Raw genomic sequence first — 55,247 nt, forward strand, 5'->3', positions numbered from 1 at the left:
AAAGCGCTTATCCACAGAACATGCCGATCCTAATAAGAGATCATAATAAAGAGATCTTTAAATAAAAAAGATCTTCTTTTAATTACCGGGGATCCCAAGGCTTTCTCGAAAGGCTAAAGTTAAGTAGAATCGCCAACCCCGGGAATCAGTCATCCCCCATTTGCAAAACCGTGAGGCAGTACCATGTTTTATCCAGATCCTTTTGACGTCATCATCATTGGCGGGGGTCATGCAGGCACCGAGGCTGCAATGGCCGCTGCACGGATGGGCCAACAAACCCTTCTTTTGACTCACAATATCGACACGTTAGGGCAAATGTCTTGCAACCCAGCGATCGGTGGTATTGGCAAGGGACATCTGGTTAAAGAAGTGGACGCTTTAGGCGGTTTGATGGCAAAAGCTATCGACCATGCAGGCATCCAGTTTAGGATACTAAACGCGAGCAAAGGCCCCGCAGTTCGGGCTACTCGTGCTCAGGCTGACCGTGTGCTGTACCGTCAGGCGGTACGCACTGCGCTGGAAAACCAGCCCAATCTGATGATCTTCCAGCAAGCTGTTGAGGATCTGATTGTCGAGAACGATCGTGTCGTTGGTGCTGTGACGCAAATGGGCCTGAAGTTCCGCGCTAAATCCGTGGTACTGACCGTAGGTACTTTCCTGGATGGCAAAATTCATATCGGACTGGATAACTACAGCGGTGGCCGTGCTGGTGATCCACCGTCCATTTCGCTTTCACGCCGTCTGCGTGAATTACCACTGCGTGTCAGCCGCCTGAAAACAGGCACTCCTCCACGCATCGATGCACGCACCATAGATTTCAGCGTACTTGCGAAACAGCATGGCGATAACCCGATGCCGGTGTTCTCGTTCATGGGGAATGTGAACCAGCATCCTGCGCAAGTACCGTGTTACATCACGCATACCAACGAAAAAACACACGATGTTATTCGTAATAACCTCGATCGCAGCCCGATGTACGCAGGCGTTATCGAAGGGATCGGGCCACGTTACTGCCCATCAATCGAAGACAAAGTGATGCGTTTTGCTGACCGTAACCAGCATCAAATCTTCCTTGAGCCTGAAGGGCTAACCAGCAACGAAATTTACCCGAACGGTATCTCCACCAGCCTGCCGTTTGATGTCCAGATGCAGATCGTCCGTTCGATGGAAGGTATGGAAAACGCGAAGATCGTGCGTCCTGGCTATGCTATCGAATATGACTTCTTCGATCCTCGCGATCTGAAACCGACACTGGAAAGCAAATATATTCAGGGTCTGTTCTTTGCTGGCCAAATCAACGGTACTACCGGCTACGAAGAAGCCGCAGCACAAGGTTTGCTGGCGGGTCTTAACGCCGCACGCTTCTCGGCTGAGAAAGAGGGTTGGGCACCTGCACGCTCCCAAGCTTACCTTGGCGTACTGGTTGACGATCTTTGCACCCTCGGAACCAAAGAACCGTACCGCATGTTTACCTCACGTGCCGAATATCGTTTGATGCTGCGTGAAGACAACGCCGATCTGCGTTTAACCGCTGTTGGCCGTGAAATGGGCCTGGTGGACGATGCTCGTTGGGCACGCTTCAACGAAAAGCTGGAGAGCATCGAGCTTGAACGCCAACGTCTGAAAGACATCTGGCTGCACCCGCATTCTGAAAGTGTCGAAGAAGTGAACGCCAAACTGAGCGCACCATTGTCGCGTGAAGCAAATGGCGAAGATCTGCTGCGTCGCCCAGAAATGACCTATGCTGAGATGATGCAATTGTCCGTCTTTGCACCGGGCCTTGAAGATCCACAATCCGCAGAGCAGGTAGAAATTCAGGTCAAATACGAAGGCTACATCGCTCGTCAGCAAGAAGAGATTGAAAAACAACAACGTAACGAAAACACGTTGTTGCCTGCAACGCTTGATTATCGGCAGGTAAGTGGTCTTTCTAACGAAGTGATCGCCAAGCTTAATGATCATAAGCCCGTATCAATTGGACAGGCATCGCGTATTTCAGGGGTCACCCCGGCTGCGATTTCGATCTTGCTTGTCTGGCTAAAGAAACAAGGCTTGCTACGCCGTAGCGCCTGAGAACATATTTCAGGGCCGGGATATCCTGGCCTTTTTTTTGACAGATTTTGATGGATACAGACTGCCGTGCTTAACAAACTGAATCGCCTGCTGAAAAGCGCGGGTATCACGTTACCAGAAAACCAGAAAGTACAGCTGGTAGGGTATGTTGAATTGCTCCACAAGTGGAACAAAGCATATAACCTGACTTCAGTACGTAACCCAGATGACATGTTGGTGCGCCATATTCTCGACAGCATTGTTGTCGAACCGTATTTGCAGGGATCGCGTTTTATCGACGTCGGTACTGGGCCGGGTTTACCGGGTATTCCACTGGCGATTGTACGTCCTGATGCGCATTTTACGCTGCTTGATAGCCTGGGTAAGCGTGTACGCTTCTTACGCCAGGTTCAGCATGAGCTGCATCTTGAAAACATCACGCCGGTGCAAAGTCGTGTGGAAGAGTTCCCTGCACAACCGCCATTTGATGGCGTCATCAGCCGTGCTTTTGCTTCTATGACGGACATGGTGACCTGGTGTAAGCATCTGCCAGCGGAGAATGGTTGCTTCTACGCTCTAAAGGGTTTACGCCCTGATGATGAGATTGCAACCTTGCCTGAGAACTTTAGCGTTGAAGAAGTTATTCGTTTGCAGGTTCCGGAGCTTGATGGTGAACGACATTTGGTGATGATTAAGGCAAACAAAACTTAATATTTATCAAAAAAAGGTGAGAAAGGATTGTTTCGTGAACGTTAAAAATACAAGGGAAAATGGCTGACACCCCTGGTTACATTTAACGATATTTTAACTTTATCGCCCCTATTTTTTAACTAGCTATCTATTATCGAACTTAAAAATAGTTAACATTGAAAATATAACCGTGCTAATTGTTTTGTGAATTTTTTACTTAGCCTAATGTTAAAAGCTTAATAAAAATGTCAATGAAATGTTTTTGCAGTGTTTCAGGTTGTTTTAAATAGACTAGACTGTAATCAGCTTATTTATCAGACATCTGTGTTTCGCACTTTAAGAGACAGACAAATGTCCAGAGCATATGACATGTTCGATTTGTGATCTGGTGCACGCTTTATTCTATGGGTATTTCGGTTATTTGCAGTTTTCAGGAAAATAACCGCTATTCAGCAAAAGTTGAAAAATAACGGTACAGGAAAATATTTAAACATTTGTTCACCTTTTTGCTACTTATTGTTTGAAATCACGGGGCCGCACCGTATAATTTGCTCGCTTTTTGAGGCTTGACTCGGAGTCGTAAAGGAAGTTTTATACGACACGCGACATACCCCGAAGGGAGCAGGAGTTAGGATACGCCATGTCTGTGTCGCTATTGAGTAGAAACGTTGCTCGTAAGCTTCTGTTCCTTCAGCTACTAGCAGTGATAGCAATTGGATTGCTGTTTTGCCTCAAAGACCCCGCGTGGGGTGCTTCTGCTTTCGGCGGAGGCCTGGCAGCCTGGTTGCCAAATGCAGTGTTTATGAATTTCGCCTGGCGTCACCAGGTGCATACACCGTCTAAAGGCCGTTTGGCCTGGACCTTCGCTATCGGCGAAGTGTTAAAGGTGATTGCGAGCTTTACCATACTGGTGGTGGCGTTAGCTGGTTTTAAGGCGGTATTGTTGCCGCTTATTGTGACGTGGGTTTCGGTGCTGGTTGTGCAGATACTCGCACCAGCTGTAATTAACAACAAAGGGTAAGAGGCATCATGTCTGCAGGAGAAATCTCTACACCGCAGGAGTATATAGGCCACCATCTGAATAACCTTCAGTTGGACCTGCGTACTTTCTCGCTGGTGGATCCGCATAACCCCCCGGCCACCTTCTGGACGCTCAATATTGACTCCATGTTCTTCTCCGTGGTTCTGGGTTTCTTGTTCCTGGTGTTATTCCGCAAAGTAGCTAAAAATGCTACCAGTGGTGTCCCAGGGAAATTCCAGACAGCAGTTGAGTTGATCATCGGTTTTGTTAATAGCAGTGTCAAAGACATGTACCATGGCAAAAGCAAGGTCATCGCACCGCTAGCCTTGACTGTCTTTGTCTGGGTATTCCTGATGAACTTGATGGACCTGCTGCCAATCGATTTCTTGCCATATATCGGCGAGCACATCTTTGGCCTGCCAGCCCTGCGTGTGGTGCCGTCTGCGGACGTGAATATCACCCTGTCTATGGCGCTGGGCGTGTTTATCTTGATTCTTTTCTACAGCATCAAAATGAAAGGCATTGGCGGCTTCACGAAAGAGCTGACGCTGCAGCCGTTCAATCACTGGGCATTTATTCCTTTCAACTTAATCCTTGAAGGTGTAAGCCTGCTGTCCAAGCCTATCTCACTTGGTCTGCGACTGTTCGGCAACATGTATGCCGGTGAATTGATTTTCATTCTGATTGCTGGTCTGTTGCCGTGGTGGTCACAGTGGATTCTGAGTGTGCCTTGGGCCATTTTCCACATCCTGATCATTACGCTGCAAGCCTTCATTTTCATGGTTCTGACGATTGTCTATCTGTCGATGGCATCTGAAGAGCATTGATTTTACTTACCACTACTGCGTTTTAACTGAAACAAACTGGAGACTGTCATGGAAAACCTGAATATGGATCTGCTGTACATGGCTGCCGCTGTGATGATGGGTCTGGCGGCAATCGGTGCTGCGATCGGTATCGGCATCCTCGGGGGAAAATTCCTGGAAGGCGCAGCGCGTCAACCTGATCTGATTCCTTTGCTGCGTACTCAGTTCTTTATCGTTATGGGTCTGGTGGATGCTATCCCGATGATCGCTGTTGGTCTGGGTCTGTACGTGATGTTCGCCGTCGCGTAGTAAGCATTGCTTAACATATCAAGCAATATCAGAACGTTAACTAACAAAGAGGCATTGTGCTGTGAATCTTAACGCAACAATCCTCGGCCAGGCCATCGCGTTTGTCCTGTTTGTTCTGTTCTGCATGAAGTACGTATGGCCGCCAATCATGGCTGCCATCGAGAAGCGTCAACAAGAAATTGCTGACGGTCTCTCTTCTGCAGAACGTGCCAAAAAGGACCTTGACCTTGCACAGGCCAACGCGACCGACCAGCTGAAAAAAGCCAAAGCGGAAGCTCAGGTGATTATTGAGCAAGCGAACAAACGCCGCTCACAGATCCTTGAAGAAGCTAAAACCGAGGCAGAGCAGGAACGTGACAAAATCGTTGCACAGGCTCAGGCAGAAATCGACGCTGAGCGTAAACGCGCTCGTGAAGAACTGCGTAAGCAAGTGGCTCTGCTGGCAATTGCCGGTGCCGAGAAGATCATTGAACGTTCCGTGGATGAAGCTGCTAACAGCGACATCGTTGATAAACTGGTCGCTGAACTGTAAGGAGGGAGGGGCTGATGTCTGAATTTGTAACTGTAGCTCGCCCCTACGCCAAAGCAGCTTTTGACTTTGCCGTCGAACACCAAGGCATTGATAACTGGCAGTCTATGCTAGCTTTCGCTGCTGAGGTGTCTAAAAACGAACAAATGACAGAGCTACTCTCCGGCGCTTTAGCCCCGGAAACGCTCTCTCAGTCGTTTATCTCTATTTGTGGTGACCAGTTAGACGCCAACGGCCAGAACCTGATTAAGGTGATGGCTGAAAACGGTCGTTTGAAGGTTCTTCCTGATGTTCTAGAGCAATTCGTTCAACTGCGTGCAGCCCGCGAGGCTACGGTTGAAGTCGAAGTGACTTCTGCCAGCGCGTTAAACGAAGCCCAGCTTTCGAAAATCAGCGCCGCGATGGAAAAACGTCTGTCACGCAAAGTTAAGCTGAATTGCAAAATTGATAAGTCTGTAATGGCAGGTGTCATCATCCGTGCGGGTGATATGGTCATTGATGGTAGCGTACGCGGCCGTCTTGATCGCCTGACAGACGTCTTGCAGTCTTAAGGGGACTGGAGCATGCAACTGAATTCCACCGAAATCAGCGAACTGATCAAGCAGCGCATTGCTCAGTTCAGTGTTGTGAGCGAGGCTCACAACGAAGGTACAATCGTTTCTGTAAGTGACGGTATCATCCGCGTACACGGCCTGGCCGATGTAATGCAGGGTGAGATGATTTCCCTTCCGGGAAACCGTTACGCCATTGCACTGAACCTTGAGCGCGACTCTGTAGGTGCGGTAGTAATGGGTCCGTACGCTGACCTTGCCGAAGGCATGAAAGTTAAGTGTACTGGCCGTATTCTTGAAGTACCAGTTGGCCGTGGCCTGCTGGGCCGCGTGGTGAACACCCTGGGTGCGCCAATCGACGGTAAAGGTCCTCTGGACCACGACGGCTTTGCTGCTGTTGAAGCGATTGCTCCGGGCGTAATCGAGCGTCAATCGGTAGACCAACCAGTTCAGACTGGTTATAAGTCTGTTGATGCCATGATTCCAATCGGCCGTGGTCAGCGTGAGCTGGTCATCGGTGACCGTCAGACTGGTAAAACAGCGCTGGCGATCGATGCCATCATCAACCAACGTGATTCCGGCATCAAATGTATCTACGTTGCTATCGGCCAGAAAGCATCCACTATTTCTAACGTGGTTCGCAAACTGGAAGAACACGGCGCACTGGCTAACACCATCGTGGTGGTTGCTACTGCTTCTGAATCCGCTGCACTGCAATACCTGGCTCCGTATGCTGGTTGCGCAATGGGCGAATACTTCCGTGACCGCGGTGAAGATGCACTGATCGTATACGATGACCTGTCTAAACAGGCTGTTGCGTACCGCCAGATCTCCCTGCTGCTTCGTCGTCCACCAGGTCGTGAAGCATTCCCAGGCGACGTGTTCTACCTCCACTCCCGTCTGCTGGAACGTGCTGCGCGTGTTAACGCCGAGTACGTTGAAGCATTCACCAAAGGTGAAGTGAAAGGTAAAACCGGTTCCCTGACTGCTCTGCCGATTATCGAAACTCAAGCTGGCGACGTTTCCGCGTTCGTTCCGACCAACGTAATTTCTATTACCGATGGTCAGATCTTCCTGGAATCCAACCTGTTTAACGCCGGTATTCGTCCTGCGGTTAACCCGGGTATCTCCGTATCGCGTGTTGGTGGTGCTGCTCAGACCAAGATCATGAAAAAACTGTCCGGTGGTATCCGTACCGCTCTGGCACAGTATCGTGAACTGGCTGCGTTCTCTCAGTTTGCATCTGACCTTGACGACGCGACCCGTAAGCAGCTGAATCACGGTCAAAAAGTGACCGAGCTTCTGAAGCAGAAACAATATGCGCCGATGTCTGTTGCGCAGCAGTCTCTGGTTCTGTTCGCTGCTGAACGTGGTTACCTCGAAGATGTGGAACTGGCTAAAATCGGTAGCTTCGAAGCCGCTCTGATGGCTTACGTTGACCGTGACCATGCTCCACTGATGCAAGAAATCAACCAATCTGGTGGCTATAACGACGAAATCGAAGGCAAGCTGAAAGGCATCCTCGATTCCTTCAAAGCAACTCAGTCCTGGTAAAGTCTGGCGGCTTGTCTTAGGGCAAGCCGCAAGGCATTGAGGAGAAGCTCATGGCCGGCGCAAAAGAGATACGTAGTAAGATCGCAAGCGTCCAGAACACGCAGAAGATCACCAAAGCAATGGAAATGGTCGCCGCGTCCAAAATGCGTAAATCGCAGGAACGCATGGCTGCCAGCCGTCCTTACGCAACAACAATGCGTAAAGTGATTGGCCACCTTGCTCTGGGTAATCTTGAATACAAACACCCTTACCTGGATGAACGCGAAATCAAACGCGTGGGCTACCTGGTGGTGTCCACTGACCGTGGTCTGTGTGGTGGCTTGAACACTAACCTGTTCAAAAAGCTGCTGGCTGACATGAAAGAGTGGTCCGATAAAGGCGTTCAAAGCGAAATCGCAATGATCGGCTCCAAAGGCGTCTCTTTCTTCAACTCTGTAGGCGGCAATATTGTTGCCCAAGTGACAGGTATGGGTGATTTCCCTTCCGTGTCCGAGTTGATTGGCCCGGTGAAAGTGATGTTGCAGGCCTACGATGAAGGCCGTCTGGACAAGCTGTATGTTGTCAGCAACAAATTTATTAACACAATGTCTCAGGTTCCTACCCTCACCCAACTGCTGCCGTTACCGCCAGCAGAAGACGGTGAGTTGAAGAAGAAATCCTGGGATTATCTGTATGAACCTGATCCTAAAGCGCTGCTGGACACCTTGCTGCGCCGTTATGTGGAATCTCAGGTTTATCAGGGCGTCGTAGAAAACCTGGCCAGCGAGCAGGCCGCACGAATGGTGGCGATGAAAGCCGCTACCGACAATGGCGGCAGCCTGATTAAAGAGCTGCAGTTGGTTTACAACAAAGCTCGTCAGGCCAGCATTACTCAGGAACTCACCGAAATCGTCGGTGGCGCTTCCGCGGTATAACCAGGTTTACGTATTTAGAGGATTCGAGATGGCTACTGGAAAGATTATCCAGGTAATCGGCGCCGTGGTGGACGTCGAGTTCCCTCAGGATGCCGTACCAAAAGTGTACGACGCCCTTGAGGTTACAAATGGTAAAGAACGTCTGGTGCTGGAAGTTCAGCAACAGCTGGGTGGTGGCGTAGTTCGTACTATCGCCATGGGTACTTCTGACGGCCTGCGTCGCGGTCTGGAAGTTACTAACCTCGATCACCCAATTGAAGTGCCGGTAGGTAAAGCGACTCTGGGCCGTATCATGAACGTCCTGGGTGAGCCTATCGACATGAAAGGCGATATCGGCGAAGAAGAGCGTTGGGCTATTCACCGTGCTGCACCAAGCTACGAAGAACTGTCTAGCTCCCAGGATCTGCTGGAAACCGGCATCAAAGTAATGGACCTGATTTGTCCGTTCGCTAAGGGCGGTAAAGTCGGTCTGTTCGGTGGTGCGGGTGTAGGTAAAACTGTAAACATGATGGAGCTTATTCGTAACATCGCGATTGAGCACTCTGGTTACTCTGTGTTTGCAGGCGTGGGTGAGCGTACTCGTGAGGGTAACGACTTCTACCACGAAATGACCGACTCCAACGTTCTGGACAAAGTATCACTGGTTTATGGCCAGATGAACGAACCACCAGGTAACCGTCTGCGCGTAGCACTGACCGGTCTGACCATGGCTGAGAAGTTCCGTGACGAAGGTCGTGACGTTCTGCTGTTCGTTGATAACATTTACCGTTATACCCTGGCCGGTACAGAAGTATCTGCACTGCTGGGTCGTATGCCATCTGCGGTAGGTTACCAGCCAACTCTGGCAGAAGAGATGGGTGTTTTGCAGGAGCGTATTACCTCCACCAAAACTGGCTCAATCACTTCTGTTCAAGCGGTATACGTACCTGCGGATGACTTGACTGACCCATCTCCAGCCACCACTTTTGCGCACTTGGATGCAACCGTGGTACTGAGCCGTAACATCGCGTCTCTGGGTATCTACCCTGCGGTAGATCCACTGGATTCCACCAGCCGTCAGTTAGATCCACTGGTTGTTGGCCAGGAACACTACGACACCGCGCGTGGCGTGCAGTCAATCCTGCAACGTTACCAGGAACTGAAAGATATCATCGCCATTCTTGGTATGGATGAACTTTCTGAAGAAGATAAATTGGTTGTAGCACGTGCGCGTAAGATTCAGCGCTTCCTGTCTCAGCCATTCTTCGTAGCAGAAGTCTTTACCGGTTCTCCGGGCAAGTTCGTATCGCTGAAAGATACTATCCGTGGCTTTAAAGGCATCATGGACGGCGAGTACGACCATCTGCCAGAGCAGGCGTTCTACATGGTTGGTACTATCGACGAAGCTGTTGAGAAAGCCAAAAAACTTTAACGCCTTAATCGGAGGGTGATATGGCAATGACTTACCACCTGGACGTCGTCAGCGCGGAGAGCCAAATGTTCTCCGGTCTGGTTGAGAAGATCCAGGTAACGGGTTGCGAAGGCGAACTGGGTATTTACCCTGGTCACGCACCGCTGCTCACCGCCATTAAGCCTGGTATGATCCGCATCGTGAAACAGCACGGACAAGAAGAGTATATCTACCTGTCCGGTGGTGTGTTGGAAGTGCAACCTGGCACCGTTACGGTGCTGGCCGATACCGCGATTCGTGGGCAGGACCTCGACGAAGCTCGAGCCCTGGAAGCGAAGCGTAAAGCGGAAGAGCGTATGCACACTTCCCACGGAGATGTGGACTACGCTCAGGCTTCTGCTGAACTGGCTAAAGCGATCGCGAAACTTCGTGTTATCGAGTTGACCAGAAAAGCGATGTAACTACCTGCTTGAAAAGACAAATGCCAGCCAGGTTTCCCTGACTGGCATTTTTTTTACCTCTTCGACAGCCATTCTTAGCAATAAACCAGGCTTTATTTCAGGTTGAAAATAAGCTTTAAACCAATGGCATAGCTCCTTTCATACGCATCTGTAGTACTTGTTTGCAGCAAAAAAGCCTAAACTTAGCCGTCAAATCTGTCTGCATTCTGCCGCGATGTATAAATTTCCGGCTGTGCAATTTGTGTTGCAAAATATGTAGAATTTTCAACGAGAAATCGTTTTACTTCACTCTCAAATTAAAGTCAGGACGCGTATGTCAAACAATGCGATGAGCGTGGTTATCCTAGCCGCAGGCAAAGGGACCCGCATGTATTCAGACCTCCCGAAGGTATTACATACCCTTGCCGGGAAACCTATGGTTCAGCATGTTATTGATGCGGCGAATAATTTAGGCGCGCAGCGTGTGCATCTGGTTTACGGTCATGGTGGTGACTTGCTGAAAAACACGCTCGGTGATGGCGTACTGAACTGGGTTTTGCAGGCTGAGCAATTAGGCACCGGCCACGCGATGCAGCAAGCGGCACCTTTCTTTGCCGATGATGAAGATATCCTGATGCTCTACGGCGACGTGCCGCTTATTTCTGTTGAATCCTTACAACGCCTGCGTGATGCCAAACCGCAAGGTGGCATTGGTCTGCTCACGGTAAAACTGGACGATCCAACCGGTTATGGCCGCATCGCTCGTGAAAATGGCAAAGTTGTTGGCATTGTTGAACATAAAGATGCCACAGAAGAACAACGCAAAATTGACGAAATCAACACCGGTATTCTGGTGGCCAATGGTGCTGACCTGAAACGTTGGTTGGCGAAGCTCGATAACAACAATGCTCAGGGTGAATTCTATATCACCGATATTATCGCGCTGGCACACCATGAAGGACGCGAAATAACGGCAGTTCATCCCGATCGTTTAAGTGAAGTTGAAGGCGTAAACAACCGTCTGCAACTGTCCCGCCTTGAGCGCGTCTACCAAACTGAGCAGGCCGATAAACTGCTGTTAGCAGGGGTCATGTTGCGTGATCCGTCTCGTTTCGACCTACGCGGTGAACTGACACATGGGCGTGATGTTGAAATTGATACTAATGTCATTATTGAAGGAAAAGTGACGTTAGGTCATCGCGTCAAAATTGGTACCGGTTGCGTGATTAAAAACAGCGTGATTGGCGATGACTGTGAAATCAGCCCGTATTCCGTTGTGGAAGATGCAAATCTTGCGAGCGCGTGCACCATCGGCCCATTTGCTCGTTTGCGTCCTGGAGCCGAACTGGCAGAAGGCGCGCACGTTGGCAACTTCGTGGAAATGAAAAAAGCCCGTTTAGGTAAAGGTTCCAAAGCCGGTCATTTGAGTTATTTAGGCGATGCTGAAATTGGCGATAACGTGAATATCGGTGCCGGCACCATTACCTGTAATTACGACGGTGCGAACAAGTTTAAAACTATCATCGGCGATGACGTATTTGTCGGTTCCGACAGCCAGCTGGTGGCACCGGTGACCGTGGCTCGTGGCGCAACCATTGGCGCGGGCACGACTGTCACGCGTAACGTGGGTGAAGATGAACTGGTAGTGAGTCGCGTGAAGCAGACTCATATCCAGGGCTGGCAGCGTCCGGTGAAGAAAAAATAATTTTATCCCCTCTCCCTCAGGAGAAGGCGTTTTTTTGGTGAGGGGAAAACATATTCCCCCGCCCAATTGCAGTACCAAAACTATAACCCCACTCTCTACAAGGCTCGGGGCTCCGGAAAAAACCGGAAAATACAGGTCAGCGACAACACATGGCGTAATGCCATTATCAGGAAACTAATCTTATGTGTGGAATTGTTGGCGCGGTTGCGCAACGTGATATCGCTGAAATCCTTCTCGAAGGACTACGTCGTCTGGAATACCGTGGTTATGACTCCGCGGGTCTGGCTGTAGTTGACGAAAAAGGTCATATGACCCGTCTGCGCCGCTTGGGTAAAGTGAACAAACTGGCTGAAGCAGCAGCGGAAACTGCGCTGCATGGCGGTACCGGTATAGCTCACACTCGCTGGGCGACTCACGGCGAACCTTCCGAAGTAAACGCTCACCCGCATGTTTCCGAACATATTGTTGTGGTTCACAACGGTATTATTGAAAACTATGAACCACTGCGTGAAACACTGCAGGGTCGCGGTTACACCTTCGTTTCACAGACCGATACCGAAGTTATCGCGCATTTAGTTCACTGGGAACTGGAGCAGGGCGGTACTCTGCGTGAAGCCGTGCTGCGTACTATCCCGCAACTGCGTGGCGCTTACGGTACTGTGATCATGGATACCCGCAATCCGGACGTTCTGCTGGCAGCGCGTTCTGGTAGCCCGATGGTTATCGGCCTCGGCATGGGTGAAAACTTTATCGCATCCGACCAACTGGCTCTGTTGCCGGTCACGCGTCGCTTTATCTTCCTGGAAGAAGGCGACATCGCGGAAGTGACTCGTCGTGCTGTCACCGTGTTTGACACCAAAGGCGAGCAGGTTAAACGTCCGGACATCGAATCTAATCTGCAATATGACGCGGGCGACAAAGGTATTTATCGCCACTACATGCAGAAAGAAATCTACGAACAACCGAACGCGATTAAAAATACCCTGACCGGGCGCATTAGCCACGGTGCGGTTGATCTCTCTGAGCTTGGCCCGAAAGCTAACGAAATGCTGTCTCAGGTTGAGCACATCCAGATTGTGGCGTGCGGCACTTCTTATAACTCGGGCATGGTTTCGCGCTACTGGTTTGAATCACTGGCAGGCGTGCCGTGTGATGTCGAAATCGCTTCTGAATTCCGCTACCGTAAATCGGCGGTGCGCCGTAATAGCCTGATGATCACCCTTTCTCAGTCCGGCGAAACGGCAGATACCCTCGCGGCGCTGCGTTTGTCCAAAGAGCTGGGTTATTTGGGTTCACTGGCTATCTGTAACGTGCCGGGTTCTTCCCTGGTGCGCGAATCCGATCTGGCGCTGATGACTAATGCGGGCACTGAAATCGGTGTCGCATCCACCAAAGCATTTACCACTCAGCTTACCGTTCTGCTGATGCTGGTGGCGAAACTGAGCCGCCTGAAAGGGGCTGATGCGTCTATTGAGCAAGATATTGTTCATGGTTTGCAGGCGCTGCCGAGCCGCATTGAGCAAATGTTGTCTCAGGACAAACGCATTGAAGCGCTGGCTGAAGATTTCTCTGACAAACATCATGCGCTGTTCTTAGGCCGTGGCGACCAGTATCCAATCGCAATGGAAGGCGCGCTGAAGCTCAAAGAGATTTCTTATATCCACGCAGAAGCCTACGCGGCGGGTGAGCTGAAACACGGCCCACTGGCGCTGATTGATGCGGACATGCCGGTTATCGTTGTGGCTCCAAACAACGAACTGCTGGAAAAACTGAAATCGAACATCGAAGAAGTTCGTGCTCGTGGCGGTCATCTGTATGTCTTCGCCGATCAGGATGCAGGATTTACCAGTAGCGACAACATGCACATCATCGAGATGCCACATGTGGAAGAAGTCATCGCACCTATCTTCTACACTGTACCGTTGCAGTTGCTGTCTTATCACGTCGCACTGATTAAAGGCACCGACGTTGACCAGCCACGTAACCTGGCGAAATCGGTCACCGTAGAATAAAGCGCGTTCGCTAAGGCGATTCTGCTTACAGAATCGTCACTAATAAAAAATCCGGTGGTGCTGATAGAAAAGCACACCGGATTTTTTTATGCCCGGCTCACACGTTGCTGATTAATGCGTACCCTAACAGGCTTTCTGTCCGTAAATTACCGGAATGAACTCGCGCCATTCAGAAGATAGTTAACGCTATGCCTCAGGATTACCGAATGCAGGTATTTAAGGCGATGGATTACATTAGCCAGAATCTCTGCTTTAACCCGACACTGGAAGATATCGCCAGTGCTGTCGCCGTCTCCAGTTTTCACTTCCATCGTATTTTCAAGGCTCAGGTAGGGGAAACCATTGCTGGTTTTACCCGTCGTTTGCGTATGGAAAGGGCGGCGATGTGGCTTATCGAGTCTCCTCGAAAAGATATTACCGACCTTGCACTACGGGTCGGGTTCTCAAGCTCGCAGAACTTTGCCAAAGCATTCCGCCAGCATTTTTCTGTCTCGCCGGGGGAGTTTTACCGTCAGTATTCCGCGGAGACGAAAAGCAAGACAGGAAACGTCGGAGCCGAAAAAAGCACCTATTCTCTGAGGGATGAGGACATGCAGAGCGGCTGGCAGGAGGCCAACTTCGTCTCTGCCAGCATTGTTTCGCAGCCTGCTCGACGGGTGGCATATATGCGCAGATTTGGAGCTTATGGGAAAGAGACTTGCTGGCTAACGCACCAGGATCTGTTTAACTCATTCCCTGTCAGGACACCTCTGCAACCAGCTGGGATGATATGTATTTACTGGGATGCGCCAGAGGTAACCCTGGAATCGCGATGCCGCACCGATGTCTGTATTGAACTGCACGATGGGGAAAAGCCTGGCCGAGGTGTTGCCGTTCAGACGATAGCCGGTGGGACTTACGCCGTGTGTAAATTCGCTGTCTATGGCGAGCATCTGGATACCGCATGGGATATTGCTTTTGCCTGGATAAAGAACCGGGGATTAACCAGAAGCGATATTCCGTGTTATGAGAAATATTATAACGAAACAGATGTTGCCCTGGATTATTATGTTTTTGATATTTTTATTCCGTTAAAAAGCACACCAGCAGTATAAATATTTACAACAATAACTGTCGTATTTATTTGCAAATGTAATACAACACAATGGAGTTAATAATGAAACGCTCGATGCTTTATCTGGTGTGTGCCCTCGCTATTTCTTCTTATTCTGTCGCTGCCCAGCAGAGTGATAATAAAACGATTATCTATGGCGGGGAAATATATAGTTCTGATCCGAATGTTCTCCATCCTGAAGCCATAGGTATAGAAGGCAAAAATATTATTGCTGTGGGTAAATATCAGGATGTTCTCCAACAGCTAGGGGAAAACGCTCAGCGTGTTGATTTAAAAGGCAAGTACCTCATGCCTGGACTCATCGACAGCCATGCGCATGTGGCTTATGCCGGGTTCCAGACACTCACCCTGGAGTTTCCAGATGGCATGAATGATGCCGCTGCTATTCGTGCATTTGTCGAGAAAAATAACAATAACCCGCAACGCGATATTCGCGGTATACAATTTTACAGTAATGTACCGCTAAGTTATTGGGATAATATACCACTGCTGGATAGCGTGTTTAATTCGCCAGAATATAAAAACATCCCTGTGGTATTAGCGGGAGCAGATGCTCATACCGGTTGGGCTAACCAGGCGATGCTAATTAAATCGGGTATTACCGCCGAAACGCTTGAGAAGGCAGATGCCAATATAAAATCTGGAACGATATTAACGCCAGACGGTAAAATAACCGGCTTCATGACGGAAGGCGCATGGGACCATGTAATGGGTTCTATTCCACCTATGGATGACGCCAAACTTTCCCGCGCTGTTATAGCGGGAGCGGATGTAATGAACAGTTTTGGGTTAACGGCCTGGATGGAGCCACTGAGCAATACTCGCCCGCTGTCACCGATGTTTAATGCAAGCCCTGGGCGCAATGATTTAGGCGTGCTTCCGGCTTATACCGCTCTGGCAAAAGCCGGTAAATTAACCGGCCATATGACCGGACTGGCATTGGTCAATATCAACGCCTCTCCTGCCACCATTGATGATATTGCCGCGATCAGAGAACAATTCTCGCAGACGCCTGATGTCAAACTGATGGGCATTAAAATCTTCCAGGATGGCGTAATCGAATACCCTTCTCAAACGGCGAAACTGAGCCAGCCTTATCTTAATCGACCAGGGTACAGCGGTAACGATACGCTCGACAAGGCGAAGTATTGCCAGCTGATTGCTAAGGCTGATGCCGAAAACATGATTGTGCATTTCCATGCCATCGGTGACCGTGCGGTTCAGGAATCACTGGATGCCGTTGCCTGTACCCGCAAAGCGAACGGTAACAGCAATATTTTGCACAGCATTACCCACCTTGAAGTGGTCAGCCCGGAAAGTCTTCCACGCTTCCAGCAACTTAACGTGGCGGCATCAATGCAACTGTTGTGGGCTGGTATAGATAGTGATGGTGCGACAACTACCATGCTGGAAGGAAAAGTTCCGGCACCGTTATTAACACACCTCTATCCGGCTGGGGACTTATACCGCCATCACGCCTTAATTGCGGGAGCCAGCGACTGGCCGGTCTCCAGCCCTAATCCGTTACTGGCAATTTACACTGCAGTGACGCGTAAAGGGGAACTGGGCGAGCTTCCTCCAGATAGTGAAAAGATCGACCGGGCAGCGATGTTGCAGGCCTATACCATCAATGCGGCGAAAGTGATTGGTCGTGATAAAGAGATTGGCTCCATTGCTGTAGGCAAGAGTGCGGACTTCGTGCTGTTTGATCGCAATCTCGAGAAAGTCAGCATTGAAAGCCTCAGGGATGCAAAAGTTCTGTGGACGATGTTCGAAGGCCAACAGGTGTATCGCGGCAACTAGGTTGGGTTGATTGTCACCGTCGTTACAAGAGCTGCCATTTGGCGGCTCTTTTTTCGCTGTCATGGCAGAAGCTCTGTTCACGGCTTTTATGACAAACTGTCATCTTCAACTACAATTCTATCTGTCACACAAAAATAATCTTCGACAAAGTGATTGTTGTTATTGATATCAATTGATTGATTTTAAATGGTTTTATTTGTTGGTGTTCTGGGTGCAGGATGCCGTCATAAAACTGTCATATTTCGTACATTTAACTGTCACTAAACTGTCCTATTTTCTATCCTGCATTCACTAAACAACGATTTACGTTCACCTCTGCAGGAGACATTATGAAAGTTATGCGTACCACTGTCGCAACTGTTGTCGCCGCGACCTTATCCCTGACTGCTTTTGGCGCAAACGCCGCTGCAAGCCTGACTGGTGCCGGTGCAACCTTCCCTGCGCCGGTGTATGCCAAATGGGCAGATACCTACAATAAATCAACTGGTAACAAAGTAAATTACCAGGGTATCGGCTCCTCCGGTGGCGTTAAACAAATCATTGCTAACACTGTTGATTTCGGTGCGTCTGATGCCCCACTGGCTGACGACAAACTGCAACAAGAAGGGCTGTTCCAGTTCCCGACTGTTATCGGCGGTGTTGTTCTGGCAGTAAACCTGCCGGGCGTGAAATCCGGTGAGCTGGTGCTCGACGGTGCAACACTGGGTGACATCTACCTGGGCAAAATCAAAAAATGGGATGATGCAGCTATCGCTAAACTCAACCCAGGCATGAAACTGCCATCACAAAACATCGCTGTTGTGCGTCGCGCTGACGGTTCCGGTACTTCTTTCGTCTTCACCAGCTACCTGGCGAAAGTGAACGAAGAGTGGAAAACTAAAGTGGGTGCAGGCTCAACGGTAAACTGGCCGACAGGTTTGGGCGGCAAAGGTAATGACGGCATCGCAGCCTTCGTACAGCGTCTGCCTGGTTCAATCGGTTATGTTGAATATGCTTACGCTAAGCAGAACAACCTGGCTTATACCAAACTGGTTTCCGCAGATGGCAAGCCGGTAGTCCCTTCTGAAGAAAACTTTGCTAACGCGGCTAAAGGCGCGGACTGGAGCAAAACCTTCGCTCAGGATCTGACTAACCAGAAAGGTGAGGCTGCGTGGCCAATCACGTCCACGACCTTCATCCTGGTTCACAAAGAGCAGAAGAACCCAGAGCAAGGTGCTGAAGTGCTGAAGTTCTTCGACTGGGCTTATAAAGAGGGTGCAAAACAGGCTAACGAGCTGGATTATGCTTCCCTGCCAGATTCCGTGGTTGAGCAGGTTCGTGCTGCATGGAAGACCAACGTAAAAGACAGCTCCGGTAAAGCGCTGTACTAATTTTTTAAAGCTCGGGTGATAAAACCCGGTGTATAGAGTAACTTACGCCGGGTCAACCCAACACTACAAAGAGTAAGCTATGGCGGTAAGTAAGCCGACGTTCAAGTCCCCTGGCAAACAAGGTGATGTCATTTTCAGCGCGCTGGTAAAACTGGCTGCGCTGATTGTGCTATTTCTTCTTGGCGGCATCATCATCTCCCTAATTATCTCCTCCTGGCCGAGCATTCAGAAGTTTGGTTTCTCGTTCCTGTGGACGAAAGAGTGGGATGCTCCTAACGATATTTACGGTGCACTGGTGCCGATTTACGGCACGCTGGTAACCTCGTTTATCGCGCTGTTAATTGCTGTGCCAGTCAGTTTTGGTATCGCATTGTTCCTGACAGAACTGGCACCGAACTGGTTGCGTCGCCCGTTGGGTATCGCCATCGAACTGCTGGCGGCAATTCCAAGTATTGTGTACGGCATGTGGGGCTTGTTCATCTTTGCTCCGCTGTTTGCGAAGTACTTCCAGGAACCTGTTGGCAACGTGCTTTCTTCTGTGCCGATTGTTGGCGAGCTGTTCTCCGGCCCGGCGTTCGGTATTGGTATTCTTGCCGCAGGCGTCATTCTGGCAATCATGATCATTCCGTACATTGCGGCGGTTATGCGTGATGTATTCGAACAAACTCCTGTGATGATGAAAGAGTCAGCCTATGGTATTGGCTGCACCACATGGGAAGTTATCTGGCGCATCGTTTTACCGTTCACTAAAAACGGCGTGATTGGTGGTGTGATGTTGGGGCTGGGCCGTGCATTGGGTGAAACCATGGCGGTGACCTTTATCATCGGTAACACCTACCAACTCGACAGTGCCTCGCTGTATATGCCGGGCAACAGTATTACTTCTGCTCTGGCTAATGAATTTGCTGAAGCGGAATCTGGCCTTCACACCGCAGCATTAATGGAACTGGGCCTGATTCTGTTTGTGATCACCTTTATCGTACTGGCTATCTCGAAGTTCATGGTTATGCGTCTGGCGAAGAATGAAGGAGCGCGTTCATGACGACAATAGAAATGCAAAGCCGCGCGGCGTTAGCTGAATCTCGCCGCAAAATGCAGGCTCGTCGTCGGTTCAAAAACCGCGTAGCTCTGACACTTTCAATGGGAACCATGGCGTTCGGCCTGTTCTGGCTGGTATGGATTTTGTTCTCAACCGTTACGCGCGGTATCGACGGTATGTCGATTGCGCTGTTTACCGAAATGACACCACCGCCAAATACCGAAGGCGGGGGCTTAGCAAACGCCCTTGCGGGTAGCGGCTTGTTAATTCTGTGGGCGACTGTTTTCGGTACGCCGCTGGGCATCATGGCCGGGATTTATCTGGCTGAGTACGGTCGCAAATCCGCTCTGGCTGAAGTCATTCGTTTTATCAATGACATCCTGCTTTCTGCACCATCAATTGTTGTCGGCCTGTTTGTTTACACCGTTGTGGTGGCGAAGATGCAGCATTTCTCCGGTTGGGCCGGGGTGATTGCGCTGGCATTGCTGCAAATCCCAATTGTGATTCGCACCACTGAAAACATGATGAAACTGGTGCCAGACAGCCTGCGTGAAGCGGCTTACGCGCTGGGTACGCCAAAGTGGAAAATGATTTCCGCGATAACGCTGAAAGCGTCTGTTTCCGGGATTATTACCGGGGTATTGCTGGCGATTGCACGTATCGCGGGTGAAACGGCCCCTCTGCTGTTCACGTCCCTCTCCAACCAGTTCTGGAGCACGGACATGATGCAGCCGATTGCCAACCTGCCGGTGACGATATTCAAATTTGCCATGAGCCCGTTTGCCGAATGGCAACAGTTAGCCTGGGCTGGCGTTCTGATTATTACCCTTTGCGTACTGCTGCTAAATATTCTGGCGCGTGTGATTTTCGCGAAGAGTAAACACGGTTAAATTTTACGGCGCGGCAAAGGCGGCGTCGGATGGAGATTAAGAAACAGATGAGTATGGTCGATACTACCCCAGACAAAATTCAGGTTCGTGATTTGAACTTCTATTACGGTAAGTTCCATGCCCTGAAAAACATCAATCTGGATATCGCTAAGAACCAGGTTACCGCGTTCATTGGCCCGTCAGGCTGTGGCAAATCCACCCTGCTGCGTACATTTAACAAAATGTACTCGCTCTACCCAGAGCAGCGTGCCGAAGGTGAAATTCTGCTGGATGGGGAAAACATCCTCACTCAGAGCCAGGATATCGCCCTGCTGCGTGCCAAAGTGGGCATGGTGTTCCAGAAGCCGACGCCATTCCCAATGTCGATTTATGACAACATCGCCTTCGGTGTGCGTCTGTTTGAAAAGCTGTCACGCAGTGATATGGACGAACGTGTGCAGTGGGCTTTGACCAAAGCCGCATTGTGGAATGAAACCAAAGATAAATTACACCAGAGCGGATACAGTCTCTCCGGTGGTCAGCAGCAGCGTCTGTGCATCGCGCGTGGTATTGCGATTCGCCCGGAAGTGTTGCTGCTTGATGAACCGTGTTCAGCGCTTGACCCAATCTCTACCGGTCGCATTGAAGAGCTTATCACCGAGCTAAAAGAAGATTACACCGTGGTAATCGTGACCCACAACATGCAGCAGGCGGCACGTTGTTCAGACCACACCGCATTTATGTACCTGGGTGAGCTGATTGAATTTAGCGAAACCGACACGCTGTTTACCACGCCTGCCAAGAAGCAGACTGAAGACTATATTACTGGCCGCTACGGTTGATTTGGAGAACAAAATGGATAGCCTCAATCTCAACAAACACATTTCCGGCCAGTTTAACGCCGAGCTGGAATATATCCGCACTCAGGTAATGACCATGGGTGGGCTGGTGGAGCAACAGCTTTCTGATGCTATCACCGCCATGCACAATCAAGATGGCGAGCTGGCAAAGCGCGTTATCGAAGGTGATCAGAAAGTTAACATGATGGAAGTGGCGATTGATGAAGCCTGTGTGCGCATCATCGCTAAACGTCAGCCAACCGCCAGTGACTTGCGCCTGGTGATGGCCATCATCAAAACGATTTCTGAGCTGGAACGTATCGGCGACGTAGCAGATAAAATCTGCCGCACGGCGCTGGAGAAATTCTCGCAGCAACATCAGCCACTGCTGGTGAGCCTGGAATCATTAGGCCGCCACACCGTGCAAATGCTGCATGACGTGCTCGACGCGTTTGCGCGTATGGATCTCGACGAAGCGGTGCGTATCTATCGCGAAGATAAGAAAGTTGACCAGGAATATGAAGGCATCGTGCGTCAGTTGATGACTTATATGATGGAAGACTCACGCACTATTCCAAGTGTGCTGACTGCACTGTTCTGTGCGCGCTCTATCGAACGCATCGGTGACCGTTGCCAGAACATCTGTGAGTTTATTTTCTACTTCGTTAAAGGACAGGACTTCCGTCATGTCGGTGGCGATGAGCTGGATAAGCTGTTGGCTGGTAAAGACCCGAAAGAGTAATCATAAAACTCATAAAAAAACGCCAGCGAATCGCTGGCGTTTTTATTGGTGCGTCGTTCAACGATTAGCGAACGATAATGCCTAACAGAATCCCCAGGGCACCAAAGTCAGCATCACTGAACGTGGTGTTAGCAAAGCCGATATCGCCCAGTACTGGCAGCAAGAACACTGGCAGGAAGGTAATCAGCAAGCCCTGCGCAAACGCCCCCAAAATCGCCCCTCGACGCCCGCCGGTTGCATTGCCAAACACACCTGCCGCAGCACCCACGAAGAAGTGTGGCACCACACCTGGAATAATCACCGTCATGTTCAGCAGATACAAAGCGAACATACCGATTAAACCTGCGGCAAAGCTGCTCAGGAAGCCAACCAGCACCGCGTTAGGCGCATAAGGGAAGACGACCGGGCAATCAAGCGCAGGCTTCGCGTTCGGCACTAGCTTGTCGGAAATACCTTTGAACGCCGGAACGATCTCCGCAATTACCATACGCACACCTTGCAGAATGATGTATACACCAGCCGCGAAAGTGATGGATTGCATGATAGAGAACATGAACCAGTTCTTACCACCGCTTAGCTCTTTCACTACGTCTGCACCAGCAAACAGGCAGGTCACCAGGAAGATAATGCTCATGGTAAAGGAGATAGCCACTGGTGTATCACGCAAGAACAGCAGACTTTTCGGCACATTCATGTCTTCAGTCGAGTGTTCTTTATTACCAAATTTGCTGCCGATGAACCCTGCCAGCACGTAAGACAATGTTGAGAAGTGGCCGATTGCGACGTCGTCAGAACCGGTGACTTTCTTCATGTAAGGGTGCGCAATGGCTGGGAAAAAGACCATTGCCACGCCAACTACCAAAGAGCCAACAGCAATCAGCGTTACACCGCTCATGCCTGCGGTTGCCAGGATCACAGCTACCATCATCGACATAAATAATGTGTGATGACCGGTCAGGAAGATAAATTTCCATGGTGTGAAACGGGCAATCAATATATTGATAACCATCGCGAAGAACATGATCATCGCCATCTCTTTACCGAAGCTTTTCTGTGCGACGGAAACAATGGCTTCATTGTTTGGTACCACACCCTGAATACCAAAGGCGTGCTGGAAAATGTTCGCAAAATCACCCAGAGAAGAAACTACCAGTCCGGCACCTGCACCTAAAATCACAAAACCCATAATGGTTTTGACGGTGCCTTTAATGCATTCTGTGACCGGTTTTTTCTGTGCGATCAGACCAATCAAGGCGATTAGACCTACCAACACTGCTGGTTCAGAAAGCACATCGCTCATCAAAAAACGAAAGAAATCCATATCGACTCCTGCTTACAGTGCGCCTAATTCGGTTAATGCCACGGACAAACGTTCTTTCATGGCTTTCTTATCGATCATGTTGTCCAGTGCGACGATTTTTCCGCCTACAGACTGCGCGACTAACTGCTCGGCAATGTCTTTAGTGCCGACATAGATATCGCTTGGCGTGCCTTTAGCTGAACCGAGATCGACATGGTCGACGTCTGCATTAACGGAAAGATCTTTCAGAATGGTTTTAATGCTCATTTCCATCATCAGGCTAGTACCTAAGCCGTTACCGCAAACCACTGTAATTTTCATAATTGTTCCCCTGGATTAATAGCGCGCAATGACGGACAAAATGTCCTGCGTTGTTTTGGCCTTCAAAATGGCCTGAATGTCTTGTTCGTTATCGAATAACTGGGCGAGTTGGGAAATCGCTTCGATGTGGCTGGTGCTGTCAGTCGCGGCCAGCACAATCAGCAATTTCACCGGATCGTTTTCATCCGCATCAAAATTCACACCTGAAGTAATCAGCGTCAGCGCCAGTGCGAGTTTATTTGCACCTTCTTCCGGACGAGCGTGTGGCATCGCAATGCCTGGCCCTACCACGTAATACGGACCGATAGATTCATGAGTGCGATAAATAGCGTCAACATAACGTGGTTCGATCGAACCATTTTCAATCAGCGGACGACATGAAATAGCCACGGCATCGCGCCAGTCTTTAGCCTGTTCTACGACCTGAATGACCTCTGTGGTTAATAGATTCTTTAACATGCGACTGATAACTCCCGATGATAATTAACAGGAGGGTAGATTTTTTGCGCAGACATTAATGTGATGGTTGTCTCATTTGATAGCGCTACCTGATAGCGCTATCAAGGATTGTGATAGCGCTATCATTTATCCCAGGTCTGACTTTGGCTATATCCAGTTCCTGCATATACAATGCGTGAGAGTTTTTGCTAACGTGATCAATAGTCTGACGAACAGACGGTGAATTAAAAATAATGAAAACAGTTAGTTGTATTAACTCGGGGAGCCAGAATGGAAAAAACGCGTAAGCGCCGAGGTACCGGGCGGGTCACACTGCAAGAAGTTGCCAATTATGCAGGCGTTGGAACCATGACCGTTTCTCGGGCATTAAGAACGCCGGAACAGGTTTCCGATAAACTGCGCGAGAAGATAGAGCAAGCGGTGGAAGAACTGGGTTATATCCCCAATCGGGCAGCTGGTGCGCTCGCTTCTGGCCACAGCAATACCATCGCGGTGTTGATTCCTTCCTTGATCGACAAAGCCAGTTCGCGCTTTATGCAGTCGCTGCAGCAAGTGCTGAATAAAAACGAATTCCAGTTACTGCTTGGCTGTCATGAACATAATCAGCATAAAGAAGCTGAAATATTAATGACGCTGCTGCAAAGCAACCCGGCGGCACTGGTGATTTTTGGTTCGCAGCTGGCAGAGAAAACCTGGCAAATACTCGAAAAGGCTAACATTCCGACGATAAACGTTGTGGGTTCCCCATTTAGTCAGGCGAAGATTTCCCTCGAAACCGGCTTTTTTGAGGCCTCGCATAAACTGACGGAACATTTGCTGGATCAGGGTTATAAAAATATCGGCTTTATTGGTGCGCATATGGACAACCGCCTGCAACGCCAGCAGCTTAATGGCTGGCATAAAGCGATGCTCAGCCGCTATCAAAACTCTGATCAAGTGATTACCACTCCGGAAGCCGCCAGCCTGCAGTTCGGGCGTTATGCATTAACTGAAATACTGCAACGCCAGCCGGATCTGGATGCGGTTATTTGCAGCCATGAAGAAATTGCCCTGGGGATTATGTTTGAGTGCCAGCGCCGCTTGCTGAAAATTCCTGGAAACATCGCAGTCGCTTGTCTTGATGGCTCTGACAGTTGCGATCAAACCCATCCGACACTAACGTCCATACGTATAGATTATAAAAAAATGGGCAAAGAGGCGGGCAAGATGCTGATTGAGTTACTAAATAACGATGATGACGATGAGTTAGATGAATCACGTGTTGAGTTGTTCAACTACCAGGTTGAATTACGTCAAAGCACCTGAGCGCGGTCGTTGTAGGGCGGATAAGCTTGCGCCATCCGCCATCGTTCTTAAACCGTGATATTCCAACCCCGCGCACGCCACAACTCCGGCAACTGCGTTAAATCGGTAAACGTCGTTACTTTCGGGTGATCAATCGGCTGGTTGTGTGGGTCGGCGCAAAAATAGAAAACTTCCATGCCTGCGGCAATACCGGATTGCGCACCGGCCATAGAGTCATCCACCAGCACACAGTTTTTGACATCCACATTCATTGCCTCGGCGGCGTGGAACATCAGTGCCGGATCCGGTTTCCACGTCTGTATATCGTAGCCGCTAAACAGTTTGTCCGGGAAATGGTGGAGCATGCCGGTTTTGCCCAGTGAATGCTGCATTTTGCTGACCGGGCCGTTGGAAACGATACACATCGGCACGTTGATTTGCGCAATTAGTGCTGCTGCGCCGTCAATCTCTACCAGCTCGCTATCAAACAGACGCGAAACTTCGGCGCGATAAACCGGCTCCAGTTCATCTTTTGGCAAGTTCACTCCATAGCGGGTATTAATCGTGTCGATTATTTCGTAGAGCTTGATTCCCTTGAAAGTTTTGAAAACCTCCTCGAGCGCAAGTTCGATGCCGTATTGCGCAAACATATGCACGTAGGCTTTGGAGCAAATAACCTCACTATCAACCAGCGTGCCATCGCAGTCGAAGAACACCGCATCTATCCGGGACATACCGCTTCCTTATTTAAGAGTGAATACCTACTTTACCCAATTTGCAGAATTTTTGCGGCACGCAATCGTTGCCGTATAAGTAAATTCAATGAAAAAAAATTAGCGTGGGTCATTATGTTTGGGAATTTTTGGTATAGGATAACGACGGATTTTCCCTCTCAATGTTCGGAATTAACACTAATGAGCCAACCACAATCTACTCCGGCCGCAAATCCGGGGCTGCTCGAGCGCGTGTTTAAACTGCGCGAACACGGCACCACGGCACGCACTGAAGTGATCGCCGGTCTTACGACCTTCCTGACGATGGTGTATATCGTTTTCGTCAACCCGCAGATCCTTGGCGCCGCTGGTATGGATACCCAGGCCGTTTTTGTCACCACCTGTTTGATTGCCGCATTAGGTAGCATCCTGATGGGTATTTTCGCCAATCTGCCAGTCGCATTGGCTCCGGCAATGGGCCTGAACGCCTTCTTCGCCTTTGTGGTGGTAGGTGCGATGGGGATTTCCTGGCAAGTTGGGATGGGTGCCATTTTCTGGGGTGCAGTAGGCCTGCTGTTGCTGACAATCTTCCGTGTGCGTTACTGGATGATTGCGAACATTCCGGTGAGTTTGCGTGTCGGTATCACCAGCGGTATTGGTCTGTTCATCGGCATGATGGGCCTGAAAAATGCCGGCATCATCGTGGCTAATAAAGACACGCTGGTGGCCATCGGTAACCTGACTTCGCACAGCGTACTGCTTGGCGCGCTGGGCTTCTTTATCATCGCCATTCTTGCCTCGCGCAATATTCACGCTGCCGTGCTGGTTTCAATTGTAGTCACCACGCTGCTGGGCTGGATGATGGGCGACGTGCAATACCACGGTATTGTTTCCGCGCCACCAAGCGTGCTGTCTGTTGTGGGCCAGGTTGATTTAGCCGGTTCGCTGAACATTGGTCTGGCGGGTGTTATCTTCTCCTTTATGTTGGTTAACCTGTTTGACTCATCCGGCACGCTGATTGGCGTGACAGACAAAGCCGGGCTTGCCGACGAAAAAGGGAAATTCCCACGCATGAAGCAGGCGCTGTACGTTGATAGCGTGTCTTCAGTTGCGGGTGCATTTATCGGGACTTCTTCCGTTACCGCGTATATCGAAAGCTCTTCTGGCGTGTCTGTTGGCGGGCGTACTGGCCTGACGGCGGTCATCGTTGGTTTGCTGTTCTTGTTGGTTATCTTCCTTTCCCCGTTAGCAGGCATGGTTCCGGCATATGCTGCAGCTGGTGCGTTGATCTACGTGGGCGTGTTGATGACGTCGAGTTTATCGCGCGTGAAGTGGGACGACCTGACAGAAGCGGTTCCTGCGTTTATTACTGCGGTAATGATGCCTTTCAGCTTCTCCATCACCGAAGGCATCGCGCTGGGCTTCATCTCTTATTGCGTGATGAAACTCGGCACGGGCCGCTGGCGTGAAATCAGCCCATGCGTGATTGTTGTGGCGCTGCTGTTCATTCTGAAAATCGTATTTATCGACGCACATTAATCGTTTTTGCCGGATGGCGCTTGCGCTTATCCGGCCTACGAAACAGTGTACCATGGCCGGTTATTGTGGCTGGCTGTGGTTCTCTCTGCGATACCTGCCCGGTGGCTGATGAAAGGTGCGCGTAAATATCCGCGTAAACGTCTGCTGCGAATCAAAGCCATACTTCAGACTAATATCGTAAACCTTGTTATCGGTGTCGCGTAAATCACGCGCGGCCAGCAACAATTTGCGCTCACGAATGTATTTCCCCAGACTTTCACCTTTGTAGTGCATAAACAAACGCTGCAAGTGCCACTTCGAATACCCCGCGTGATCGGCAATATCATCAATGCGTAATGGTCGATGCAAATTGTCATCAATCCACTGAACAATCGTATCGATAACCTGAGCTGAAATCGTCATACATCCCCCTGCGTGGTTCGCTTACATTGCGCTGGCAGATTCCCACCAGGCGCTAAATTGTTGTGCGTTATCATTTACCCGCACAGGCTCACCCTGCTTTGGTGTTAACAGGCGATAATTTTTCCCGATACTGGCTTCAGCGAGGCTTTTGTAAGGCGCATCCCACGTATGATTTGCCAGTACAAAACGGCCTGCATGGCCCGGAAGTATGGCGCGAGCTTTGAGGTCTACTGCGGCTTGTGCAGTTTCTTGCGGCATCATATGAATATTGCTCCAGTCCTTGTCATATTGGCCGTTTTCCATAATGGCTAAATCGATCGAACCGAACTGTTCACCGATAGCTTTGAAGTGTGGCCCGTAGCCGGTATCACCGCTGTAATAGACTTTGTTGTCATTGGTCACGAACATAAAACTCGCCCATAACGTCTGGTTGCTCTTCAGACTGCGGCCAGAGAAATGCCGGGCGGGTAACACATGCACCGTCAGGTCGTTCGAGATTTTTACCGTCTGGTTCCAGTCTTTTTCATGAATGATGTCGCTATTTATGCCCCAGTAACGCAGATGCGAACCAACGCCCAATGGCGTAATCACCTGGCGGATTTTTGGCTTCAGTGCTTTGATGGTGGCGTAATCCAGATGATCGTAATGGTCGTGGGAGATAATCAGCAGATCGATTTCAGGCATCGACTCAGCCGTCCACGGGTAATCCCCAGGGAAGGCTTTATTGATAAATGAAAACGGGGCGGCGTAACTGCTGAAAACGGGATCGATAAGAATGCGTTTGCCGGCCAGCTGGATGTACCAGGAGGAGTGCCCGAGCCAGACCATCGTATCTTGTTCCAGCGGCAGATTAGCCAGTGAAGTTTTCACTAGCGGTAGAGGTTGTTGAGGGCGAGAATTTTCCCGCTTCGCGGTTAAAAATCCCCACCATGCCGCAAGCTTACTTTTCTGCCCGGTATAGCCAAGCGTTGGGATCTGGTTGCGAAATTGTCCATCAACGTAATTTGCAGAGCGTTCGACTAAACTTAGACCTTCTCCTTGCGGAGCCTGGCCAAACCCGGCATTCAGGACAAAAGGCAAACTGGCTGCTGTTGCAATCAACATAATTATTACCGCGCATATGGAGAATCGTTTCATTTCCTGGCCTGCACAAATCGTTCCATCCATTGGCACGAAGCTGTAAACTTGATAATGAGTGAGTAAGCACTCATTATAGATAAGGAGTGACGACCGTCAAGATGCTTTTCAAACGCTGACATTGAACGTTGCAGTGGCGAAGTTGGCGTGATTCAATTTGGTTTTTAAAATATGGGGTAAAACGTTGTGGCTCGTCCGAAGAGTGAAGATAAAAAATTAGCGTTACTGGATGCAGCAACCATCGCCATAGGCCAGTCGGGGATTGCGGCATCAACTGCGCAAATTGCCCGTGGCGCAGGCGTCGCGGAAGGTACTCTATTTCGTTATTTTGCCACTAAGGACGATTTGATAAACGAGCTGTACCTGTATTTGAAACAAAGCTTACTTATTTCCATGCAGGCGAATCTCGACCGCACACTGAAAGACCCGAAAGAATATACCCGCTATATCTGGAACAGCTACATCGACTGGGCGATTGGTCACCCTGAAGCGCATCGGGCGATTCGTCAGCTGTCGGTGAGCGATAAGATTGATGATGACACGAAGCAAAAAGTGGCGGAGTTATTCCCGGAATTACATGAGATCTGTTCGCAATCGATACTGAAGGCTTTTCAGTGCGGCCCGTATCGCGCGTTTAGTGATGCGATTTTTTCTTCGCTGGCAGAAACGACCATGGAATTCGCCAGCCGTGAACCGGAACGTGCTGGCGATTTTAAGGCTTTAGGCTTCGAAACGATGTGGCGCGCTTTAGCTAATTAGTTTTTAACTCGCTGAATATAATTACCAAATGCCGTCAGCTGCCCGGCCAAATGATCGAGCGTGCTTTGATCAACCACTTCGCCAGTTTGCACATCCACTTTGTTTTGAATCACGCCGCCCATAAATTCAGGTTTGTTCATCACCATCGCGTCGAGGAACACCAGAATCTGGCGCAGATGGTACTGGCAGCGTGCGCCACCAATCGCGCCCATGGAACAGGTCTGAATCAGCACTGGTTTGCCAGCCAGTGGCTGTTCCGGTAAACGTGACAGCCAGTCGATGGCGTTCTTCAGGCCACCTGGCACCGAATAGTTATATTCTGGCGTGACAATCACAACGCCATCTGCGGTGCGGATTTGCTCAGCAATCGCTTCAACCGTTGCCGGGAACCCCTCTTCTTGCTGTATATCGGCGTCATACAATGGAATGTCTTTGATCGACGGCAATGCCTCAATGCTCATCCCCGCTGGGGCGATGCCAGGCAAAGTGCGGGCGACCATCGCGTTGAATGAGCCATGGCGCAGGCTACCTAATAACGTGACTATCTTTAACGTGTCGGACATGAATACCTCTTTTTGTCAGGACGTTCAGGAAAGATCAGTTTTGATATAACGCTTTTTCTGACGACATACTGGTTAAGCGAATTATGCTGCCGTTAGGATCGCGATAACGTGATTTGACATCCCACAGACTATGCCAGCTTTGCGGGCTTTCAAACTCCCACAAACTCAATTTTTCTATGGCGGGCGACACTACGCATCCCCAGATTAACAGGCCTTCCACATCACTGATCGCTTCAATTTCTGATTGTTCATTTGTGCGAATCCGACCCGCACCAGGCAGAAGCTGCCAGCTTTCTTCACGACCGGTCAATTTAAAAGCACTTTGATGCAGTGTGCGTAACTGTGCTCTGGCCTCACCTGGGTTTTTTTGAGTGTTTATCCAGATAGACTCATTGCTGCGGAAAATGGAAGCTGAAGCAACAGAAGGAAGATTGCCGAACGACTGATTAATTTCGAAATCGAGTCCGCAACGGCCTTCGGTGGTGACCAACACACCGACTTTGTTTCCGGCATAAGCAATGCTGAAGTCCATCAACGACGAGTCAGCAAAATGCGGGCGCCCGGCGGCAGTGGTGACAATCTTGGGCAGTTGTTGAATGCCATACAGCATATGAAGGAGTTCAGCCAGCAGGCTACGTGAGGCTAAGAATCGTGAACGGCGATGTTCCGGCATTTGTTGAGCGAAGGCGAGGCATTCTTCATTCAGCCGGCTCGAAAAGGGGAATTTGGGATTGATCGTCCATCTTGCGAAATGCGTTGCCATTTTTCTCTCCTTGATAATGGGCAATCTACTTTTCATTCAATTGTAGATTTTTTAGCAACGAAACGCACGGGGATGAGCGTGTAAAAAAACATCAATTGATCAACCCTATGAATACTTAGGTTTTTAAAGTACAGACGAAACGGTAAAAAAATCCCGCAACACTTATCCTGCTAAATCAGGCGCGTTGCGGGATGAGTAAAAAGTGAGCACACGCTTACTTTTTTAGTTTATTTACCGATACAGAAGCTGGAGAAAATGCGTCCAAGCAAATCATCAGAGGTAAATTCGCCGGTGATTTCGCTCAGGCTTTGCTGAGAAAGTCGCAGTTCTTCAGCCAGTAATTCCCCGGCCCATGCGCCCAGCAACTGCGCTTTGCCTTGTTGCAGATGGGTTGCTGCCTGTTCCAGCGCTTGCAGGTGGCGACGACGCGCCAGGAAGCCGCCTTCCATATTGGTTTCAAAGCCCATGCTCTGTTTTAGATGATCGCGCAGCACATCTACACCTTCACCGGTACGCGCAGACAAGCGTACAAGTGAGTGACCATTCACATCGCTCAGACCCAGCGTTTCGCCGGTGACATCAGCTTTATTACGCACTACGGTAATCGGTAAACGTGCCGGTAAGCGCGCAATAAAGTCTGGCCAGATTTCAGCAGGGTCAGTGGCAGCGGTCGTGGTTCCGTCAACCATAAACAGCACACGGTCTGCTTGTTCAATCTCATTCCACGCACGTTCGATACCGATACGCTCAACTTCGTCGTTCGCTTCGCGCAGCCCTGCGGTATCGATAATATGCAGTGGCATGCCGTCGATATGAATATGTTCGCGTAATACGTCACGGGTGGTTCCGGCAATATCCGTCACAATCGCCGCTTCACGCCCGGCCAGAGCATTCAACAGGCTCGATTTCCCGGCGTTAGGACGCCCTGCAATCACCACTTTCATGCCTTCACGCAGCAAACTGCCCTGGCGTGCTTCGGCGCGCACCGCATCCAGATCGCCAATCACCTGGTTCAGCTGGGCTTCAATTTTGCCGTCAGACAGAAAGTCGATTTCTTCATCCGGAAAATCAATCGCTGCTTCCACGTAAATACGCAGATGTGTCAGCGCTTCAACTAAATGGTTTACGCGTGCGGAGAAAGCACCCTGCAGAGAATTTAATGCTGAACGCGCGGCTTGTTCGGAACTGGCATCAATCAGGTCAGCGATGGCTTCGGCCTGAGCCAAATCCAGCTTGTCGTTCAGAAATGCACGTTCGGAGAACTCACCAGGCCTTGCGATACGCACGCCTGGGAGCGCCAGGATGCGCTTTAACAGTAAATCCAGGATAACTGGGCCACCGTGCCCCTGAAGTTCCAGCACATCTTCACCCGTGAAGGAATTCGGGCCAGGGAACCACAACGCGATACCTTGATCGAGAACGCTGCCGTCAGCATCACGGAATGGCAGATAATCGGCGTAACGTGGTTTCGGTAATTTGCCCAGAATGGCTTGTGCTACTTCACGTGCCTGAAGGCCTGAGACGCGCAGGATACCGACCCCACCACGTCCCGGCGGTGTCGCCTGGGCAACGATTGTCTCGTTATGGCTCATTACTATCCCTTCGTGATTGATTGGTGGATGGCGCTTCGCTTATCCACCCTACAAAAGAAAAAGGCGGTCTATTGACCGCCTTTCGTAAGCTTCTCGCTAATTTTTATCAGGTCTTTTTCTTATCGCGGCTGTGTAAGCCACGTTTCTCAAGACCGCGATAAATCAGCTGCTGCTGGATGATGGTCACTGTGTTACTGACGATATAGTACAGTACCAGACCTGACGGGAACCACAGGAAGAACACCGTGAAGATGACCGGCATAAAGGTCATGATCTTCTGCTGCATCGGGTCGGTCACTGTGGTCGGCGACATCTTCTGAATGAAGAACATCGTCAAGCCCATCAGGATCGGCAGGATGTAGTACGGGTCTTGTGCAGACAAGTCATGAATCCACAGTGCGAACGGCGCATGGCGCAGTTCCACAGAACCCATCAGCATGTAGTACAACGCCAGGAAGATTGGCATCTGGATAACCAGCGGGAGACAACCACCCAGCGGGTTAACTTTCTCAGCTTTATACAGGGCCATCATTTCCTGGCTCTGGCGCTGCTTATCGTCACCAATACGTTCACGCATGGCTGCCAGTTTCGGCTGCAACATACGCATTTTCGCCATGGAGGTGTACTGCGCTTTAGTCAGCGGGTACATGATGCCACGAACGATGAAGGTGATAACGATAATGGAGAAGCCCCAGTTACCGATAAAGCCGTGCAGGAATTTCAACAGCTTGAACAGCGGCTGAGAAATAAACCACAACCAGCCATAATCCACAGTCAGGTCAAGGTGCGGCGCAACGGCTGCCATTTTGTCCTGAATTTCCGGGCCAACCCACAGGGTACTACCCAGTTGAGCGGTTTGACCAGGTTGAACCAGTTGTGGCGCGGATTTATAACCAATCGCCGCCACATCATTGCTCAGTTTGGTGGTATAGAAGTTGTTAGTACCCTGATTACGCGGAACCCACGCTGTTGCGAAATACTGCTGCAACATCGCCACCCAACCGTTGTTGGCATTAACGTTCAGGTTTTCCCCGTCAGCGATGGTGTCGAATTTATATTTTTCGTATTTCGCATCAGGAGTGGAATATGCAGCGCCACGGAAGGTGTGCAACGCAAAGTTGTTGCTTCCAGTATCGCGGTGTGACGGTAGATTGATGGACTGCTTCAACTGACCAAAAGTAGCCAGTTCCAGCGGTTTCTCACCGGCGTTCTTCACATTGTAATCCACGCTTACCGCGAACTCGCCGCGTTTCAGGGTGAAGGATTTCGTGAAGACGTTGCCCGCTGCATCAGTATAAGTCATTGGAATAACAAGTTCGTTCTGGCCTTCTGGCAGTACGAAGCTGTCGCTTTCAACGTTATACAGTGGGCGATCACCGTTAGCCGGGTTATCTGGGCCATCACGACCCGTCAGGCCACTTTGTGCCTGGTAGACAAACTCTGGCGTGGTTTCCAGTAACTGGAACGGCTCATTAGATTTGAGCTCTTTCGGGTAGGTCAGCAACAGCGCCTGCTCAACATCACCACCACGGGTGTTGATGGAAAGCTCAAGGACGTCAGTTTTAACCGTGATGATTTTTCCCTGGCCACTGGTCGGCACACCCTGGCTTGCGGCGTTACCTGCTGCGGTGGTCGTAGTCTGCGTGGTCTGCTGCACCTGTGGTTTTGGAGCGTTATCCTGCTCCCAGGCTTGCCAGATCATGAAAGACACGAACAACAAAGCGATGAGAAAGAGATTGCGTTGCGAATCCATCGTTAGTGTTCTCTGGTATCAAAAGGTCCAGGTGGGACGGGATCGTCTCCACCGGGGTTCAAAGGGTGGCATTTTAATACGCGTTTCACTGTCAACCAACTGCCTTTTAACACCCCAAACCTGCGCAATGCCTCAATTCCGTAGTGAGAACAGGTAGGAGTGAAACGGCAATGCGGCCCGAGAAGCGGACTTATCAGGCGCTGATAGACCTTAATCAGGCCTATCAGGAGCCGGGAGACAGGCGACAGTGACGGCGCCATAACTTTTCCAATGCTTCCGATAAAGCCCGGTTATCCAGGTCGGCAACCCCTTTCTTAGCCACTACCACGAAATCCATAGGAGGAAGTTCATGCTGACGCAAACGGAAACTCTCACGCGTCAGACGTTTAATCCGATTGCGTTCGTGTGCGCGTTTAACGTTTTTCTTAGCGACTGTTAGACCGATGCGGGGATGCCCCAGCGAATTTAGGCGGCCGAGGATGGTGATTTGCGGCGTGCCAGCCCGTTGAGGCTGCTGGAAGACGAAAGTGAAATGAGTGGGAGTTAACAAGCGTAACTCCCTGGGAAATGCGAGCTTAACCACTCAGGGGTTAGCTTTTATTACTTAGAAACGGTCAGACGGGAACGGCCTTTAGCACGACGACGTGCCAAAACCTGACGACCATTTTTAGTTGCCATACGAGCACGGAAACCGTGTGAACGGTTACGCTTCAGTACGGACGGTTGAAAAGTGCGTTTCATGGCGATTTCTACCTAAACTTGGATAAATTTCACTGGGTTAGCGAAGAGCCCTGCATAAACTGCAAAAGACTTACGCCTCAGTGTGGCTGATTAAAGAGGCCGGATTGTAATAATTGTACACTCCGGAGTCAATTCTCTTTCCTTAATTCCCGTGCCTTAATTCGCTTTTTGACCCTAAAAATGACCAGGATCTGTCCAAAATAAAGCCGTGGTGACACGCGACGGGTGGGGAATTATACGGCGTCCCCATTAAAGAGCAAGGATCGTTAGGGATCTTCCTTAGATCAGTTAAGACGATTTTGTGCGCTAGTCATTAAATTTTCCTATTTAGGAATGATATGCGCTGCGCGTTTGGCAGGATCGTTTACACTTAGACTCCACAAAACAGCCCTGTGGATAAATCGGGAAGAAACTGTGAGAAACAGAAGATCTCTGGCGCGCTTTAGGCTATGATCCGCGGTCCCGATCGTGATCCTTTAGCATTCACCCTGGGGTAAACCGCAGATAGCGGTTCGCACGCTTCCCGTACCGGGGTTCCGTTGAGGAAGAGTCGGCGTGTGTCAACAATCATGAATATAAACTTTCAGTCTTCGTCATTTTATCGACTTTGTTCGAGTGGAGTCCGCCGTGTCACTTTCGCTTTGGCAGCAGTGTCTTGCCCGATTGCAGGATGAGTTACCAGCCACAGAATTCAGTATGTGGATACGCCCCCTACAGGCGGAACTGAGCGATAACACGCTGGCCCTGTATGCGCCAAACCGTTTTGTTCTCGACTGGGTACGAGATAAGTACCTCAATAATATCAATGGATTACTTAACGATTTTTGCGGTACAGATGCGCCCGTATTACGTTTTGAAGTGGGCAGCAAACCGGTCAGCCAGACGTTAAATCAGCAAGCAGTAGCGACTGCTCCTGCCCATGCGCAAATGGCTCGCCCTGCGGCACCTATGCGTCCGAGTTGGGATAATCTTCCAGCCCCGGCTGAGCAACTGTACCGTTCCAACGTTAACGTAAAACATACTTTCGATAACTTCGTTGAAGGTAAATCGAACCAACTGGCTCGCGCGGCGGCACGCCAGGTGGCAGATAACCCCGGTGGCGCTTATAACCCTTTGTTCCTTTATGGCGGCACAGGCCTGGGTAAAACGCACCTTTTGCATGCTGTTGGCAACGGTATTATTGCGCGCAAACCGAATGCAAAAGTGGTGTACATGCACTCTGAACGTTTCGTTCAGGACATGGTAAAAGCACTACAAAATAACGCTATTGAAGAGTTCAAACGTTACTACCGTTCTGTTGATGCGCTGCTAATAGATGATATTCAATTCTTTGCCAATAAAGAGCGCTCACAGGAAGAATTCTTCCACACCTTTAATGCCCTGCTTGAAGGTAACCAACAGATCATTCTGACCTCGGATCGTTATCCAAAAGAGATCAACGGCGTTGAAGATCGTCTGAAATCGCGCTTCGGTTGGGGGTTAACGGTTGCCATCGAACCACCAGAGCTGGAAACGCGAGTTGCGATCCTGATGAAAAAAGCAGATGAGAATGACATTCGTCTGCCGGGTGAAGTGGCCTTCTTTATTGCCAAGCGTTTACGCTCGAATGTGCGTGAACTGGAAGGGGCATTGAACCGTGTTATCGCCAACGCTAACTTTACTGGCCGGGCGATTACCATCGACTTCGTGCGCGAAGCACTGCGTGATCTTCTTGCGCTGCAAGAGAAGCTCGTCACCATCGACAATATTCAGAAGACGGTGGCTGAGTACTATAAAATAAAGATTGCTGACCTGTTGTCCAAGCGTCGTTCCCGCTCGGTTGCCCGTCCACGTCAAATGGCGATGGCGCTGGCGAAGGAACTGACTAACCATAGCTTGCCAGAAATCGGCGATGCCTTTGGTGGCCGCGACCATACTACGGTTCTCCATGCCTGCCGTAAGATTGAGCAGTTGCGTGAAGAAAGCCACGACATCAAAGAAGATTTCTCTAACCTAATCAGAACATTATCTTCGTGACGCTATGAAATTTACCGTTGAACGTGAAACTTTATTAAAACCGCTGCAACAGGTGAGTGGCCCGTTAGGTGGCCGTCCTACGTTACCGATTCTCGGCAACCTGCTGTTGCAAGTCGCGGAAGGAACGCTCTCATTAACAGGGACTGACCTGGAAATGGAGATGGTGGCGCGTGTCGCTTTAGTTCAAGCGCATGAGCCGGGTGCCACCACAGTGCCTGCGCGTAAATTCTTCGACATCTGTCGTGGTTTGCCAGAAGGCGCGGAAATCGCTGTACAGCTTGAGGGCGACCGCATGCTAGTGCGCTCCGGGCGTAGCCGTTTCTCGCTCTCCACGCTGCCGGCGGCAGATTTCCCGAACCTCGACGACTGGCAGAGCGAAGTAGAATTCACGCTCCCACAAGCGACCATGAAACGCCTGATTGAAGCCACGCAGTTTTCTATGGCTCATCAGGACGTTCGTTATTATCTGAACGGCATGTTGTTTGAAACCGAAGGCGAAGAACTGCGCACCGTGGCGACCGATGGTCACCGCCTGGCGGTGTGTTCTATGCCGGTGGGTCAGTCTCTGCCAAACCATTCGGTGATCGTGCCGCGTAAAGGCGTGATTGAACTGATGCGTATGCTGGACGGCGGTGATTCACCACTGCGCATACAAATTGGCAGCAACAACATCCGTGCTCATGTCGGTGACTTTATCTTCACTTCTAAGCTGGTTGATGGCCGTTTCCCGGATTATCGCCGCGTATTGCCGAAGAATCCGGACAAACACCTGGATGCCAGCTGTGATTTGCTGAAACAAGCATTTTCGCGTGCGGCGATTCTCTCGAACGAGAAATTCCGTGGCGTTCGTCTGCAAGTGATTCAAAATCAATTGAAAATCACGGCTAACAACCCGGAACAGGAAGAAGCCGAAGAAATTCTCGACGTCACTTACGACGGCACAGATATGGAAATTGGTTTCAACGTCAGTTACGTGCTCGATGTTCTGAACGCTCTGAAGTGCGAGAACGTGCGCATTTTACTGACCGACTCTGTTTCTAGTGTGCAGATCGAAGATGCAGCCTCTCAAGCGGCGGCTTACGTAGTCATGCCAATGAGACTGTAGATGTCGCTGTCGCGTTTGTTGATCAAAGACTTTCGTAATATCGAAAATGCTGATTTGGCTCTGGCTCCAGGTTTTAATTTTCTGGTGGGAGCCAACGGAAGCGGCAAGACCAGCGTGTTAGAGGCGATTTATACCCTCGGTCACGGGCGCGCTTTTCGCAGTCTGAAGATTGAGCGCGTTATTCGCCATGAAACAGAATCCTTTGTACTGCATGGTCGTTTACAAAATGGCGAGCGGGAAATCTCACTTGGCCTGACCAAAGACCGTGCGGGCGACAGCAAAGTGCGTATTGACGGCAGCGACGGCCACAAAGTGGCTGAACTTGCGCTGTTGATGCCGATGCAACTCATCACCCCTGAAGGATTTACACTGCTCAACGGCGGCCCGAAATACCGTAGAGCTTTCCTCGATTGGGGATGTTTCCACAACGAACCAGGATTTTTTGTCGCCTGGAGCAATCTCAAACGCCTGCTTAAGCAACGTAACGCTGCGTTGCGACAAGTAACGCGTTATGCGCAATTGCGGCCATGGGATCAAGAGCTTATCCCACTAGCGGAGCAAATTAGCCGCTGGCGTGCCGACTACAGTGCAGCCATTGCCGATGACATGGCTGATACTTGTGCGCAATTTCTGCCGGAGTTCTCGCTTAGTTTCTCCTTCCAGCGCGGCTGGGAAAAAGAGAGTGACTACGGCGAGCTACTGGAACGCAACTTCGAACGCGATCGAATGCTGACCTACACCGCTCACGGCCCTCACAAAGCTGATTTCAGGATCCGTGCTGACGGTGCTCCGGTCGAAGATACCTTGTCGCGTGGGCAGCTTAAATTACTGATGTGCGCTTTAAGACTGGCGCAGGGTGAGTTTCTCACCCGACAGAACGGGCGGCGTTGCCTGTATCTGATAGATGATTTTGCCTCTGAACTAGATGATGCACGCCGTGGTCTATTAGCCAGCCGGCTAAAGGCGACGGAATCACAGGTTTTTGTTAGCGCAATTAGCGCAGAACATGTGATGGATATGGCGGACAAAAATTCGAAGATGTTCGTCGTGGATCAGGGTAAAATAACGGATTAACCCAAGAATAAATGAGCGAGAAACGTTGATGTCGAATTCTTATGACTCCTCCAGTATCAAAGTCCTTAAAGGGCTGGATGCGGTACGTAAGCGCCCGGGAATGTATATCGGCGATACGGACGACGGCACCGGTCTGCACCACATGGTATTTGAGGTCGTAGATAACGCTATCGACGAAGCACTTGCCGGTCACTGTAAAGACATCGTTGTCACCATTCATGCTGATAACTCTGTCTCCGTCACCGATGATGGCCGTGGTATTCCTACCGGTATTCACCCGGAAGAAGGCGTATCTGCTGCCGAAGTTATCATGACCGTGCTGCACGCTGGCGGTAAGTTCGATGACAACTCCTATAAAGTTTCTGGCGGTCTGCACGGCGTAGGTGTTTCTGTTGTTAACGCCCTGTCCCAGAAACTGGAACTGCTGATTCGCCGCGAAGGCAAAGTACACCAGCAAACTTACGTTCACGGCGTGCCACAGGCACCGCTGGCGGCGACGGGTGATACCGATGCCACCGGTACGCAAGTCCGTTTCTGGCCAAGCCATGAAACCTTCACCAACGTGATTGAGTTTGAATACGACATTCTGGCCAAACGCCTGCGTGAACTGTCATTCCTGAACTCCGGTGTTTCTATCCGCCTGATTGATAAGCGTGATGGCCGCCAGGACCACTTCCACTACGAAGGTGGTATCCGCGCATTCGTTGAGTACCTCAACAAAAACAAAACCCCAATTCACCCAACCGTGTTCTATTTCAGCACTGAAAAAGACGGTATTGGCGTAGAAGTGGCGTTGCAGTGGAACGATGGTTTCCAGGAAAACATCTACTGCTTTACCAACAACATCCCGCAGCGCGATGGTGGTACTCACCTGGCAGGTTTCCGCTCGGCGATGACACGTACGCTGAATGCGTATATGGAAAAAGAAGGCTACAGCAAAAAAGCGAAAGTGAGCGCCACCGGTGACGATGCCCGTGAAGGCCTGATTGCTGTTGTCTCCGTAAAAGTTCCGGACCCTAAATTCTCTTCTCAGACCAAAGACAAACTGGTTTCTTCGGAAGTGAAAACCGCGGTTGAGCAGCAGATGAACGAACTGCTGTCTGAATACCTGCTGGAAAACCCGTCTGACGCGAAAATCGTCGTCGGCAAAATTATTGATGCGGCTCGTGCTCGTGAAGCAGCACGTCGTGCACGTGAAATGACTCGTCGTAAAGGCGCGCTGGATTTGGCTGGTTTGCCAGGCAAACTGGCTGATTGCCAGGAACGTGACCCGGCTCACTCCGAACTGTACCTTGTGGAAGGGGACTCTGCGGGCGGCTCTGCAAAACAGGGGCGTAACCGTAAGAACCAGGCGATCCTGCCACTGAAAGGTAAAATTCTGAACGTTGAGAAAGCGCGCTTTGACAAAATGCTCGCCTCTCAAGAAGTCGCAACGCTGATTACGGCGCTGGGCTGCGGCATTGGCCGTGACGAATACAACCCGGACAAACTGCGTTATCACAGCATCATCATCATGACGGATGCGGACGTCGACGGCTCACACATTCGTACCCTGCTGTTGACCTTCTTCTACCGTCAAATGCCTGAAATCGTTGAACGCGGCCATGTGTATATCGCACAGCCACCGCTGTACAAAGTGAAGAAAGGCAAGCAAGAGCAGTACATCAAAGATGATGAAGCGATGGATCAATATCAGATCTCTATCGCACTGGATGGCGCAACACTGCACACCAATGCCAGCGCACCAGCCATCGCCGGTGAAGCACTGGAAAAACTGGTGTCCGAGTTCAATGCTTGCCAGAAAATGATTGGCCGCATGGAACGTCGTTATCCGCGCAACCTGCTGAATAACCTGGTTTATCATGCAACGCTTGCCGATGCCGACCTGACTGACGAAAGCAAAGTGAACGACTGGGTTTCTAAGCTGGTCATCGCGCTGAACGAAAACGAGCAACACGGCAGCACCTGGAATTCTATCGTGCGTCACAACCGCGAGCTGAATATCTTTGAGCCAGTGATTCGTGTGCGTACTCACGGTGTGGATACCGACTACCCGCTGGAGCAAGAATTCATAGTTGGTGGCGAGTACCGTCGTATTTGCACACTGGGCGAGAAACTGCGCGGCTTAATCGAAGAAGATGCGTTTATCGAACGTGGCGAACGCCGTCAGCCAGTTGCCAGCTTCGAGCAGGCGCTGGAATGGCTGGTGAAAGAGTCCCGTCGTGGCTTGTCTATTCAGCGCTACAAAGGTTTGGGTGAAATGAACCCGGATCAGCTGTGGGAAACCACAATGGATCCGCAAAGCCGTCGTATGCTGCGTGTCACCGTAAAAGACGCGATTGCTGCCGATCAGCTGTTCACCACCCTGATGGGTGACGCGGTTGAACCACGTCGCGCATTTATTGAAGAAAACGCCCTGAAAGCGGCGAACATCGATATCTAAGTTAGTTAATGCTGGTGGGCAACTTGCTCACCAGCATATCTACTGCCAGCCGTACTTTTAGCGGTAGATGAGATGTCTGGAGCCACACCGCATGGCTTTCATAAACGTTGTCCAGATCTTCGCGCAGTATCCTCACCAGTTTCCCATTCTGTAACTCTTCCTCAATCAGCCAACAAGGCAGCAGCGCAATACCCAATCCAGCAATCGCCGCATCCGCAATCGCTTCTAAATCATCCATCAGAACACGTGCTTTGGGGATAAACTCGCTTTTCTTGCCGCCATCGGCATTGATAACCCAGCGATGTGGCACGCCAGTGTTAATGTAATTGAACACTTCATAATGCGATAAATCGTCAATGGTTTGCGGCTCACCGTGTTGCAGCAAATAGCGAGGCGACGCGCAGATCATCATGCGATGCTCACCGATCTTCCGCGCGACCAGGCCGCTGCTATCAGGTAATTTTCCGTTGCGAATCGCCAGATCTAATCCATCTTCAACCAGGTCAGAAACCTTGTCGCTAAACAGCAAATCCATACTCAGGTTGGGATGCTGGCTGGCAAATTCTGCGAGCAGTGGCGCAATACACATACGCCCATACAGCACTGGCATTGAAACCCGTAACCGCCCGCTGACACTCTGTTTTCCATTTTCGAGTAGTGTTTCAGCGGTATTAATTTCTGCCAGCGCTCGTAAACAATGCTCATAGAAAAGTGCGCCGTCATCGGTCAGCGTTACGCTTCGCGTGGTGCGCTGAAAAAGCCGCACACCGAGTCTTTGCTCTAGTTGAGAAACTGTTTTACCGACCGCCGAACGTGAAAGATGCAGGCGCTGCGCCGCCAGTGCAAAACTCCCCGCCTCAACTGCCGTAACAAAAACAGAAATCCCCTTCAGTTGTTCACTCATCATTTGTATCCATTCAGGAACCAATACCGAGAAAATCTATCGCCACTGGTGATTGTAGGCCAACGATATACTTTGAGTGGTGATGAATGAAGCCAAATTCCTGGAGAAAATAATGAGCCAAACGATCAGCAAAACCATGCAGCGCTGGACCATGAGCGCCGTTGGGCGTGACAACCTGACACTTTCTACAGCAGCGATTCCTGAGCCTGGACCTGGCGAGGTTTTGGTTCGGGTTAACGCTATTTCGCTCAATTACCGCGACAAAATTGTCATTGATGGCACGATGCCGCTGGCGCTTCCTTTCCCATTTACCCCGGCGTCAGACATGGCGGGCGTGGTGGAAAGCCTCGGTGAAGGCGTGACTCGTTTTCAGCCTGGTGCGCGCGTTATCTCAACGTTTTCGCCCGACTGGATTGACGGAAAACCCAACGGCACCGCACGCACTCCGCCTTATCGCACGCTCGGCGGGGTTTATCAGGGCATGCTCGCGGAATATGTAGTCATCAACGAAAACTGGCTGGTGGCATCACCGACAAGTCTTGATGATATTCAGGCCAGTACGCTACCTTGCGCCGGGCTTACCGCCTGGTTTGCTCTGGTGGAGCGTGGCAGTTTGCACGCCGGGCAATCGGTGCTGGTGCAGGGAACGGGCGGCGTTTCGATGTTTGCGCTACAAATCGCCAAAACCCACGGCGCCAAAGTATTTGTTACTTCGAGTAGCGACGAAAAACTGGCTCGCGCCAAAGCGTTAGGTGCCGATTACGGCATTAACCGTTTGCAAAGTGATTGGGTCGATACCGTCTACGAACTCACTGATGAGTATGGAATCGACCATATTATTGAAACTGTTGGCGGCACGAATCTGGCTAATTCCCTGCGCGCAGTCGCGGTGCATGGGCGTATTTCAGTGATTGGCGTGCTTGATGGCTATGAGATCTCTTGCCCTGTAGGCGAACTGTTATTGAAATCTCCGACCATTCAGGGCATTGGCGTCGGGCATCGCCGTGCGCTAGAAGATTTTATTCGTGCCATTGACGCAAACCGCATCAAACCGGTCATCGAAACCTGTTATCGCTTTGAAGAATTGCCGCAAGCGCTGGCACATCTCGACCGCGGCGCATTCGGCAAAATCGTCTTAACCCCGCGTGATTGACTACACTTCTATTGCACACTTCGTGCATGCAAGAGGACAAGGTCATGGGCTTTTTCGATCAAGTTACTGGCATGATGAGGGGTGGCGATGCAGATAAATTCAAAGTCATCCTTACGTGGATTAATGAACAGGGCGGCATTCAGGCCATTCTTGAACAGTTTCGGGAAAAGGGTTTTTCTGATGTCGTCACTTCATGGTTAAGCGGCGCGCATAATCAAAGCGTTAGCCCTGAGCAAATACAAGAGGTGCTGGGTCTGCCCGCAATTAGCGGACTAGCCGAGAAACTCGGGATTGACGTGGGAAGCGCGTCACAACTGCTGGCAGAGCAGTTCCCGAAAATAGTCGATACGCTTTCACCAGCGGGTGAAGTCGCTCACGATGAAGATTTGCTCACCAAAGGCTTCCACATGTTGAAGGATAAATTCTTCAGCTAGTTGAAAAACGCCACTCACGCTTTTTATTTGCGGTTCTGGGTGGCGTTTTCTTATGTTTAAAACGGACCTTTTTCTCGCGAAACGTAGCGCTATTTTTGCGAGCTTAATCGCGTTAGCATGAGATAAACTCATTACCTCAGAAAATCCTATGCCTATAAAACTCATTGCTATTGATATGGACGGCACATTGTTGCTGCCAGACCACACCATTTCTCCAGCCGTTAAAGCCGCTATTGCCAGTGCGCGCGAGCGTGGTGTTAACGTTGTTTTGTGTACCGGACGCCCTTTTGCAGGTGTTGAGAGCTATCTCAAAGAACTGCATATGGATAAGCCGAACGATTACTGCATCACCTACAACGGCGCTCTGGTTCAGAAAGCAAGCGACGGCAGCACCGTGGCGCAAACGGCGCTGAACTACGACGATTACCGTTATTTGGAACAGCTTTCTCGTGATGTCGGTTCCCACTTCCACGCGCTGGACCGGTACACGCTGTACACCGCCAACCGCGACATCAGCTACTACACCGTTCATGAATCCTTTATCGCTAATATCCCACTGGTGTTCAGCGAGCCAGAAAATATGGATAAAAACGGCGCCTATCTGAAAGTGATGATGATCGATGAGCCAGCCATTCTCGACAAAGCGATCGCTAAAATTCCAGCCGAGGTCCACGAGCGCTATACGCTGCTGAAAAGCTCGCCATACTTCCTCGAAATCCTCGATAAGCGTGTCAACAAAGGTACTGGCGTGAAAGCGCTGGCTGAAACACTCGGTATCAAACAAGAAGAAGTGATGACGCTGGGCGACCAGGAAAATGACATTGCGATGCTGGAATATGCCGGGATGGGGGTTGCGATGGAAAATGCTATCGATAAGGTGAAAGAAGTCAGTAACTTCGTCACTAAATCTAACCTTGAAGATGGCGTTGCATACGCGATTGAGAAGTTTGTGTTGAACGTCCAGTAATCTCTTAGCCCCGGTAGCCAACTGATACTTATCATTTTTGTAGGTCGGATTAGCGCAGCGACATCCGACATTACCGGACCATTACTGCTCTGCCGGCCTGCATACCGCAGTGATGCGATTCTGCGGGATATGTGCGACATTGCTCTGCATCAGTAATTTTCTTAACCCCGGAGCCGTTAAGCATCGGCTTTTGATAATTTTGCTGTAGAGTTTAATGCGTAGTTTCCGTGTTGCGCGCCAGTACGCATCGTTGGGATTGACCGTTGTTTTCATCAGCACTGAATTAAGGATCTCGGCACTGTCCAGCGCATAGCTAATTCCTTCCAGCGAACTTGCGCTGATAAAACCTGCCGCCTCGCCAATCAAAAACGCATTTTCTTTCCCGCAAATAAAATCCGCCCATCGCGAAGGAAAGAGTACGGTGCATTTTTCACTTTTTACCTTTTCTCCGAATCGGAAATGGAATGCTGCCATCTTTTCTTTCAGTTTTTCAAAGCATTGCTGTCCATCTTTCATTGGATATGCGCCACCAAAGATAAAATAGCCGTCTTTACTGATACTCCAGGAATAACAATCCGTTACGTCATTATCAAAAATACATGAGTAAAACGGCGCGGGGTGCTGTTCTACAAACCACTGCTGAATGGCGACGTATTTGCGAATCTGATGATCAGGATACAGGTGACGACGAACCAGAGAATTAGCCCCGTCGGCACCGACCAGATAATCAGCGGTAACTTGCTGTTTTTGGCCATCGCTGTGAAAAATCACCTGCCATTTGCCTTCTTCACGCCAGATTTTCTGGCACAGACTGTCATGGTGAACCACGACGTCATCAGGAATAAGCGATTTCATCCATAAATCAAATGCGTGGCGATTGATGTTGATATAGCTACGCTGGTAGTTACGAGTGAGTGATGTCTCCACATCGACTGTCTTGACGCTAAAAATTTGCGGGTTGGCGATAACCTCGACTGGCAGGGTTATACCGTCACGAATAAACGAACGTTGGGCATCCGGAGCCAGAAGTCCACCGCAGGGTTTGGTGAATCCATCAGTGCCGTGCTGGCGTTTTTTATCCAGCGCAATCACACGCTTCGACCCGGCTAATTGCCGTGCCAGCGCCGAGCCTGCTGGCCCTAACCCGATAATTGCTACGTCGAAATGTTCCATTGTCTTTGCCTCAGGGAGAGAATAAACGGTACTGTAGAAAACGAATATGAAGTCAGCGTGAAGTTTTGCTGTACTCCTGCGTCCTCGACGTCATCGCCTGGATAACAACATGAAACAACTCACTTTTGCACCTCGTCATCACCAGCTCACCAATACCAACGTCTGGACGCCAGATAGCCAATACCTGGTGTTTGATGTGCGCCCTTCGGGAGCCTCGTTTACCAGTGAAACCATTGAGCGCGTAAATGTCCAAACGGGTGAAGTAGAGGTCGTGTATCGAGCTTCACAAGGTGCGCATGTCGGGGTGGTGACGGTGAATCCGCAACGTCCGGAACGTTATGTTTTTATTCACGGCCCGGAAAATCCGGACGCAAACTGGCAGTACGATTTTCATCACCGCCGCGGTGTGGTGGTTGATAATGGTGCTGCAAGCAATCTTGATGCGATGGATATCACTCCGCCGTTTACACCCGGTGCGCTACGGGGCGGCAGCCATGTTCACGTCTGGAGCCATGACGGTTCGCGCCTGAGTTTCACTTATAACGACCATGTCATGCATGAATATGATGCGGCGCAAGATTTGCGTAACGTCGGCATCGCACTGCCTTTCGGCCCGGTGAAACCCACGAAACAACATCCCCGTGAATATGACGGCAGCCATTATTGCGTGCTGATCAGCCGCACCACACCAACGCCACAGGCTGGCAGTGACGACATAAATCGCGCCTATGAAGAAGGCTGGGTCGGCAATAACGGTTACCGTAAAGCAGATGGAAGCCAACAGCGCTGGGCGCTGGCGTTTATCGGCGATACGCTTTCAGAAAGCGGCAACAAGGTGCCCGAACTGTTTATCGTCGATTTACCCGAGAACAAAGAGGCGTACTTCGAGGCTGGCGCTGAGCCTATCGAAGGAACGCCAACCACCTTACCCGCACCGCCTGCGCAAGTGCAGCAACGGCGGCTCACCTTTACGCAGCAGCGCCGTTATCCCGGTTTAGCTACTCAGCCCCGTCATTGGGTGCGCAGCAGCCCGGATGGCAGTTTGCTGGCGTTTTTGATGCGTGACGATTCGGGTGTGGTGCAAATGTATGTGCTCTCGCCAAATGGCGGTGAACCACGCCAGGTTACGCAGGGAAAAGACGATATTCAGTCGGCGTTTAACTGGCATCCGGCTGGGAAAATAGTGGGTTTTGTGCAGAACAATCAGATTGTTTTGTGTGATGTAAGCACTGGAGCAATCACGGCGCTGACGCAGGCAGGCTGCGATGCACCATCGGCGGATGCCGTCGTGTTTTCGCCAGAGGGAAAACACATTGCCTGGATGCAGAACGTCGCTGGATTCCGTCAGTTATTTATGACGGAAACAGGCGTGTAATTACTGAACGGGCGGGATCACCGAATTGGTGGCCAAATTCTGATCTTCGCTCTCTTCTACCTTTGATTTCAGCGATTTGTCGGTACGGTACATATCCCATGGTATCAGCACCGTATCCGCCACCGCCGTAAACGGCATATCGAGTGCGACAAAAGGTTTGTAGCCCCAACTGGTGTTGCTGTCGGTCAGCATTGCGTAACTTGCTCGTGTCCCGGAATAAGTCCCTTCTTGCCCACCGGTGTGGGTCATAACACTTGAGCATCCACTGGCGGTAAGTATCCCGCTGCCCAGAATTATTGCCTGAATATTAGTTTTCATCATCACTGTTAAATTTTCGTCTTCCAGGGGCCTGGCTGCACTGGGTTATATCATCCAGGCTGAGAATAAAAATAATGTGTTTGCCACTCTGTGGCAGCTATCGCAGATTAATCCTGTTTACTCCACACACAGTCTATGTATAGACACCGGAAGGCGCAAAAAATTTCCCAATGCACCCTTGAAAAGCGTGAAACAGGACCGATTTTATTAACGTAGCCAGTTAAGAGTACGCCGTAAGGGTACTCAGTAACCTAAGCCTGTCCATGATGGAAGGCAATATTAGAGTCTCGCTGATAATCAGGAGTGTTAATTTATGCGTAATTTCGATTTATCCCCGCTTTATCGTTCTGCTATTGGTTTTGACCGTCTGTTTAATCTGCTGGAAAACAACCAAAGCCAGAGCAACGGCGGCTATCCTCCATACAATGTTGAATTAGTTGACGAAAACAACTATCGCATTGCCATTGCTGTTGCCGGTTTTGCAGAAAGCGAACTGGATATAACTGCCCAGGATAACCTGCTCGTTGTAAAAGGCGCGCATACAGATGCACAACCAGAGCGCACTTATCTCTATCAGGGGATTGCTGAGCGCAACTTCGAACGTAAATTCCAGTTAGCTGAAAACATCCACATCCGTGGTGCTAACCTGGTAAATGGCCTGCTGTATATCGACCTGGAACGTGTGATTCCGGAAGCGATGAAACCGCGCCGTATCGAAATCAATTAATTTCGCGGGTCGCCGTATTGTGCGGCCCAACTCAAAAGTTGTACCCAAACTTAGGCTTGCCGTCAGGGAGCCGAAGATTTAACTCGCTTCAAAGAAGGAGAATACTCATGCGTAACTACGATTTATCACCTCTGCTGCGTCAATGGATCGGTTTTGACAAACTGGCTAATGCCTTACAAACCAGCAGCGAAGGGCAGACATTCCCGCCTTACAACATTGAGAAAGGCGATGATAACCACTATCGGATAACCCTGGCATTAGCCGGTTTCCGCCAGGAAGATCTTGAGATTGAACTGGAAGGCACGCGTCTGAATGTCAAAGGGACGCCAGTCAAACCAGAGAAAGAAACGACCTGGCTGCATCAAGGGTTGGTGACTCAGCCATTTAGCCTGAGCTTCACCCTTGCGGAATACATGAAAGTATCCGGTGCGACATTTACCAACGGTCTGTTGCACATCGATCTGGTACGTGAAATTCCTGAAGAGGTTGCACCGAAACGCATCGCTATCAGTGAGCGCCCGGCGTTAAATAGCTAATCGCATCAACTGCGTTCAAGGCCCCATTTTATGGGGCCTTTTTTGTGCTCTGCACCCCAGTAACGCCGCTGTCTCTCTGCCAGAATCCCTGATAACAACGATGTTATTCACAGGGAATTCTTCGATGAGTGGAATAGCGTTAACAGTCAGTATGTTGGCATTGGTCGCCGTCATCGGCTTGTGGATTGGTAACATCAAAATTCGCGGGATCGGATTTGGCATCGGCGGTGTGCTATTCGGCGGGATTATTGTCGGCCACTTTGTTAATAAGGTCGGGATAGACCTGAATAGTGACATGCTCCATATTATCCAGGAGTTTGGCCTGATCCTGTTCGTCTACACCATTGGGATACAAGTCGGGCCGGGGTTCTTCTCTTCTTTGCGCGTGTCGGGCTTGCGGCTCAATCTCTTCGCGCTGCTTATTGTGGTGATCGGCGGGCTGGTAACTGCGCTCATCTACAAAATCTTCGATGTTCCTCTGCCCGTGGTGTTAGGTATTTTCTCGGGTGCCGTGACCAATACCCCTGCACTGGGCGCGGGGCAGCAAATCCTGACCGACCTTGGTACCCCTGCGGAATTGGTTGATAAAATGGGGATGAGTTACGCGATGGCGTATCCGTTCGGCATTTGCGGCATCCTGATGACCATGTGGCTGATTCGAATGATATTTCGCGTCAATGTCGATCAAGAAGCGCAGCACTTTGAAACTAGTACCGGGCAAAGTCATGCTCAACTCCAGACCATGAATATCTGTGTCGCCAACCCCAATCTTAACGGCTTGCCTATTCAGGATGTGCCGGTCCTCAACAGTGACACCATTATTTGTTCGCGCCTGAAACGCGGTGAATTACTGATGGTGCCAGCGCCTGGTACAGTGATTCAAAGCGGAGATTTATTGCACCTGGTTGGGCAGGAAAAGGATCTGCACTCCGCACTGCTGGTTATCGGTACGCAAGTGGACACCTCGCTTTCTACGCACGGGACCGACCTGCGAGTGGAGCGCGTGGTGGTGACCAACGAGAAAGTCCTCGGCAAAAAAATCCGCGATCTGCACCTAAAGCAGAAGTACGACGTGGTGATTTCACGCCTGAATCGCGCGGGTATCGAGCTGGTTGCTGGCAGCAATGTCAGCCTGCAATTTGGCGATATCCTCAATTTGGTTGGTCGTCCTGAATCAATAGAAGCGGTGGCTGCACAAGTGGGCAACGCGCAGCAAAAACTCCAGCAAGTACAAATGCTGCCGGTGTTTATTGGCATTGGGCTTGGCGTGCTGCTGGGTTCTATCCCGCTATTCATTCCTGGCTTCCCTGTCGCACTGCGCCTGGGTCTCGCGGGCGGGCCACTCATCATGGCGATTATTCTTGGGCGTATTGGCAGTATCGGCACGTTGTATTGGTTTATGCCACCGAGTGCCAACCTCGCGCTGCGCGAGCTGGGAATTGTGTTGTTCCTTGCGGTAGTCGGCTTGAAATCAGGAGGGGATTTCGTCACGACGTTGCTGCATGGCGACGGTGTCAGCTGGATTGGCTACGGCATTCTGATTACCGGTATTCCGTTGCTGGTGACGGCGCTCATCGCCAGATTGCTCGCCAAAATGAATTATCTTACGCTGTGCGGCATGTTGGCCGGTTCGATGACCGACCCGCCTGCGCTGGCTTTCGCTAACGGTTTGCATGCCACCAGTGGCGCTGCAGCACTCTCTTACGCCACCGTTTATCCGTTGGTGATGTTCTTGCGCATTATCACACCGCAGCTTCTGGCGGTGCTGTTCTGGATGTGATGCACGATCAGGCGGGTAAATGCACCCGCCGTAAATGGTAATCCACCTGGTATTCGCTGGCGTTACGGAACATCACCGAGTAATTCACATACTCGCCGCTGTCGCTATATGACAGCGATGTGATGCGCAGAATTGGTGTTAGCTCGTCGATATTGAGCAATTTTGCCATCTTCCTGTCTGCCAGAACGGGCGTCAGGCTTTCGTAGTTACCGCATACAATGATGTGGCATTCATCCTCGATATAACTGAATTTTGAACCTTCCAGATGGGCGACGGACAAATTGCGGAACAGTTTCACCGGCATGTAGCTGTCTTCTACCATCAGCGGTTTGCCATCTACTGAGCGCACCCGGCGCGAGAAATAGATCCGTTCATCAATATTAATGCGCAACTGACTGGCGATGGCGGGTGGTGCGGGCATTATCAGAAACTCCAGCACATTGCTTATCACTTCTTTGCCCTGGTTGCGCATTACCTCGATAAAACCCGTCAGGTTGCTGGTTTCGTGGTGAACATCTTTATTCGCCACGTAGGTGCCGCTGCCGTGGCGGCGCACAACTAACCCCCAGCTCACCAGTAAATCGATAGCCTTGCGTAAAGTCATTCGTGATACGCCGAACTCGCTCGCCAGACGCTTTTCAGATGGCAATGGGCTGCCAATATTGTAATCCGCTGAATTAAGCCGGATTCGTAACCTGTCAGCGATAGATTTGTAGATCACCTGTAGACCTCTTAATGGCTTCACGCTGGGCTTAATAAACCCTCGTTCCATTAATCAATTATATGATTTAAATGATTTTAATTTCGCATTCACCTAATGAATTAGAAAGGAAAAATCACCGTGTCTAGTTATTAATCAAAAAGTAGACAACTTACACCAAATAAAAACTATGAAAGCGATCACGAATCGGTGCGACGGGCAACGATAAGTCACCTGCGTCTCCCTACTCTCAGTCTCAGGCCAGCGTTAAAACCAGCGTTAAAAAATAAGGCCATTTACCCTACAGGTTGTTACGTGAGGATTTAAAAATGCTCAGTCAAATACAACGTTTTGGTGGCGCAATGTTTACCCCGGTTTTGTTGTTTCCGTTCGCCGGGATTGTCGTAGGCATCGCCATTATGTTGCGCAATCCGATGTTCGTCGGCGAAGCGCTCACCGCACCCGATAACTTATTCGCGCAAATTGTTCACATTATTGAAGAAGGTGGCTGGACGGTATTCCGTAATATGCCGCTGATTTTTGCTGTCGGCTTACCTATTGGCCTCGCTAAGCAAGCGCAGGGCCGTGCTTGCTTAGCGGTGCTGGTGAGCTTTATGACCTGGAACTACTTCATCAACGCCATGGGGATGACCTGGGGCCATTATTTCGGTGTCGATTTCAACGCCGATCCGGTGGCGGGATCCGGACTAACTATGATTGCCGGGATCAAAACGCTTGATACCAGCATCATCGGCGCGATTGTTATCTCCGGGTTTGTCACGGCTATCCACAACCGCTATTTCGAAAAACAACTCCCTGTTTTTCTCGGCATCTTCCAGGGCAGCTCATTCGTCGTGATTGTTGCTTTCTTCGCCATGATCCCTTGCGCCTGGATTACCCTGTTTGGCTGGCCAAAAGTGCAAATGGGCATTGAATCACTTCAGGAATTTTTGCGCAGCGCCGGCTCGCTTGGCGTCTGGGTGTATACGTTCCTGGAACGCATTCTGATTCCAACCGGCCTGCATCACTTCATCTACGGTCCATTCATCTTTGGCCCGGCGGTCGTGGAAGGTGGCATCCAGGTTTACTGGGCGCAGCATTTACAGGAGTTCAGCCAGAGCACGCTGCCGCTGAAAACGCTGTTCCCGGAAGGAGGATTTGCACTGCACGGTAACTCCAAGATATTTGGTTGCCTGGGAATTGCACTCGCGCTGTACGCCACTTCTGCACCCGAAAACCGCGTGAAAGTCGCAGGCTTGCTGATACCTGCAACACTCACCGCGATGCTGGTGGGCATCACTGAACCACTTGAATTTACCTTCCTGTTTATCTCGCCGGTTTTATTTGCAGTGCATGCATTTCTCGCCGCAACGATGGCGACCGTAATGTACATGTGTGGCGTGGTGGGCAACATGGGTGGCGGGCTTCTCGACCAGTTCCTGCCGCAAAACTGGATACCGATGTTCCACAATCACGCGTCGATGATGTTTATCCAGATTGGTATCGGTCTGGCCTTCACCTGCATCTACTTTGTGGTGTTCCGCACCCTAATCTTGCGCTTCAACCTGAAAACGCCAGGCCGTGAAGAGAGTGAGATCAAGCTGTACAGCAAAGCGGATTACCAGGCATCCCGCAGTCAGACAACGGCTGCTGCCACCAAAGAAACCAAACAAGGTCAGGCTGCTGGCATCCTCGAAGCGCTGGGCGGTACTGGCAACATTCTTAGCGTCAATAACTGTGCGACTCGCTTACGCATCACCCTTGCGGATATGGCGCAGACGCAAAGCGACGACATTTTTAAAGCGCTGGGCGCCCACGGTGTGGTGCGACGCGGCAACGGTATTCAGGTGATTGTGGGCCTGCATGTCCCGCAAGTCCGAGACCAACTTGAAACCCTGATGAAAGACACTTCTTTGACCGAACTTAAATCCATGACGGAGGCAGTATCATGAAAAAATTCTCTGTAGTTGTAGCCGGTGGCGGCAGCACATTTACCCCTGGTATCGTCTTGATGCTACTGGCAAACCAGCACCGCTTCCCGCTGCGCGCCCTGAAGTTCTATGACAATGACGGCGCACGCCAGGAGACTATCGCTGAAGCCTGCAAAGTCATCCTTAAAGAGCAAGCACCAGAGATTGAGTTCAGTTACACCACTGACCCGAAAGAAGCGTTCTCCGATGTAGACTTTGTGATGGCACACATCCGCGTCGGCAAATACCCGATGCGTGAACAAGACGAGAAGATCCCACTACGTCACGGCGTTCTGGGCCAGGAAACCTGCGGCCCAGGCGGGATTGCCTACGGCATGCGCTCCATCGGTGGGGTATTAGAGCTGGTTGATTTCATGGAAAAATATTCGCCAAACGCCTGGATGCTTAACTATTCCAACCCGGCAGCGATTGTGGCTGAAGCCACGCGTAAACTGCGCCCGAACGCAAAGATTCTCAACATTTGCGATATGCCCATCGGCATTGAAAGCCGTATGGCGCAAATCGCTGGCCTGAAAGATCGTAAAGAGATGCGCGTACGCTATTACGGCCTCAACCACTTTGGCTGGTGGACATCTATCGAGGACCAGAATGGTAATGATTTAATGCCAAAGATCCGCGAACACGTCGCTAAATTTGGTTATGTTCCGCCATCAGATGAACATGGGACAGAAGCCAGCTGGAACGACACATTCTCTAAAGCAAAAGACGTATGGGCTTTGGACCCGAGCACCTTCCCGAATACTTACCTGAAATACTATCTGTTCCCGGATTACGTGGTTAAGCACTCCAATCCAGCACACACCCGCGCCAATGAAGTGATGGAACACCGTGAAAAACATGTGTTTGGTTCCTGTAATGCCATCATTCAGTCTGGGAAATCATCAGCAGGGGAACTGGAGATTGACGAACATGCCTCGTACATCGTCGATCTGGCGGCGGCCATAGCTTTTAACACCCAGGAACGCATGCTGCTGATTGTGCCAAACAATGGGGCAATCAATAACTTTGACCCGGAAGCGATGGTTGAAATCCCTTGCCTGGTCGGAAAAAGTGGGCCGGAACCGTTGGTAGTCGGCAATATTCCACAGTTCCAGAAAGGGTTGATGAGCCAGCAGGTTGCGGTTGAAAAACTGGTAGTAGAGGCCTGGGAAGAAGGCTCTTACGTGAAGTTGTGGCAGGCGATTACGCTGTCTAAAACGGTGCCAAGTGCTTCGGTGGCCAAAGCAATTTTGGATGATTTGATTGAGGCAAACAAAGAGTACTGGCCTGAGCTGAAATAGGTTTTTTCCACGGTTTGCAATATGGTAGTCGGCCTGGGTTTCAGGCCGACTGGAGACTGATGACAAGCCTCTTCGTAGCTACCGTCTTGAACGTCAAGCGGTAGCTGCATAATTTTCATCCCATGGTAATCGGGTTTTCAGTACGCCGAAGCACATATGTACCAGCTTACGCATCACTGCACCCAGGGCCGCTTTT

53 protein-coding genes and 1 pseudogene are annotated in these 55,247 nt (G+C 50.4%); 36 read left to right on the forward strand and 18 right to left on the reverse strand.

The genetic code is table 11. The features are described from left to right. Positions 1 to 183: 183 nt before the first annotated feature. From mnmG to phoU, 20 genes are all read left to right on the forward strand, one after another. Positions 184 to 2,073, forward strand: coding sequence for a tRNA uridine-5-carboxymethylaminomethyl(34) synthesis enzyme MnmG (gene mnmG, locus MES37_RS06810; RefSeq protein WP_064541964.1), 1,890 nt, complete (start codon positions 184 to 186; stop codon positions 2,071 to 2,073). Between the two features lie 66 nt (positions 2,074 to 2,139). Further along, positions 2,140 to 2,763 carry a 16S rRNA (guanine(527)-N(7))-methyltransferase RsmG gene (rsmG, locus tag MES37_RS06815; protein WP_064541966.1) on the forward strand — a complete coding sequence of 208 codons (624 nt, stop codon included), beginning with the start codon at positions 2,140 to 2,142 and terminating at the stop codon, positions 2,761 to 2,763. A 619-nt stretch (positions 2,764 to 3,382) separates the two neighbouring features. After that, positions 3,383 to 3,763, forward strand: coding sequence for a F0F1 ATP synthase subunit I (gene atpI, locus MES37_RS06820; RefSeq protein WP_064541969.1), 381 nt, complete (start codon positions 3,383 to 3,385; stop codon positions 3,761 to 3,763). 8 nt (positions 3,764 to 3,771) lie between these two features. Beyond that, on the forward strand, positions 3,772 to 4,590 hold the full coding sequence (gene atpB, locus MES37_RS06825; protein ID WP_064541971.1) for a F0F1 ATP synthase subunit A: 819 nt from the start codon (positions 3,772 to 3,774) through the stop codon (positions 4,588 to 4,590). 48 nt (positions 4,591 to 4,638) lie between these two features. Beyond that, entirely contained in the window at positions 4,639 to 4,878 is a 240-nt protein-coding gene (gene atpE, locus MES37_RS06830) for a F0F1 ATP synthase subunit C (protein WP_000429386.1), read from the forward strand. A gap of 61 nt (positions 4,879 to 4,939) precedes the next feature. Beyond that, positions 4,940 to 5,410 carry a F0F1 ATP synthase subunit B gene (gene atpF / locus MES37_RS06835; RefSeq protein WP_034499875.1) on the forward strand — a complete coding sequence of 157 codons (471 nt, stop codon included), beginning with the start codon at positions 4,940 to 4,942 and terminating at the stop codon, positions 5,408 to 5,410. A 14-nt stretch (positions 5,411 to 5,424) separates the two neighbouring features. Continuing rightward, positions 5,425 to 5,958: a F0F1 ATP synthase subunit delta gene (atpH, locus tag MES37_RS06840; protein WP_064541974.1), complete on the forward strand. Its 534-nt coding sequence runs from the start codon at positions 5,425 to 5,427 to the stop codon at positions 5,956 to 5,958. Positions 5,959 to 5,970: 12 nt separating this feature from the next. Beyond that, on the forward strand, positions 5,971 to 7,512 hold the full coding sequence (gene atpA / locus MES37_RS06845) for a F0F1 ATP synthase subunit alpha (protein ID WP_064541978.1): 1,542 nt from the start codon (positions 5,971 to 5,973) through the stop codon (positions 7,510 to 7,512). A gap of 50 nt (positions 7,513 to 7,562) precedes the next feature. After that, entirely contained in the window at positions 7,563 to 8,426 is an 864-nt protein-coding gene (atpG, locus tag MES37_RS06850) for a F0F1 ATP synthase subunit gamma (RefSeq protein WP_064541981.1), read from the forward strand. Positions 8,427 to 8,454: 28 nt separating this feature from the next. Beyond that, the gene (gene atpD, locus MES37_RS06855; RefSeq protein WP_064541984.1) at positions 8,455 to 9,837 is read left to right on the forward strand and encodes a F0F1 ATP synthase subunit beta; all 1,383 of its coding nucleotides are present in this window, start codon (positions 8,455 to 8,457) and stop codon (positions 9,835 to 9,837) included. 20 nt (positions 9,838 to 9,857) lie between these two features. Next, positions 9,858 to 10,277 carry a F0F1 ATP synthase subunit epsilon gene (locus MES37_RS06860; protein WP_064541987.1) on the forward strand — a complete coding sequence of 140 codons (420 nt, stop codon included), beginning with the start codon at positions 9,858 to 9,860 and terminating at the stop codon, positions 10,275 to 10,277. 313 nt (positions 10,278 to 10,590) lie between these two features. Beyond that, the gene (glmU, locus tag MES37_RS06865) at positions 10,591 to 11,961 is read left to right on the forward strand and encodes a bifunctional UDP-N-acetylglucosamine diphosphorylase/glucosamine-1-phosphate N-acetyltransferase GlmU (protein ID WP_121814643.1); all 1,371 of its coding nucleotides are present in this window, start codon (positions 10,591 to 10,593) and stop codon (positions 11,959 to 11,961) included. 182 nt (positions 11,962 to 12,143) lie between these two features. Further along, entirely contained in the window at positions 12,144 to 13,973 is a 1,830-nt protein-coding gene (gene glmS, locus MES37_RS06870; protein WP_064541993.1) for a glutamine--fructose-6-phosphate transaminase (isomerizing), read from the forward strand. Positions 13,974 to 14,197: 224 nt separating this feature from the next. Then, positions 14,198 to 15,067 carry an AraC family transcriptional regulator gene (locus MES37_RS06875; RefSeq protein ID WP_237930727.1) on the forward strand — a complete coding sequence of 290 codons (870 nt, stop codon included), beginning with the start codon at positions 14,198 to 14,200 and terminating at the stop codon, positions 15,065 to 15,067. A gap of 62 nt (positions 15,068 to 15,129) precedes the next feature. Beyond that, the gene (locus MES37_RS06880) at positions 15,130 to 16,890 is read left to right on the forward strand and encodes an amidohydrolase (RefSeq protein WP_121814645.1); all 1,761 of its coding nucleotides are present in this window, start codon (positions 15,130 to 15,132) and stop codon (positions 16,888 to 16,890) included. A 329-nt stretch (positions 16,891 to 17,219) separates the two neighbouring features. Further along, a complete protein-coding gene (gene pstS, locus MES37_RS06885; protein ID WP_237930728.1) occupies positions 17,220 to 18,260 on the forward strand; it encodes a phosphate ABC transporter substrate-binding protein PstS in 1,041 nt (346 codons plus the stop codon). A 79-nt stretch (positions 18,261 to 18,339) separates the two neighbouring features. After that, on the forward strand, positions 18,340 to 19,302 hold the full coding sequence (pstC, locus tag MES37_RS06890; RefSeq protein WP_064542005.1) for a phosphate ABC transporter permease PstC: 963 nt from the start codon (positions 18,340 to 18,342) through the stop codon (positions 19,300 to 19,302). Continuing rightward, a complete protein-coding gene (pstA, locus tag MES37_RS06895; RefSeq protein ID WP_237930747.1) occupies positions 19,299 to 20,189 on the forward strand; it encodes a phosphate ABC transporter permease PstA in 891 nt (296 codons plus the stop codon). The genes pstC and pstA overlap by 4 nt, the downstream gene beginning before the upstream one ends. A gap of 47 nt (positions 20,190 to 20,236) precedes the next feature. Further along, positions 20,237 to 21,010, forward strand: coding sequence for a phosphate ABC transporter ATP-binding protein PstB (gene pstB / locus MES37_RS06900; protein WP_064514930.1), 774 nt, complete (start codon positions 20,237 to 20,239; stop codon positions 21,008 to 21,010). A gap of 13 nt (positions 21,011 to 21,023) precedes the next feature. Continuing rightward, positions 21,024 to 21,749, forward strand: a complete 726-nt coding sequence (gene phoU, locus MES37_RS06905) for a phosphate signaling complex protein PhoU (protein WP_034460681.1) — start codon at positions 21,024 to 21,026, stop codon at positions 21,747 to 21,749. Positions 21,750 to 21,813: 64 nt separating this feature from the next. On the opposite strand, the gene MES37_RS06910 is transcribed toward phoU, so the two are convergent. From MES37_RS06910 to MES37_RS06920, 3 genes are read right to left on the reverse strand one after another with little or no spacing between them, the layout of a single operon-like run. Beyond that, a complete protein-coding gene (locus tag MES37_RS06910; protein ID WP_064514855.1) occupies positions 21,814 to 23,070 on the reverse strand; it encodes a PTS ascorbate transporter subunit IIC in 1,257 nt (418 codons plus the stop codon). 12 nt (positions 23,071 to 23,082) lie between these two features. Then, positions 23,083 to 23,370, reverse strand: coding sequence for a PTS sugar transporter subunit IIB (locus MES37_RS06915; RefSeq protein ID WP_064542013.1), 288 nt, complete (start codon positions 23,368 to 23,370; stop codon positions 23,083 to 23,085). 15 nt (positions 23,371 to 23,385) lie between these two features. Beyond that, positions 23,386 to 23,829 carry a PTS sugar transporter subunit IIA gene (locus MES37_RS06920; protein WP_064542016.1) on the reverse strand — a complete coding sequence of 148 codons (444 nt, stop codon included), beginning with the start codon at positions 23,827 to 23,829 and terminating at the stop codon, positions 23,386 to 23,388. Positions 23,830 to 24,099: 270 nt separating this feature from the next. On the opposite strand from MES37_RS06920, the gene MES37_RS06925 reads away from it, so the two are divergent. Then, the gene (locus tag MES37_RS06925; RefSeq protein WP_064542019.1) at positions 24,100 to 25,134 is read left to right on the forward strand and encodes a LacI family DNA-binding transcriptional regulator; all 1,035 of its coding nucleotides are present in this window, start codon (positions 24,100 to 24,102) and stop codon (positions 25,132 to 25,134) included. 47 nt (positions 25,135 to 25,181) lie between these two features. On the opposite strand, the gene yieH is transcribed toward MES37_RS06925, so the two are convergent. Next, positions 25,182 to 25,847 (reverse strand): 6-phosphogluconate phosphatase, encoded by a 666-nt coding sequence (gene yieH, locus MES37_RS06930; RefSeq protein ID WP_237930755.1) that lies wholly within the window; start codon positions 25,845 to 25,847, stop codon positions 25,182 to 25,184. A 180-nt stretch (positions 25,848 to 26,027) separates the two neighbouring features. Between yieH and MES37_RS06935 the strand changes: the two genes are divergently transcribed. Continuing rightward, positions 26,028 to 27,365: an NCS2 family permease gene (locus tag MES37_RS06935; protein WP_064542024.1), complete on the forward strand. Its 1,338-nt coding sequence runs from the start codon at positions 26,028 to 26,030 to the stop codon at positions 27,363 to 27,365. A 60-nt stretch (positions 27,366 to 27,425) separates the two neighbouring features. Here MES37_RS06935 and MES37_RS06940 read toward each other — a convergent pair whose 3' ends face one another. Next, positions 27,426 to 27,767, reverse strand: coding sequence for a RamA family antibiotic efflux transcriptional regulator (locus MES37_RS06940; RefSeq protein WP_064542027.1), 342 nt, complete (start codon positions 27,765 to 27,767; stop codon positions 27,426 to 27,428). Positions 27,768 to 27,788: 21 nt separating this feature from the next. Continuing rightward, positions 27,789 to 28,904 carry an MBL fold metallo-hydrolase gene (locus MES37_RS06945; RefSeq protein ID WP_133523023.1) on the reverse strand — a complete coding sequence of 372 codons (1,116 nt, stop codon included), beginning with the start codon at positions 28,902 to 28,904 and terminating at the stop codon, positions 27,789 to 27,791. A 186-nt stretch (positions 28,905 to 29,090) separates the two neighbouring features. On the opposite strand from MES37_RS06945, the gene MES37_RS06950 reads away from it, so the two are divergent. Next, on the forward strand, positions 29,091 to 29,663 hold the full coding sequence (locus MES37_RS06950) for a TetR/AcrR family transcriptional regulator (protein ID WP_121814648.1): 573 nt from the start codon (positions 29,091 to 29,093) through the stop codon (positions 29,661 to 29,663). On the opposite strand, the gene MES37_RS06955 is transcribed toward MES37_RS06950, so the two are convergent. The 7 genes from MES37_RS06955 to rpmH form a co-directional block, all read right to left on the reverse strand. Further along, positions 29,660 to 30,226, reverse strand: coding sequence for an NADPH-dependent FMN reductase (locus tag MES37_RS06955; RefSeq protein WP_121814649.1), 567 nt, complete (start codon positions 30,224 to 30,226; stop codon positions 29,660 to 29,662). The genes MES37_RS06950 and MES37_RS06955 overlap by 4 nt on opposite strands. Positions 30,227 to 30,260: 34 nt before the next feature. Further along, complete coding sequence (locus tag MES37_RS06960) at positions 30,261 to 30,989, reverse strand: 4'-phosphopantetheinyl transferase family protein (RefSeq protein WP_237930764.1); 729 nt, start codon at positions 30,987 to 30,989, stop codon at positions 30,261 to 30,263. 227 nt (positions 30,990 to 31,216) lie between these two features. Then, entirely contained in the window at positions 31,217 to 32,581 is a 1,365-nt protein-coding gene (gene mnmE, locus MES37_RS06965; protein WP_232887016.1) for a tRNA uridine-5-carboxymethylaminomethyl(34) synthesis GTPase MnmE, read from the reverse strand. 106 nt (positions 32,582 to 32,687) lie between these two features. Continuing rightward, positions 32,688 to 34,334, reverse strand: coding sequence for a membrane protein insertase YidC (yidC, locus tag MES37_RS06970; RefSeq protein WP_064542050.1), 1,647 nt, complete (start codon positions 34,332 to 34,334; stop codon positions 32,688 to 32,690). Positions 34,335 to 34,336: 2 nt separating this feature from the next. Next, positions 34,337 to 34,594, reverse strand: a complete 258-nt coding sequence (gene yidD, locus MES37_RS06975; RefSeq protein ID WP_074388504.1) for a membrane protein insertion efficiency factor YidD — start codon at positions 34,592 to 34,594, stop codon at positions 34,337 to 34,339. Continuing rightward, on the reverse strand, positions 34,558 to 34,917 hold the full coding sequence (gene rnpA / locus MES37_RS06980) for a ribonuclease P protein component (protein ID WP_034499799.1): 360 nt from the start codon (positions 34,915 to 34,917) through the stop codon (positions 34,558 to 34,560). Before rnpA ends, yidD begins: the two co-directional genes overlap by 37 nt. 17 nt (positions 34,918 to 34,934) lie before the next feature. Beyond that, on the reverse strand, positions 34,935 to 35,075 hold the full coding sequence (rpmH, locus tag MES37_RS06985; protein ID WP_003849659.1) for a 50S ribosomal protein L34: 141 nt from the start codon (positions 35,073 to 35,075) through the stop codon (positions 34,935 to 34,937). A 627-nt stretch (positions 35,076 to 35,702) separates the two neighbouring features. On the opposite strand from rpmH, the gene dnaA reads away from it, so the two are divergent. Genes dnaA through gyrB form a run of 4 tightly spaced genes read left to right on the forward strand, consistent with a single transcriptional unit; the run spans position 35,703 to position 41,713 of the window. Further along, a complete protein-coding gene (gene dnaA / locus MES37_RS06990) occupies positions 35,703 to 37,091 on the forward strand; it encodes a chromosomal replication initiator protein DnaA (protein WP_064542053.1) in 1,389 nt (462 codons plus the stop codon). A gap of 4 nt (positions 37,092 to 37,095) precedes the next feature. Beyond that, on the forward strand, positions 37,096 to 38,196 hold the full coding sequence (gene dnaN, locus MES37_RS06995) for a DNA polymerase III subunit beta (RefSeq protein ID WP_064542055.1): 1,101 nt from the start codon (positions 37,096 to 37,098) through the stop codon (positions 38,194 to 38,196). Beyond that, complete coding sequence (recF, locus tag MES37_RS07000; RefSeq protein ID WP_064542058.1) at positions 38,197 to 39,270, forward strand: DNA replication/repair protein RecF; 1,074 nt, start codon at positions 38,197 to 38,199, stop codon at positions 39,268 to 39,270. A 28-nt stretch (positions 39,271 to 39,298) separates the two neighbouring features. Further along, entirely contained in the window at positions 39,299 to 41,713 is a 2,415-nt protein-coding gene (gene gyrB / locus MES37_RS07005; RefSeq protein ID WP_064542061.1) for a DNA topoisomerase (ATP-hydrolyzing) subunit B, read from the forward strand. Between the two features lies 1 nt (position 41,714). Here the strand turns inward: gyrB and MES37_RS07010 are convergent, their stop codons facing one another. Further along, positions 41,715 to 42,617, reverse strand: coding sequence for a LysR substrate-binding domain-containing protein (locus tag MES37_RS07010; RefSeq protein ID WP_237930766.1), 903 nt, complete (start codon positions 42,615 to 42,617; stop codon positions 41,715 to 41,717). 124 nt (positions 42,618 to 42,741) lie between these two features. Here MES37_RS07010 and MES37_RS07015 point away from each other — a divergent pair, with 124 nt between their 5' ends. The 3 genes from MES37_RS07015 to yidA all read left to right on the forward strand — a co-directional run bounded on the left by MES37_RS07015 (position 42,742) and on the right by yidA (position 45,171). Continuing rightward, complete coding sequence (locus MES37_RS07015; protein ID WP_237930776.1) at positions 42,742 to 43,770, forward strand: zinc-dependent alcohol dehydrogenase family protein; 1,029 nt, start codon at positions 42,742 to 42,744, stop codon at positions 43,768 to 43,770. 44 nt (positions 43,771 to 43,814) lie between these two features. Beyond that, the gene (locus tag MES37_RS07020; RefSeq protein ID WP_121814654.1) at positions 43,815 to 44,204 is read left to right on the forward strand and encodes a YidB family protein; all 390 of its coding nucleotides are present in this window, start codon (positions 43,815 to 43,817) and stop codon (positions 44,202 to 44,204) included. 148 nt (positions 44,205 to 44,352) lie between these two features. Beyond that, the gene (gene yidA, locus MES37_RS07025; RefSeq protein WP_121814655.1) at positions 44,353 to 45,171 is read left to right on the forward strand and encodes a sugar-phosphatase; all 819 of its coding nucleotides are present in this window, start codon (positions 44,353 to 44,355) and stop codon (positions 45,169 to 45,171) included. Positions 45,172 to 45,252: 81 nt separating this feature from the next. Here yidA and cbrA read toward each other — a convergent pair whose 3' ends face one another. Next, positions 45,253 to 46,344: a colicin M resistance lipid reductase CbrA gene (gene cbrA / locus MES37_RS07030; RefSeq protein ID WP_232887013.1), complete on the reverse strand. Its 1,092-nt coding sequence runs from the start codon at positions 46,342 to 46,344 to the stop codon at positions 45,253 to 45,255. 109 nt (positions 46,345 to 46,453) lie between these two features. Between cbrA and MES37_RS07035 the strand changes: the two genes are divergently transcribed. Next, a complete protein-coding gene (locus tag MES37_RS07035; RefSeq protein WP_237930768.1) occupies positions 46,454 to 47,719 on the forward strand; it encodes a DUF3748 domain-containing protein in 1,266 nt (421 codons plus the stop codon). Here MES37_RS07035 and MES37_RS07040 read toward each other — a convergent pair whose 3' ends face one another. After that, the gene (locus MES37_RS07040; RefSeq protein ID WP_121814658.1) at positions 47,720 to 48,040 is read right to left on the reverse strand and encodes a YceK/YidQ family lipoprotein; all 321 of its coding nucleotides are present in this window, start codon (positions 48,038 to 48,040) and stop codon (positions 47,720 to 47,722) included. It abuts the gene before it with no gap. 310 nt (positions 48,041 to 48,350) lie between these two features. Here MES37_RS07040 and ibpA point away from each other — a divergent pair, with 310 nt between their 5' ends. From ibpA to MES37_RS07055, 3 genes are all read left to right on the forward strand, one after another. Continuing rightward, positions 48,351 to 48,764 (forward strand): small heat shock chaperone IbpA, encoded by a 414-nt coding sequence (gene ibpA / locus MES37_RS07045; RefSeq protein ID WP_064542084.1) that lies wholly within the window; start codon positions 48,351 to 48,353, stop codon positions 48,762 to 48,764. Positions 48,765 to 48,871: 107 nt separating this feature from the next. Then, the gene (gene ibpB / locus MES37_RS07050; RefSeq protein ID WP_064542087.1) at positions 48,872 to 49,300 is read left to right on the forward strand and encodes a small heat shock chaperone IbpB; all 429 of its coding nucleotides are present in this window, start codon (positions 48,872 to 48,874) and stop codon (positions 49,298 to 49,300) included. A 124-nt stretch (positions 49,301 to 49,424) separates the two neighbouring features. Continuing rightward, complete coding sequence (locus tag MES37_RS07055; protein ID WP_064542090.1) at positions 49,425 to 51,080, forward strand: putative transporter; 1,656 nt, start codon at positions 49,425 to 49,427, stop codon at positions 51,078 to 51,080. A 7-nt stretch (positions 51,081 to 51,087) separates the two neighbouring features. Here the strand turns inward: MES37_RS07055 and MES37_RS07060 are convergent, their stop codons facing one another. Further along, positions 51,088 to 51,801 (reverse strand): GntR family transcriptional regulator, encoded by a 714-nt coding sequence (locus MES37_RS07060; protein WP_237930770.1) that lies wholly within the window; start codon positions 51,799 to 51,801, stop codon positions 51,088 to 51,090. Between the two features lie 308 nt (positions 51,802 to 52,109). On the opposite strand from MES37_RS07060, the gene MES37_RS07065 reads away from it, so the two are divergent. Together MES37_RS07065 and MES37_RS07070 are read left to right on the forward strand one after the other, a co-directional pair. Then, positions 52,110 to 53,732 (forward strand): alpha-glucoside-specific PTS transporter subunit IIBC, encoded by a 1,623-nt coding sequence (locus tag MES37_RS07065; protein WP_237930771.1) that lies wholly within the window; start codon positions 52,110 to 52,112, stop codon positions 53,730 to 53,732. Next, on the forward strand, positions 53,729 to 55,051 hold the full coding sequence (locus MES37_RS07070) for a 6-phospho-alpha-glucosidase (protein WP_237930773.1): 1,323 nt from the start codon (positions 53,729 to 53,731) through the stop codon (positions 55,049 to 55,051). Before MES37_RS07065 ends, MES37_RS07070 begins: the two co-directional genes overlap by 4 nt. Positions 55,052 to 55,144: 93 nt before the next feature. On the opposite strand, the pseudogene MES37_RS07075 reads toward MES37_RS07070, so the two are convergent. Continuing rightward, positions 55,145 to 55,247, reverse strand: a pseudogene (locus MES37_RS07075) (IS110 family transposase); the annotation flags it as partial.

It is taken from the genome of Buttiauxella sp. S19-1 (assembly GCF_022134725.1).
GTDB classification, from domain to species: Bacteria; Pseudomonadota; Gammaproteobacteria; order Enterobacterales; family Enterobacteriaceae; genus Buttiauxella; species Buttiauxella ferragutiae.

Coding starts and splice junctions, on each gene's coding strand:
- mnmG (WP_064541964.1), top strand. CDS start 184: ATGTTTTATCCAGATCCTTTTGACGTCATCATCATTGGCGGGGGTCAT.
- atpI (WP_064541969.1), top strand. CDS start 3,383: ATGTCTGTGTCGCTATTGAGTAGAAACGTTGCTCGTAAGCTTCTGTTC.
- atpB (WP_064541971.1), top strand. CDS start 3,772: ATGTCTGCAGGAGAAATCTCTACACCGCAGGAGTATATAGGCCACCAT.
- atpE (WP_000429386.1), top strand. CDS start 4,639: ATGGAAAACCTGAATATGGATCTGCTGTACATGGCTGCCGCTGTGATG.
- atpH (WP_064541974.1), top strand. CDS start 5,425: ATGTCTGAATTTGTAACTGTAGCTCGCCCCTACGCCAAAGCAGCTTTT.
- atpA (WP_064541978.1), top strand. CDS start 5,971: ATGCAACTGAATTCCACCGAAATCAGCGAACTGATCAAGCAGCGCATT.
- atpG (WP_064541981.1), top strand. CDS start 7,563: ATGGCCGGCGCAAAAGAGATACGTAGTAAGATCGCAAGCGTCCAGAAC.
- atpD (WP_064541984.1), top strand. CDS start 8,455: ATGGCTACTGGAAAGATTATCCAGGTAATCGGCGCCGTGGTGGACGTC.
- MES37_RS06860 (WP_064541987.1), top strand. CDS start 9,858: ATGGCAATGACTTACCACCTGGACGTCGTCAGCGCGGAGAGCCAAATG.
- glmU (WP_121814643.1), top strand. CDS start 10,591: ATGTCAAACAATGCGATGAGCGTGGTTATCCTAGCCGCAGGCAAAGGG.
- glmS (WP_064541993.1), top strand. CDS start 12,144: ATGTGTGGAATTGTTGGCGCGGTTGCGCAACGTGATATCGCTGAAATC.
- MES37_RS06875 (WP_237930727.1), top strand. CDS start 14,198: ATGGATTACATTAGCCAGAATCTCTGCTTTAACCCGACACTGGAAGAT.
- MES37_RS06880 (WP_121814645.1), top strand. CDS start 15,130: ATGAAACGCTCGATGCTTTATCTGGTGTGTGCCCTCGCTATTTCTTCT.
- pstS (WP_237930728.1), top strand. CDS start 17,220: ATGAAAGTTATGCGTACCACTGTCGCAACTGTTGTCGCCGCGACCTTA.
- pstC (WP_064542005.1), top strand. CDS start 18,340: ATGGCGGTAAGTAAGCCGACGTTCAAGTCCCCTGGCAAACAAGGTGAT.
- pstA (WP_237930747.1), top strand. CDS start 19,299: ATGACGACAATAGAAATGCAAAGCCGCGCGGCGTTAGCTGAATCTCGC.
- pstB (WP_064514930.1), top strand. CDS start 20,237: ATGAGTATGGTCGATACTACCCCAGACAAAATTCAGGTTCGTGATTTG.
- phoU (WP_034460681.1), top strand. CDS start 21,024: ATGGATAGCCTCAATCTCAACAAACACATTTCCGGCCAGTTTAACGCC.
- MES37_RS06910 (WP_064514855.1), bottom strand. CDS start 23,070: ATGGATTTCTTTCGTTTTTTGATGAGCGATGTGCTTTCTGAACCAGCA.
- MES37_RS06915 (WP_064542013.1), bottom strand. CDS start 23,370: ATGAAAATTACAGTGGTTTGCGGTAACGGCTTAGGTACTAGCCTGATG.
- MES37_RS06920 (WP_064542016.1), bottom strand. CDS start 23,829: ATGTTAAAGAATCTATTAACCACAGAGGTCATTCAGGTCGTAGAACAG.
- MES37_RS06925 (WP_064542019.1), top strand. CDS start 24,100: ATGGAAAAAACGCGTAAGCGCCGAGGTACCGGGCGGGTCACACTGCAA.
- yieH (WP_237930755.1), bottom strand. CDS start 25,847: ATGTCCCGGATAGATGCGGTGTTCTTCGACTGCGATGGCACGCTGGTT.
- MES37_RS06935 (WP_064542024.1), top strand. CDS start 26,028: ATGAGCCAACCACAATCTACTCCGGCCGCAAATCCGGGGCTGCTCGAG.
- MES37_RS06940 (WP_064542027.1), bottom strand. CDS start 27,767: ATGACGATTTCAGCTCAGGTTATCGATACGATTGTTCAGTGGATTGAT.
- MES37_RS06945 (WP_133523023.1), bottom strand. CDS start 28,904: ATGAAACGATTCTCCATATGCGCGGTAATAATTATGTTGATTGCAACA.
- MES37_RS06955 (WP_121814649.1), bottom strand. CDS start 30,226: ATGTCCGACACGTTAAAGATAGTCACGTTATTAGGTAGCCTGCGCCAT.
- MES37_RS06960 (WP_237930764.1), bottom strand. CDS start 30,989: ATGGCAACGCATTTCGCAAGATGGACGATCAATCCCAAATTCCCCTTT.
- mnmE (WP_232887016.1), bottom strand. CDS start 32,581: ATGAGCCATAACGAGACAATCGTTGCCCAGGCGACACCGCCGGGACGT.
- yidC (WP_064542050.1), bottom strand. CDS start 34,334: ATGGATTCGCAACGCAATCTCTTTCTCATCGCTTTGTTGTTCGTGTCT.
- yidD (WP_074388504.1), bottom strand. CDS start 34,594: ATGGCGCCGTCACTGTCGCCTGTCTCCCGGCTCCTGATAGGCCTGATT.
- rpmH (WP_003849659.1), bottom strand. CDS start 35,075: ATGAAACGCACTTTTCAACCGTCCGTACTGAAGCGTAACCGTTCACAC.
- dnaN (WP_064542055.1), top strand. CDS start 37,096: ATGAAATTTACCGTTGAACGTGAAACTTTATTAAAACCGCTGCAACAG.
- recF (WP_064542058.1), top strand. CDS start 38,197: ATGTCGCTGTCGCGTTTGTTGATCAAAGACTTTCGTAATATCGAAAAT.
- gyrB (WP_064542061.1), top strand. CDS start 39,299: ATGTCGAATTCTTATGACTCCTCCAGTATCAAAGTCCTTAAAGGGCTG.
- MES37_RS07010 (WP_237930766.1), bottom strand. CDS start 42,617: ATGAGTGAACAACTGAAGGGGATTTCTGTTTTTGTTACGGCAGTTGAG.
- MES37_RS07020 (WP_121814654.1), top strand. CDS start 43,815: ATGGGCTTTTTCGATCAAGTTACTGGCATGATGAGGGGTGGCGATGCA.
- yidA (WP_121814655.1), top strand. CDS start 44,353: ATGCCTATAAAACTCATTGCTATTGATATGGACGGCACATTGTTGCTG.
- cbrA (WP_232887013.1), bottom strand. CDS start 46,344: ATGGAACATTTCGACGTAGCAATTATCGGGTTAGGGCCAGCAGGCTCG.
- MES37_RS07035 (WP_237930768.1), top strand. CDS start 46,454: ATGAAACAACTCACTTTTGCACCTCGTCATCACCAGCTCACCAATACC.
- MES37_RS07040 (WP_121814658.1), bottom strand. CDS start 48,040: ATGATGAAAACTAATATTCAGGCAATAATTCTGGGCAGCGGGATACTT.
- ibpA (WP_064542084.1), top strand. CDS start 48,351: ATGCGTAATTTCGATTTATCCCCGCTTTATCGTTCTGCTATTGGTTTT.
- ibpB (WP_064542087.1), top strand. CDS start 48,872: ATGCGTAACTACGATTTATCACCTCTGCTGCGTCAATGGATCGGTTTT.
- MES37_RS07055 (WP_064542090.1), top strand. CDS start 49,425: ATGAGTGGAATAGCGTTAACAGTCAGTATGTTGGCATTGGTCGCCGTC.
- MES37_RS07065 (WP_237930771.1), top strand. CDS start 52,110: ATGCTCAGTCAAATACAACGTTTTGGTGGCGCAATGTTTACCCCGGTT.
- MES37_RS07070 (WP_237930773.1), top strand. CDS start 53,729: ATGAAAAAATTCTCTGTAGTTGTAGCCGGTGGCGGCAGCACATTTACC.